Origin of the sequence: Bacteroides sp. AM37-9, assembly GCF_003603455.1 — a bacterium.
Classification (GTDB): Bacteria; Bacteroidota; Bacteroidia; order Bacteroidales; family Bacteroidaceae; genus Bacteroides; species Bacteroides xylanisolvens.
The window spans coordinates 1-57,671 of the sequence record NZ_QTNF01000024.1; the positions used below are offsets into that span (position 1 = coordinate 1).

Consider the following 57,671-nt stretch of genomic DNA (forward strand, 5'->3'; position numbering starts at 1 on the left):
ACTTTAAAGAAAGCTACAAATAGTTACCCCCAAGAAATTGCGGGTGAGCCATTTTTATGTTATTATTGAATCTGTTTTGAAACGGGTAAATAAAAAGAGCCCTGTCGCAGGTTGCGACAGGGCTCTTTCAAATTTGTTATATCTTTAATGAGGTATATACATACGAGCACTGCTCCCTTACGACTGTCGGAGTTGTAACGGGCGCCACCACCAATATGTATTTACTAACATTGTTCTCATTGTCTTTTGTAATTTTATGGGGGCAAATATAGACACTTTGTTTGAAACAGCAAACAAAATATGACTTTTTTTCTCTTTTGCCTTCATTTTTCTGATATAGAACAATTTTCAACCAGAACTGTTCTTATAAATATTGAATATTTAAACAAAAACAATTATGAAACAGAGAAAAGTTTTAGTAGGTATCGCTATTGCCATTTTCATTATATTATTATTGTATTGGTTATTGGTAGCAGAGGATATGAAACCCTGGTTGTCGGCTATGGTTCCTTCCGTGGCACAACAATTCTTTGCTTGATTCTGACAGGCTTCGGATAAATCATGTATCTTTGCAAGGATAGTGACTAATAACCAAAATAATAACAATAGACTAAGATATGGAAAATTTTATTTTTCAAAATCCCGTGAAACTAATCATGGGAAAAGGGATGATTGCCCGGCTGGCTAAAGAAATACCGTTAGACAAACGTATTATGATTACTTTTGGCGGCGGAAGCGTGAAGAAAAACGGAGTGTACGATCAGGTAAAGGAAGCATTGAAGGACCATTTTACGGTAGAATTTTGGGGAATCGAGCCCAATCCTGCTATCGAAACTCTCCGTAAAGCGATTGCTTTGGGAAAAGAAGAGAAAGTGGATTATTTGCTGGCTGTTGGCGGCGGTTCTGTTATTGACGGTACGAAATTGATTTCCGCAGGAATCCTGTATGATGGTGATGCCTGGGATTTAGTACTTGCCGGACGCCCGGTAACTCATACTGTACCTCTTTCCACTGTATTGACTTTGCCTGCTACCGGTTCGGAAATGAATAACGGAGCAGTTATTTCCCGTCGCGAAACGAAAGAGAAATATCCTTTTTATGCCAACTATCCAATCTTCTCTATTCTTGATCCGGAAGTAACTTTTACCTTGCCACCTCATCAGGTAGCTTGTGGATTGGCTGATACCTATGTTCATGTGATGGAGCAATATATGACTACTTCCGGACAGAGTCGCGTTATGGACCGTTGGGCAGAAGGTATTCTGCAAACTCTGGTGGAGATTGCTCCGAAAATTCGTGAAAACCAGCATGATTATCAACTGATGGCTGATTTTATGCTTTCGGCTACAATGGCATTGAATGGATTTATTGCTATGGGAGTGTCTCAAGACTGGGCTACTCACATGATCGGGCATGAAATTACTGCTTTGCACGGATTGACACATGGCCATACGTTAGCCATTGTTCTTCCTGCCACGTTGCAAGTGCTTCATGAAGAAAAAGGGGATAAGCTTTTGCAGTATGGTGAAAGAGTTTGGGGAATTACTTCCGGTACGAGAGAAGAGCGGATTGATGAAGCAATTTGCCGTACCGAAGAATTTTTCCGTTCACTGGGACTGACTACACGTTTGCATGAAGAGAACATCGGACAGGAAACTATTCTGGAAATCGAACGCCGCTTCAATGAACGTGGTGCTAAATATGGTGAGAATGGAAATGTAACAGGTGCTGTTGCTCGTAGAATATTAGAGACTGCACTTTAGGCACACTCTTACATGAAGTTTATAGAATAAGAAGGTTTCCGAAAAATCCTTCTTGCTAAATAAAATGTGTACCCTAAAAGTTGGATATAAAACTTTTGGGGTACATTTCATTAGTAGTGGTAATAATGTAAAGTACGGGGCAGTATTATTATCTTACAGGGTATACTTCATAATCAGTAACAGCAAAAAGAGTGATTTTATAAATCCAAGGCTTTTCGGTATTCTGTTTACTATTTCTCAATATTCTCTGTTCTTGGAATTTTGAACCAGAAACAAGAACCTTCTCCTTCTTTAGATTCCGCTCCGATAACTCCTCCCAGCCGCTCTACTATGACACGGCAGATGGCTAATCCGAGACCTGTTCCTTTAATAAACGAATTCAGTTTGACGAAACGTTCGAACACCTTGTCTATTTTGTCAGCAGGAATTCCGATACCTGTATCTTTTACATAAAAGTATATTTCATCACTTGCTTCTTCAATCCGGTATCCCATTTCGATAGAACCCTTGGAAGTGAACTTTAAGGCATTGTTTGTAAAGTTGATGATAACCTGTGATAAGCGTATGCGGTCTGTATTAATAATACATTGATTTGCTCTCTCTGTGAATACGATTTGTACGTCCGGTGAAGAGTTTTTTTCTTGCATTTGTCTGCAAATACCTTCCATCAGTTCATTAATGTCAGTTTGCGCAAATGTGAATTCCATAGTACCGGCTTCGATTTTGGAAAGATCCAGAATATCGTCTATCAGTTGCAATAATAAGATATTGTTGCTGGAGATTATTTTCACGAACTCCTGTTTCTCTTCTTCCTCTTCTGTCTGGCAAACCATTTCGGAAAATCCTACAATTGCGTTTAGTGGGGTTCGTATTTCATGGCTCATATTAGCGAGAAAGGCAGATTTTAGTCGATTGGATTCTTCGGCTTTTTCCTTTGCCTCTTGCAACATTCTATTCATTTTTAGTTTTTCTGTGATGTTTTCAAAACGAAGTAATCCGCCAATAATTTCAGTTTCTTTTTCGTCGCCAAAAACGGGAGTTGCGGTCACTTCAAAATCTACATCGTCTACACTGATTGTATGTCGGATTATTTTGCCTTGTTCGATTGCTTTCTTGAAAGCACATTGTCCACATGGTTCATTACGAAGTGCACTGGTCTGATAGCAAATTTTTCCCGGTATGTATCGTCTTCCTTTTACCAGGCTGGCGATTTGTCTTGTTTCTTCCCATTGCACCCGGTAATTTTTATCAATATAGATAAGCCCGAAGTCAATACTTTTTAGAGCTAGTTTCTGCTTCTTCAATGCTTTTTCTAGTTCTTCTTTGGCTGCAACCAATTCTCTTTCATAATTCTTGAGTTGAGTGATCTCCCATCGGGTTGCCAGTAGCCATCTTTTTTCCCCTTCCCATGAAATAATTGATTTTACAGCAATCGTATCATGGGTGATTCCATCGGGAGTGATATATTTTTCTTCTTTGCGGTATACTTTGCCTTCTTGTACGAGTTCTTTGTCGATATTCCGGTATTTTTCTCCTCTTTCTTCTCCGTATATTTCGTAGTCAGTATGTCCGATGGCTTCTTCACTACTGATACCGGATTGAACGGCTGATTCTTTATTCCAGTAATAGTATCGGAAATCATTTGCAATGTCTTTTACGAAGATCGGAAAAGGAAGGTTGTCGAGAATATCAAAAGAAAAACGATAGGAATGATTGGTCTTTTTAATCGTTTTGTGTAATTTGTGGATTCTATATAATAAAATGCTGATGATAAGGAGTAAAATAATTACCAGTAAATAATTATAACCCCAAGGTACTTCACCAATCCAGGAAATTAACAAAATATTGTTTGCCATAAAATGTTTGATATAAATAGGGTGTAAAGATATGAATTGTTCTCTGAACTATCAAAAGATAATACATAAATATATTGCTTTTCAACATTATATTATGAGGATGTAATAAAATATGATATGATAAATGTGGATGTATGGTGTCTTGTATTTCCTGTATGGTATGATATTTTGAATGATTTTGAATCTTTTTCTAGAGGAAAAATGTATTAAAATATTAAATGATGTCTCATGAACTAAAATCATTTCTAATTTGTTTTAATAACGCTGGAGTATTTTCTATTTTTGTTCACCTAAATTAGTTTTGATAGAGTCAAAATAAAACAATCATTTAATTACGTATGCTAATAACCATTATTATTCTCGTTCTTTCGGCTGTCTTTTTCGTGAACGGCAAGGTTCGTTCGGATATTGTGGCACTATGTGCGCTGATAGCCTTACTTGTTTTTCAGATATTAACTCCTGACGAGGCACTCTCCGGTTTTTCCAATTCGGTAGTCATTATGATGATCGGATTGTTTGTTGTAGGAGGGGCTATTTTCCAGACAGGACTGGCAAAAATGATTAGTTCCCGAATTCTTAAACTTGCGGGAACCAGTGAGATCCGGTTGTTTCTATTGGTGATGTTGGTAACTTCTGTCATTGGCGCGTTTGTCAGTAACACAGGTACGGTGGCATTGATGCTTCCTATTGTTGTTAGTCTGGCGATGAGTGCCGGCATGAATCCCAGCAGGCTGTTGATGCCGTTGGCTTTTGCAAGTAGTATGGGAGGTATGATGACTCTGATTGGTACTCCGCCGAACCTTGTGATACAGAATACGTTGACTTCCGCCGGACTTGAGCCGCTTTCTTTCTTCTCTTTCCTGCCTGTCGGCATTGTCTGTGTAATTGTCGGTACACTGGTTCTGATGCCGCTTAGTAAATGGTTTCTTTCTAAAAAAGGCCAGAAAGATGATAATAAACGTTCGGGCAAGTCATTGAAACAGTTGGTTAATGAATATGGACTTTCCAGTAATTTGTTTCGTTTACAGGTGATAAAAGATTCACGGCTTTTGGGGAAGACAATAATTGATCTGGATATTCGTCGTAAATATGGTTTGAATATTATGGAAGTTCGTCGTGGTGATGCATCGCAACATCGTTTTCTGAAAACGATTACTCAAAAGTTTGCTGCACCGGACACGATGTTAGAAGTAGAGGATATTTTGTATGTGACTGGAGACTTTGATAAGGTGCAACTCTTTGCGGAAGATTACCTGTTGGAGATCTTGGGCGACCATGCAACGGAAGAAACAAAAAGTACGACTAATTCGCTTGATTTTTATGATATCGGTATTGCTGAAATAGTATTGATGCCATCTTCTAATTTGATAAACCAGACAATTAAAGAAGCTGGTTTCCGTGATAAGTTTAATGTGAACGTATTGGGGGTTCGTCGTAAAAAGGAATATTTATTGCAAGATTTGGGGAATGAGCGTATTCATAGTGGTGACGTGCTTTTGGTGCAAGGAACATGGAATAATATAGCCCGTCTTAGTAAGGAAGATGCTGATTGGGTTGTTTTGGGACAACCTTTGGCGGAAGCGGCTAAAGTTACGTTAGATTATAAAGCTCCGGTAGCAGCTGCTATTATGGTGTTAATGGTGGCAATGATGGTTTTTGATTTCATTCCGGTAGCTCCGGTTACAGCCGTTATGATAGCGGGTATATTGATGGTGCTTACAGGATGTTTCCGCAATGTGGAAGCGGCTTATAAAACGATCAACTGGGAAAGTATTGTATTGATCGCTGCCATGCTTCCTATGTCTCTGGCATTGGAGAAAACGGGAGCTTCAGAATATATTTCCAATACATTGGTGAACGGCTTGGGATCATACGGACCAGTTGCATTGATGGCAGGTATTTATTTTACGACTTCGTTGATGACGATGTTTATTAGTAATACGGCTACCGCTGTTTTGCTTGCTCCGATTGCTTTGCAAAGTGCCATACAGATTGGAGTCAGTCCGGTTCCTTTCTTGTTTGCTGTGACGGTAGGTGCAAGTATGTGTTTTGCTTCTCCGTTCTCTACGCCGCCTAATGCCTTGGTAATGCCTGCAGGACAATATACTTTTATGGATTATGTAAAAGTAGGATTACCGTTGCAGATTATTATGGGAATCGTGATGATTTTTGTATTGCCATTGATTTTCCCCTTTTAGTCTTTGATTTTTATCTTGTCAATGGGGGAGATGAAAGAAATAGAGATTTGTAGCGCTGAATCTTTGTCTTTTTATGAAGAGTTGCATATTTCCATGCAACTCTTTTTTTTGCTGTATACTATTGAATAAATAGTATTAAAATTTTTATATTCAACGATATAACTAACTGTCATCTAATATAAATAATTAGAGTGAGGCGCTTTAAAAGATGTTAACTGCAAATCGGAAAATGCAATGTAATCTGTATAATGTTTATAAATACAATTATCTTTGTGCGTTCATTGCTGATTATTGATTAGTAGTGATTTATGTTTTTCGCAAATAAAACAAACTAAAGCATTAAAAGATTATGAAACAGAACATTGCAAAAGTATTCACTTTCTCGTTGTTGGCGTCTTCCATCAGTTTTATCAGTTGTGTTGATAATGAGAAAAATCTGTTTGATGCAGATCAACTGAAGCAAATTTACGAAGAAACTTTTCCTGTAAAAAACATCGATCTTGATGGTGATTGGACAGTGTCACGAAGTGTGATAGCGTGTGTGTCAGTTAATGGAGATCAGGGAGTAGATTATAAGATACAAATATTTGATGCCGATCCATTAAGTCCGGGAAGTACAGCAAAACTCTTAGCGGAAGGAACTGTCAATCAAAGTACGACTTTGAATGTGGTGATGGATTGTGCAACAGCGCTTGATAAGGTGTTTGTTGCACGCATAGATGAGCACAAACGCTATCTGGTTCAACCGGTAGCGATTGAAAATGGTACAGTGACAGCGCATTTAGGAGACGCACATTATATATGGATATACAGGAGCACAACGTCTCATGTTGAATACAGGGAATGCTAGTACCCCTCTGACCGATATATACATTCTTGAAGTGAACGTCAAACTTAAGAATACAATATCTGTCCCTAGTGTGACAGATGGTTTAGACTTCTTCATTGCTTATCAGGGGATAGGTCAAAAGAGAACGGAAGTCCATTTGACTCATTTTAATTCGGCTACGGCGAATGGGCAATTGGCAGATAATGAAGTGCTCGAAGTAATCAAGGCAGTTAATAATACTTGGGCTCTTTGTGTTCCTGATAAATTTGCTTATCCAACAGAAACAACAGTGATAACGAATGCATATTCTAAATTTGCAGATTGGGCACACGATCAGAGCTCAACCACAGATTGGTATAAGACTGTTAGTAGTGACAAGGTGATTCAGTACTAAACTTTTCGTCATCTCTACACTTTTTACATAAAGTTTTAGAATCCCTGATTATACTGACGATTGTTTGTGTAATCAGGGATTTTGCTATCTCACATGTTTTGTTATTTCTCTCTGTTAGCAAGCAAAAACCTTTAAAATGCTGAAAATTTTGCTTGTTTTGTACAAAAGCACCGTGTTTCTCATTGAAAAGCATCGTTATATTTGTGAAAAACATAAGGATAAAGTAAGCAAAAGATGCGGATAATGTCACCAAAAGCTATGGATAGAGTAAGCAAACCATTGGGATAGTGTCGCTATGTCGTAAATATTGTTAGTATTTTCTACTTTCCTTCCATTGGCTTTTCTATTTCGGTCTTTGATAATGATAAATAGAAAAGAATAAAAGGGAACTTTATTGGTATAGATAATATCTCTTTGGTGGTAAAAAACTTGATGACGTATCAAAAAGTGTATATATCGTGCCTGATTATAGAATAACGATTTAAGCAAATTCCTCTACAGTGGCAGAAACTCTTTATTCCAATAAAAGGGAGGAAAGAAACGATTCCTGGTAGATTAAGAATTACAAAGTGTCAATGGTGACTTTTTGTAAACTATAGTTTCTATAAGATAGGTTTCATCAATTGTTAAGGCATTTTTTCTCTCTGTCCCAATTATATATTTTAATGCTTTGTAACTATGAAGAGACAAAGAATAGTAGCTATGTTGAATAATAGTTGCTTGATGGCATAGCACGATAGAACTTCCGTAATGTACAAATCAAGCGATTTAAGGTTGAATAAACTTAAATCGCTTTTCTCCGCATCACTACTATCTGATCGAACCGCTTTTGTGACGGAGTGCCAACTATAATTTCCTTTGGAGGGAATCGCTTATCGAACTCATTAGCAGCTGATTTATCGACCTGATATATTTCATCTTCTATGTAACGTCCTTTAGCGTTGGCTAAAGCATTATCATATAATTCATAAACATGAAGAGCAGTAGCATACATATTATCTTCGGTGCGAATCCCTAATGTTTCAGCAGGAATGAATCTTTGCCGGAGGTAATAATCCGGATCACCGCAAAGTAAAATGGCACGAAATCCCATATCGAAAGCTCGTTCTTTGGTCAGCGCAATCATTTTTCCTCCAATACCTTTCTGTTGATATTCGGGAAGAACAGAAATAGGCCCCAGACTCAATACTTCATATTGGTTACCGTCATCTGCCATGATAAATGATTTAAGGCAGACCACATTGCCGACAATCTTGCCATTAAGTTCTGCAACAATATCGAGTTCCGGTACAAATTTGGGATGGTTACGCATGATATGGAGCAGATAATGTTCGTCACACCCCGGAGAAAAATGATTCCAAAAGGCTTCCCGTGTGACATTTTCGGTTTCATTATAATCCGAAGGTTGCTCAATTCTAAGTTTTATATCCATCTTATCAAATATATAGTTGCACAAATATAGAGAACAAAATTTGAATATTTACCTCTTTAAGGACGAATCTGTACATTATAGCAAGATGAGACAAAAACTCCCGATACAAAGTTTGAATATACACTAGTATCAGGAGCTTTGTGTATTGATACATCAAGATTGTAGAGAATTAAACTTTGTTCATATTTTGCGTGTACAGACTATTGATGATACCGTCGAACAGTCCGATGGTAGGTACAATAATTCCGGTGGCTTTCACATGAGTAGCTATCTCAAGAAATATTTCAGCAGCAGGAACAATAACATCGGCCCGGTCCGGTTTCAACTTATATTGCTTGATACGCTGTTCGGTAGAGAGCTTTCAATGTTTCATATATATCTTGCAGTGATCTTTTTTATTTTACTTTGTTTCATACTGAAAGAGAACTGTTTAAATTTTCTGCAAAAATATCAATGTGGGATGTAATCGTCATAACGATATTATTACGAACTTATTACAATGTTTATTTGTTATTTTTATATATCAGTAGAAACACTTATATTCGCAAAAGTATTGGAACAGACTCGGTTAAAAAATATAGAATTTATGAAGACAATGAATTATTCCCTTATTCGTATTCTCTTTGCACTTGTGATAGGATTGGTACTCGTGATTTGGCCAAATGCGGCTGCCAGCTATATTGTCATTACAGTTGGTGTTGCCTTTTTAATTCCCGGTGTTATCAGCCTTTTTGGCTATTTCGGCCGGAAAAGACAGGAAGGTGAGGCGGCTCCCCGTTTCCCGATAGAAGGAATCGGCAGTTTATTATTTGGACTTTGGCTGATTGTGATGCCTGAATTCTTTGCAGATGTTCTGATGTTTTTATTGGGATTTATCCTGATAATGGGAGGAGTGCAACAGATTGCTTCTTTATCGATGGCACGTCGGTGGATGCCTGTTCCGGGAGCGTTTTACCTGGTTCCTTCATTGATTCTTATTGCAGGTATCATCGCTTTGTTTAATCCGACAGGAGCACGTAATACTGCATTTATAATTATTGGTGTGAGTAGTTTGGTTTATTCGCTTACCGAATTAATCAACTGGTTCAAGTTTACCCGTCGTCGTCCGAAGACTCCGGTGGTACATGACGATGATGATATTGAGGATGCAAAGATAATCGAATAAAAAAGAAGAGGACTGCTTCACAGCACCCCTCCCCGCAAACTTAAAACAACCAACAAAAGAAATAGATAATTTCATAACGGTGAACTGTGAGTGGTAAACGGTAAATGCGTTGCAGTGCAATTGGTTCACCGTTTATCGTTCACCGTTCTTTTTTTCTATCTCACAAATAACAGTTCCCTGTATTTCGGAAGCGTCCACATCTGGTTGTCAACAATGAGTTCCAACTTATCGATGTGGTAGCGGATTTCTTCCAGTGCCGGAACGATCGTGTCGTGGTAGGCAATGGCCTTTTCCCGTTCGCTTTCTATCTTGTTCGCAACCTTACGAGCTTCAATCATTGCATCTACATGCTCCTTGATGAAGGCTGTGCGGTCGGCAATCTCTTCAATAAGCTCCAGGTTTTTAGCAGACAATTTCGCTGCCTTTTCTGCCGGGAAAAGAGATTGCATCTTATAGACATTATTAATTAAATCCGTTTGATATTGAGTGGCCACCGGAATGATATGGTTCATAGCCAAATCACCCAATACACGCGCCTCGATCTGAATCTTCTTCGTATACGTTTCCCATTTCACTTCGTTGCGGGCTTCCAGTTCTTTCTTTGTCATTACACCGGTAGCTTCGAACATGGCAATGGTTTCCGGTTTCAGGTAGTTATCGAAGATAACAGGAACACTGGTTTCGCAATCCAGTCCACGGCGGGCTGCTTCTTTCTTCCATTCGTCGCTGTAACCATTGCCGTCAAAATGAATCGCTTTACATTCCTTGATATATCCACGGATAATTTCAAGAATGGCAGACACTTTAGGTTCTCCTTTTTCAATCAAAGCATCCACATCTTTCTTAAACTTCACCAATTGGTCTGCTACGGCAGAGTTCAATGCAATCATGGCAGACGCACAGTTTGCCTCGGAACCTACGGCACGGAACTCAAAACGGTTTCCGGTGAAAGCAAAAGGAGAGGTACGGTTACGGTCAGTATTATCAATCAACAATTCGGGAATCTGCGGAATATCCAACTTCATTCCCTGTTTGCCGCTAAGACTAATCAAATCATCTTTCGTACTGTTTTCAATGTGATCCAATACCTGCGACAATTGCTTCCCTAGGAAAGAGGAGATGATGGCAGGAGGTGCCTCATTAGCTCCCAGACGGTGGGCGTTGGTAGCGCTGGAGATAGAAGCTTTCAACAATCCGTTATGATGATAAACTGCCATCAATGTGTTTACGACGAAAGTAACAAAACGCAGGTTATCTTCCGGAGTCTTACCCGGTGCCATTAATAAAATGCCCGTGTCAGTTCCCAACGACCAGTTGTTGTGTTTACCCGATCCGTTGACGCCCTTAAAAGGTTTTTCATGAAGCAGTACGCGGAAACCATGACGGCGACTAACCTTACGCATCAATGACATAATCAGCAAGTTATGGTCGTTAGCAAGGTTACACTCTTCAAAGATGGGGGCTAACTCGAACTGGTTCGGGGCAACTTCGTTGTGACGGGTCTTAACAGGAATACCCAACTTTAACGCTTCAATTTCGAGGTCCTTCATGAAAGCGGCTACGCGGGTGGGGATAGCACCGAAGTAGTGGTCCTCCAACTGCTGGTTTTTGGCACTGTCATGTCCCATCAAAGTACGACCGGTCATTAGCAAGTCCGGGCGTGCGGCATACAATCCTTCGTCTACGAGGAAGTATTCCTGTTCCCAGCCCAAGTAAGCAACTACTTTTTTCACTTCCGGGTTGAAGTAACGACATACGTCTACAGCAGCTTTATCTACAGCCCGCAATGCTTTCAGCAAGGGAGCTTTATAGTCGAGAGCTTCGCCGGTATATGCGATAAACACAGTCGGGATGCAAAGTGTATCATCTACAATGAAAGCAGGTGATGAGGGGTCCCATGCGCTGTAACCACGGGCTTCGAATGTATTACGGATACCGCCATTCGGAAAAGAAGAAGCATCCGGTTCCTGCTGTACAAGCAGTTTACCAGTAAATTCTTCCATCATACCGCCTTTGCCGTCATGTTCAACGAAAGCATCATGCTTTTCAGCTGTACCCTCGGTCAGCGGTGCGAACCAGTGCGTATAATGAGTAACACCCATTTCGATGGCCCATTTCTTCATGCCGGCAGCTACTTCGTCGGCAATACTGCGATCTAGCGGAGCACCGTTGTCAATGGCGTCAATCAGTGCATTATATACCTTGCTGGGAAGGTATTTGAACATCTTCTCCTTGTTGAATACATACTTGGCGAAATACTCCGAAGGACGTTCGGCAGGTGTTGCTACCTCAACAGCTTTCTTTTTGAAAGCTGTCTCTACTACTCTGAATCTAAGTTTTGACATAATACCTGATTTGATTTGTTGTTAAATATGTTAGAGTAAATAATTACTTTGTTATGTGGTTCCCGGAAAGGCGATCAAACCTGTCCGGAAGTTTTTTCTGTGATTAGCGGGGTAGTGATTAGTAGTAAGTTGTGCGCAGCTGTCTTTCACTAATCACTAAACCGTTCATCACTAAATTAGTTGTAAGCAGATTCTCCGTGTTCGTAAATATCAAGACCTTCTTCTTCGATACGTGCCGGAACGCGAAGTCCGTGAATCTTATCAAGCGTTTTGAAAATGATGAATCCCATGCCTGCTGCCCATGCACCTACTACCAATGCTCCGAATATTTGTGCACCGAGGAACCCGAAACCGTAGCCATAGAATAAACCTTCACTGGTGGAGAACAAACCTGTAAGAATAGTTCCTAAAAAACCACAAACACCATGTACAGAAGATGCACCTACCGGATCGTCTATTTTTAAAACCTTGTCAATGAAGTCAACGGAGAATATCATTACGACACCACATATTGCACCTATTAAGGCTGCTCCTGCAGGAGATACTGCGTCACATCCTGCTGTGATGCCTACCAGCCCTGCCAAGATACCATTCAGTGTCAATGACAGGGAAGGTTTTCCATATTTCATCCAGCTCACCAACAGAGCGAAGAAACCACCGGCACAAGCTGCCAGATTCGTTGTCAGGAATACGTGGGAGATGGCGATAGCATCGGCTTCGGTTGCTGCTGCCAATTGAGAACCGGGGTTGAACCCGAACCATCCGAACCAAAGAATGAATACGCCTAGTGCGGCAATAGTTAGGCTATGGCCTGGGATAGCTTTTGATTTGCCGTCTTTACCATATTTACCGATACGGGGGCCAAGAATGGCGGCACCTACCAAAGCAATCCATCCACCTACAGAGTGAACGACCGTAGAACCGGCAAAGTCATGGAAGGTGGTTCCGAAGAGACTCATCATGAAAGAACCTTCTTCACCGTTCATCAACCAGCCTCCGCCCCATGTCCAGTGACCGGATATCGGATAAATCAGTACACTGATAAAGATGGTGTAGACGATATACATAGAGAATTTTGTACGTTCTGCCATGGCTCCCGATACAATTGTAGCTGCTGTCGCACAGAATACGGTTTGGAATATGAGGAATCCTTCGGTTGGCAGACCATTATCAATGAAAGAAAGGTCGAAGAAGTGGGGCATTCCGATGAATCCGCCTGCGCCGAACATCAATCCGAAACCGATAAACCAGTATAGTAAAGAGCCGAACATGAAGTCTACAAAGTTCTTCATCAGAATGTTGGCAGTATTTTTCACTCTGGTAAAACCTGCTTCTACTAATGCAAATCCCGGCTGCATGAAGAATACGAGCATTGCTGCAAGCAACATCCATACAGTATTCAATCCAAGAGCTAATTCACCGACCGTATCGGGAGCTGCTGATGCTTCTTCGGCAGGAGCGGTAACGACTTCGGTAATTGTTTCTGTAACTGCTGCAACTGTATCGGCAGCGGCCGTGTTTTGTGCCGACATATCAGTAGTAAAACAGCACAAAATGAATATAGTAGTGGCTATCCACAGCTTTACGAAGCTATGGCTTTTATATTTTGTATCCATAATAATTATCTTATTTTATACCTATTATTTTATTAGTGATGTTGTAAACCTCTTTATAAACGTTATGATCCGCAAGGAAACCTGGGAGCGGCACCTTGCCGCTGCCGATTAACGTTCTTGTTCTGCATTGTAGAGGGCTATGTCACCACGTTCGGCAGTGCGTATGCGGATAGCGTCTTCGATAGGAATGACGAAAATACGTCCGTCACCGATTTCTCCGGTCTGTGCAGCTTTGATGATAGCCTGTACTGTTTTCTCGGTATTCTTGTCGCGCACGACAATAGAGATCAAAATTCGTTCAATGGTGCTGGTGTCATAAACTACGCCACGGTAGATACGTCCTTGCCGTGCTTTTCCAATGCCTCTTACATCGTAATAAGAGAACCATTCGATGTCCGCTTCGAGTAGGGCGTCTTTTACGTCCTCGAATTTGGTTTTACGGATGATAGCTTCAATCTTTTTCATATACCTTAAATATTAGTGTGTCCTGTAAAAGAAAGAGGTATAGGGTAGCGGCAGCCATAGCAGGTTACCATACAACAAACCGATAAAATCTAAACTCTAACTACCTTTTCTAATCCCTATACGCTCTTTGTATTGTAAATTCTCTCTCTTAAAAACTTAGTCCGAAAGCAAAGTAGGCTCCTTCAGTGCGTGGGTTCACTGTTACTTTGGCAAATGTCGGTACGGAGAAGGAATCTGTGATTTTAATCTCCTTGGATGCTCCGAGACTGATGTCTGTTACGCAGAATCCACTGGTATAGCCATTATAAAAAGTCGTTTCCCAAGGAACCATACCTAAATCTACTGTCCAGTCGAGACCTCCCAATTTGAAAGGTGCGCTAAGTGCGAGGTAAGAAGAATAAGCTCTTTTGCCGTTTTCTTTCACACCGTCGGCACCTGCAAAGTTTGTGTACCAGTTGACGGCTAGCGGACCGAAATCATATCCCACTTGTGCTTCAAATACATGTGCTGTAGAATAGGCCCCATATTGGAAATACTTATTGGTTGTATAAATCTCCTTTCCGTATTCATCTACATCCCCTGTATATGTTTTATCAAACCAATAATCCGTTATTGAAACACTAAATCCACCAATTGAATAACCGAGAGTTAAGTCAAACTCTTTTGCATCTTTGGATTCAATTCCTACTGATCCCCATGCTCCGAGTGATAAACCTTTGTAAGAGATTCCCAGTGAAGGCTGGACGCTAACTCCGCCTAAATTCTGACCGCGCCAGATGTAACCACTTACCAAATCTGCCCCAACGGAAGCTTCTACCTTATCTTGTGCCATCATTGTAGACGGGACAAGTCCTGACAGTAATAATGCTACTGTTATTACCCCCAATTTGTTGTTAATCGTCGTTTTCATCGTCTTTTTACCTTTAAAAGTTAGAAAAATGTGGATGTACGGTCCATTTGTTATATAGTAGCGCGCAAAATACTATCGTTTTTTATGGATAACTGATTATGGATAACTGATCCTGCAGGAATGATGATGTTCGTTTAATGGGGGCATGTTGAACTTTCTATTTCCCGCTATCCATTATTCATTCAGTCAGAGCCAGTTCTTTATTCTTCTCATCGCTTCGATACAGTCGTTGCGTTCGCCGAATGCAGTTAAACGGATATACCCTTCACCGCTTGGCCCGAAACCTACACCGGGAGTACCGACCACATTGGCTTCATACAACATCTGTTCGAAGAATCGCCATGAAGAAAGTCCGTTCGGAGTTTTCACCCACAAGTAGGGAGCGTTGATGCCGCCGTATACTTTCAGTCCTGTGGCTTCCAAGCCTTCCTTCATGATTTTTGCGTTGGTCATATAATAGTCGATTGTTTTCTTAATCTGTGCCTTGCCTTCTGCACTGTAAACGGCTTCTGCTGCCCGTTGGGTAATATAAGAAGTGCCGTTAAACTTAGTACACTGGCGACGGTTCCACAATCTGTTGAGTGGTATGCGATCACCTTCCAGAGTGGCGGCAGTGAGCTCTTTCGGAACCACGGTATATCCGCAGCGTACTCCTGTAAATCCTGCCGTTTTTGAAAAACTACGGAATTCAATCGCGCACTTTTTAGCTCCCTTAATCTCATAGATAGAGTGGGGGACATTCTCGTCCTGGATATATGCCTCGTAAGCGGCATCGAACAGAATCAGTGTATCGTTTGCCAAGGCATAATCCACCCACTTTTTCAGTTCTGGTTTGGTTAAGGTGGTCCCTGTCGGGTTGTTCGGATAACAGAGATAAACGATGTCTATCCGTTTGTCCGGAATTTCCGGGATAAAGTTGTTCTCACTTGTGCAAGGCATATAAGTAACGTTGCTCCATTTACCCGTTTCTTCTTCCAATACTCCGGCGCGTCCGCACATAACGTTACTGTCTATGTAAACCGGATAAATGGGATCTGTAACACCTACGCTATTGTCGTGGCGAAGAATATCACCTATATTTCCGGTATCGCTTTTAGCCCCGTCACTGACAAAAATCTCGGATGCCGAGAAATGAATCCCGCGTGGAGCGAAATCGTTCTTTATGATTGCTTCAATCAGAAAATCATATCCCTGTTCAGGACCATATCCGCGGAATGTATCTTTGCCGGCCAGCTCTTCTACCGCTTTATGCATTGCTTCTATACAGGCTGGAGGAAGTGGCTGCGTAACGTCGCCGATACCTAGCCGGATGATGTCCTGTTTGGGATGCGTTATCCTGAAAGTATTTACCTTTTTCGCTATATCCGAGAATAAATAACTTCCTGGTAATTTTAAAAAATGCTCGTTTACTAATGCCATATTGTTATTGTTTTAAGTTTCTATTACTATTTATTCTCAACTCTCCATTCTCAACTCTCAACTTTTTCAACAATTTCCCCATCGAAAACCTTGGTTGCCGGTCCGGTCATTAATATATGTCCGGAGGTTTCATCCCATTCGACGGTAACTGTCCCTCCATCCATTATCACATCACTTTTTCTTCCTGCAAGTCCGTTGATGAAGGCGGCTACTGCTGTGGCGCAGGCACCTGTCCCGCAAGCTTGAGTAATTCCCGATCCTCTTTCCCATACTCTCATTCGTATGGTGTCTTTACCGACGATCTGTGCAAACTCTACATTCGTTCTGTCGGGAAAGAGAGGATGATTCTCCAGTTCAGGACCGATTTCCGGCAGATTAATTCGGGTAATGTCATCAACAAATGTGACGAGATGAGGATTACCCATTGATACTTTAGTAGATTGGAAAGGATATTTCTTTCCCCAATCAATCTCTCCTGTTTCTTGTGGACTGCCCATATCTACGGTGACTGTATTGACTGTTTTTCCCTCTACCTGCAATTTCAGAATTTTAATTCCCGATAGTGTATCCAAAGTTATTTCTGTTTTATCAGTCAATCCATATTCATATACATATTTGCCTACGCAGCGGCTACCATTGCCACACATCATTGCTTCCGAACCGTCGGCATTGAAAATACGCATACTGAAATCCGCTTTATCAGAGACACCAATCAATATTAGTCCATCGCTTCCGATTCCTGTATGAAACTTGCTCCATTCGATCGCTTTCTTTTCAGGGTCTGCTATCGGATATCTGGTCGTATCTACATATATGTAGTCATTTCCTGCTCCATGCATTTTAGTGAACTTAATTCTTGCTGTCATTTTGATTGGTATTTATTGGTTGTTGTATCCTTTTGTTTTATTACAATGCAAAGATATGACTTTTTGCTTTATATTTTATTGAAAAGTATGTCTAATCTCTATTAATTTTCTGTGAACTTATAATTGCCTTTCATACGGCTATGTTTAGTTATAATTTGGAATTATATATATTCATATATTAATAAACTGTTATTTGAGCGAATTGCTTTGCATATTCTTTCATAATATATGAAGAATATTTAGTCCTGATAATCCATAAAACCAGTTATAAAAACAAGAAATATATCTTTTTTCTTTTGACGATATGAAAGTGAAAATCCTTATTTTTCTATCATATTGTTCGCGGAGTGTTTTGAAGAACCTTTTTCTGTATTCATTGTTTTAGCACTATCATTAATATAAAAACGTAGCGATATGAATATAGAGAAACAATTAGAAACAGCAGTTAAAACCAACCATCTGGTGTTGGTGGTGTTCTATGCCGATTGGTCCCCTCATTATGAGTGGATAGGGCCTGTGCTTCGAACTTACGAAAAGAGAACTGTGGAATTGATTAGAGTGAATGCAGAAGAGAATAGAGCAATTGCTGATGCTCATAATGTAGAAACAGTACCGGCTTTCCTTCTATTGCATAAGGGGCATGAACTTTGGAGGCAGGTAGGAGAGCTTACGGTAGAAGAATTAAAAGAGGTATTGGATGATTTTCAATGAATTGTCTGTAATCTTTTATTGGTATTCATAAAAAGGACTCTTTTCTTTTTTCGTTAAAAGATTGATATTTCTAAAGTGTTGGTATTAAGAGTATTATAGAAGAGCATTTTTTCATTTAAAGAAACGGGTGTTTCCTTTTAAAGGAAACACCCGTTTGACACCGAGAAACAATCTGTTTCTTTTAAAGGAAGATTCCGTTTCCTTAAAGCCAGATATTAAATTCTTTAATATGTGAATATTTTTTCTTATTGAAGCTTTTTAAGTTCTTCTTGTAAGATGACCGGTTCGTTAGTGGTGATGAAATCTACCTTTTGTTCGATCAGCCATTTCATATCTTCTACTTCGTCTACTGTCCATACGTTGACTTTCAAGCCGAGGTCGTGAGCTTCTTTGATCCATTCGGGGTGTTTCTTGATCACTCCCATGTGATAGTCCAGACCGGCAGCACCAAGTTCTTTCAGCTCTTTGGGAGACAATTCTCCGTTAAGGTAATATACCGGAGTACCGGCAGGAGCCAAACGGATAAACTCTTTCATGGCATGTAGAGAGAACGTGATATATTCCATACGGTTTTCCAGTCCCATTTTCTTCACCATGGCAATGATTCCTTGCACCGCTTTAGTCTCACGTTTCTTGTTGCTATGTGCTTTCAGTTCGAGAATCAATTGGGTTTTACAGTTTTTTCCGGTTTCCAGATACTGTTCCAGGCTGGGTAAGTTTTCTCCGTTGGATAATTTAAGTCCGGTCAGTGCATCACCTTTGGAATATTCCATCGGCCTCATCTTATATACAGGATCATGGTTAACCACCAGCTTGTTATCCTTCGCGATCCATACGTCAAATTCTGAACCGTAACAACCGATGGAATCTGCTTTTAGAAGTGATGAAATACTGTTCTGCGATGATCCCGGAGTTTTCCAGAAACCGCGGTGAGCTATCACTTTTGTCTGTGCCTGCATACAACAAGCAGCCATTAGAAGGGCAGAAGCCATCATCATTTTTTTTAAATTCATTTGTTTGATCTTTTAAAAGTTTGATAGATTTAATTGGGTTTGGCCTCAAAATTATAAAAAAGATAACGCAAATCAGCCGATAATATGCTAATCTGCGTTAATCCTTGGGATTTTAGAATAGAAATGCTACAAAAGAGTGTCAAAAATAAGACTGTCTGTCATAAAAACATTCTCCGGACACGTCTGATAGTTTGCACAAAAGGAGTTTGTCACTCTTTTATTAATCAGGTATAGGCCTCTTCATGTATTCCTTTCACTGCACGTCCACTAGGTTCATTCAGATTCCTGAAAGCAATATCCCATGCCAGAGCTTCTGCTGTGGAGCAGGCTACACTCGGAACGCTGGGGACGGTGCGTGCTGCGCTTTCACTGGGGAAATGCTCTTCGAAAATGCTACGATAGTAGTACTCTTCTTTGTTTTGTGGCGTATTGATCGGGAAACGTTCGGCAGCATGTTCCATTTGCTCATCGCTCACGGCAGCTGCTGTGATCTCTCTCAATGTGTCAATCCATGAATATCCTACACCGTCACTGAACTGCTCTTTCTGTCTCCAAGCCACACTTTCCGGTAACATATCGGCAAAGGCTTCGCGAACAATTCGTTTCTCGATGTTTTTTCCGGGGCACATTTTAGCTTTCGGGTTCAGGTTCATTGCCACGTCGAGAAATTCTTTATCAAGGAAAGGGACGCGTCCTTCTACTCCCCATGCTGACAAACTTTTATTGGCACGGAGGCAATCGTACATGTGCAACTTTGAAAGTTTACGTACTGTTTCTTCGTGAAATGCCTGTGGAGTAGGGGCCTTGTGGAAATACAGATACCCCCCGAAAACTTCATCAGCACCTTCACCGCTCAACACCATTTTGATCCCCATTGATTTGATGACACGCGCCAATAAATACATGGGAGTGGAAGCGCGTACAGTAGTTACATCATACGTCTCGATGAAATAAATTACATCGCGAACAGCATCCAGACCTTCCTGAACGGTGTAGTTGATCTCATGATGGACGGTACCGATATATTCGGCTACTTCACGCGCTTTAATCAAATCGGGCGCACCCTTTAGACCGATGGCGAAAGAGTGGAGTTGAGGCCACCACGCATCGCTTGCACCGTCTGTTTCTATACGTTTTGCCGCATATTTTTTGGCAATGGCAGAGATAACGGAACTATCCAACCCGCCCGAAAGCAACACTCCATACGGTACGTCACTCATTAACTGGCGGTGCACAGCCTCTTCCAATGCCACTTTCACATCCTCGGTTTGTGCATCATTCTCTTTGACGGTTTCATATTCTGTCCAGCCGCGCGAATACCAACGTTTCATTTTTCCCTCTTTGCTATAGAAATAATGTCCGGGAAGGAATACTTCATATTCGTCACAAAATCCTTCGAGAGCTTTCAACTCGCTGCCGAAGTAGATTTTTCCCTCTTTATCTTTTCCTATATATAAAGGAATAACCCCTATCGGATCGCGGGCAATCAGAAATTCATCCTTTTCCTCATCATAAAGCACGAAAGCGAAGATACCGCTGATATCTTCCAAAAAATGGATGCCTTTATCTTTGTAAAGGGCAAGAATTACCTCACAGTCACTTCCGGTCTGAAAGTTATATTTTCCCGCATATTTAGCGCGAATATCACGGTGATTGTAAATCTCACCGTTGACGGCGAGCACCTGTTTACGATCGGGAGAGTATAACGGCTGCCCGCCACTCTGCGGGTCGACAATAGAAAGACGTTCGTGTGCCAGGATGGCACTTCCGCCTACATAGATTCCGCTCCAGTCCGGTCCGCGATGACGGATCTTCTGGGCCATTTTCAGTGCTTTATCTCTTAGTTCTTTCGTTTGAACTTTGATGTTGAGTATACCTGCTATTCCACACATAACTTTAATTTTTAGAGGGGGTAATGTAATCTGTTGATTGTTTATTCGCTATTTCTAAGAAGCTGATTAGCTATTCTTAATTCGTTCCATAATTGTTATCGTTTAGTTCCACAACTGTTTCCCTTTAGTTCCATATCTGTTATCCTTTAGTTCCACAGATATGGAACGAACCGATAATAGTAATCGAGCTTCTTGTTGTACACTGTTGCAAAACTTATTGTATTAGATAAGCATCTATTTCCGCAGCAGCCTTTCGTCCTCCCGCCATGGCGCGTACCACCAGGCTGGCGCCAGTCTCGGCATCACCGGCTAGGAATACATTCTTTGCAAATTTCGGTTGCTCCGGTTTCAGGAATCCCATCGCCAATAATACCATATCAGCTTCGATGACTTCCTTCTTCCCTGTTGGTTTCATCGTGGGACGTCCGCCATCTGCTGCCGGAATCCATTCCACTTCTTCCACTTCTACACCTGTCACTTTTCCATTCTTTCCGAGGAACTGATTGGAAGCCAGGCACCAGCGGCGTGTACAACCTTCTTCATGGCTGGAAGTCGTTTTGAAGACTGCCGGCCATTGTGGCCAAGGAGTAGCCGGATTGTAGCCGACAGGAGGTTTCGGCATGATTTCGATTTGAGTGACACTGACGGCTCCCTGTCTCACACTGGTTCCGATGCAGTCGGAACCGGTATCTCCGCCACCTATCACAAGTACTTTTTTGCCTTTGGCATTCACCAATTTATCTTTTGGGAAAGTCTGTCCTGCCAGAATCCTGTTCTGCTGTGCCAGCATTTCAAGTGCGAAATGGATGCCTTTCAGTTCACGTCCCGTAATACTCAAATCACGTGCAGTCGGCGTTCCGGTACAGATGCAGTAAGCGTCGAATCCTTCCGGCAAATGATTGACGTCTATTTCTACTCCCATTTCAAACAGTATTCCTTCTGCAGCCAATATCTTCATCCGTCGGTCAATTACATTCTTATCCAGTTTGAAATTAGGAATACCGAACCGTAATAACCCTCCGGGCGCTTCATCCTTATCGAATAAAGTAACGCTATATCCTTTTAAATTCAGCTGATTAGCCACCACCAATCCGGCAGGACCCGCACCAATCACCGCCACTTTCTTTCCGTTTCTTCTCGGCGTCTTTACCTGTATATATCCTTCACGAAAAGCCGCTTCCACGATAGCTGCCTCATTCTCGCGAATAGTTACCGGTTGATCGCAGGAAAGTTTCAACACACACGATTTCTCGCAAAGAGCAGGACAAATACGTCCCGTAAATTCCGGAAAATCGCAAGTAGACGACAATACTTCGTATGCCTCCTTCCATTTTCCCCTGTATAATGCATCCTGCCATTCCGGTTGTTTATTTCCTATCGGGCATGCCCAATGACAGAAAGGTACGCCGCAATCCATACAGCGTGACGCCTGCAATTTACGGCTGTTTGTATTCAAAGTCTGTTCTACCTGACTATAGTCAGCGATTCGCTCGTTTACAGGGCGGTATCCCGCCTCTTGTCGAGGTATATTTAGAAATGCTTTAGGATCTCCCATCTTGTTATTTACTATTTGACGATTTACTATTTACTATTTTTAGACTATCTTGTCATTTGCTATTTGACTATTTACAGACTATACATTCAAATAGTAAATTGTAAATAGTCAATTTGTAAATCTAATAGTCTCTTTGCATGTCTGCAATTTTTTGTTGTAATTTTCTCATCTGTTCCTCCTGCAATACTTTTTTGTATTCGATGGGTACTACTTGGATGAACTGTTCTGCATAATGATTCCAGTTGTCAAGCATGGTACGGGCTAGTTTTGAGCCTGTGTACAGATAATGTTGGCGGATTAGTTCGTGTAGCTCCTTCCGGTAGCTGGCTTCTTCGATGAGTGACAGTTCCACCATTTCCATGTTGCAGAAATAATCGAAGTTGCCATCCTTGTTCCATACATAAGCCACACCGCCACTCATACCGGCTGCAAAGTTACGTCCGGTTTGTCCGAGGACTACCACACGACCTCCTGTCATGTATTCGCAACAATGGTCGCCCACACCTTCCACTACGGCAACTGCACCGGAGTTACGAACTGCGAAACGTTCTCCTACACGACCGTTGATATATACTTCACCGCTTGTTGCTCCATAAAGCAAGGTATTACCAGCAATTGTATTCTTTTCGGCTTCGAAGTTGCTGCGGATAGGGGGCAATACGGAGATGCGTCCGCCGCTCAATCCTTTACCCAGATAATCGTTCGCTTCACCTTCCAGTTTAAAATTAACTCCCGGTACGAGAAAAGCCCCGAAAGACTGACCTGCCGAGCCTTTGAACTTCACATTCAGCGTATGTTCCGGCAATCCTTTGGCACCGTATTTCTTGGCAATCACTCCGGAGAGCATGGCACCTATTGCACGGTCTGTATTGGCAATCGTATATTCTAAAGAAATCTCTTTCTCATGTTCAATAGCTTCCTGTGCCGCATCAATGAGGGTTACATCCTTTACAGTAGAAACACCATGATCCTGATCGATGACATGGCGAATAGCCGCGTTGTTATCAATGCGTGCCAGCAATTTGGTGAAGTCGATTAACGCATGTTTCGGATTCGGGTCGTTGGCAACGGATTTGCGTTCGATCAAGTCTGTGCGCCCGATAATATCATCCATTCTGGTGAATCCCATTTCGGCCAAATGCTCGCGGACCTCCTGTGCCAGGAATGTGAAGAAATTTACCAAATATTCACTACGCCCATGAAAGCGTTTACGTAATTCCTCATTCTGTGTGGCAACTCCCACCGGACAAGTATTCTGATGGCATTTGCGCATCATTACACACCCTAATACAATCAATGCCGAGGTGGCGAAGCCATATTCTTCGGCACCCATTAGCGCCATTAAGATGATGTCACGTCCGGTTTTCAGTTGTCCGTCGGCTTGCAGAACTACTTGCCCACGAAGTCCGTTCAAAACCAATGTTTGTTGTGTCTCGCTCAATCCCAATTCCGGTGAGATGCCCGCATAACGGATAGAAGAAGCCGGAGAAGCACCTGTTCCCCCTTCAGCACCGGAGATGACAATCAGGTCCGCCTTTGCTTTTGCCACCCCGGCGGCAATTGTACCGACACCGCTTTCTGCTACCAGTTTCACACTGATTTTGGCCTGTGGATTTACATTTTTCAGATCGAAGATTAATTGTGCCAAATCCTCAATCGAATAAATATCATGATGAGGTGGGGGAGAAATCAGTGAAATTCCCGGAATGGAATGGCGTGTTTTTGCAATCACATCATTCACTTTAAATCCCGGAAGTTGTCCGCCTTCACCCGGCTTTGCCCCCTGTGCTATCTTAATCTGAATTTCGTCCGCATTAACCAGATATTCTGCTGTTACACCGAAACGTCCGGAAGCTACCTGCTTGATTGCACTTCGTAAGGAACTGCCGTCGGGCAGCGGTTGGAAACGGGCAGCGTCCTCGCCACCTTCACCGGTATTACTGCGTCCGTGAATTTTATTCATGGCAATAGCCATTGCCTCATGAGCCTCTTTGCTGATAGAACCAAAAGACATGGCCCCCGTGACGAAACGATGCAGAATGTTTTCCACCGGTTCTACCTGATCGATCGAAATCGAATTACGACGGAATCCCAGAAAGTCACGAAGGAAAATAGGCTTCTCTTTTTCGTCTACCAAATGAGTATATTCTTTAAACTTCTTATAACTCCCCATCCGTGTAGCCAATTGCAGCGTACTGATTGTTTCCGGATTCCATGCATGCTCTTCTCCGTCTTTACGGAAAGCATACAAACCGGTAAGAAGTTGAGAATGGAGAGTTGAGAGTTGAGAGTTGCCATGCGGAGCCTCACTCTCCACTCTCAACTCTCCATTCTCAACTTCTCCCACTCCTTCCTTGTGGAAAGCAATGGCATCTCTGGCTATTTCTTCCAAGCGAATTCCTCCGATGGGCGAACCGAGTCCACCGAAATAGGCCTTACTCAATTCTTCGCTCAAACCGACTGCTTCGAAGATTTTTGCGCCACGATAAGAGCGGATGGTAGAGATCCCCATTTTACTCATGATTTTAAACAAGCCTTTGCAGATGGATTTGATATAATTCTTTTCAGCAGTGGCATAATCCAACTGAATATCCCTGTCTTTAACCAAGCGGTCGAGAACGGCGAATGCCATGTAAGGATTCAGGGCACTTGCTCCGAAACCCAGTAATAACGCAGCGTGCATCACCTCACGTATTTCACCGCTTTCTACAATCAATGCTGTTTGTACACGTTTACCAACTGAAATCAGGTGGTGATGAACGGCGCTTACCGCCAGCAATGAAGGAATAGCGGCATGGGTAATATCCACGTCACGGTCGGTCAGGACAATGTAGTTTACGCCTTCCGTCACAGATTCTTCCGCCATTTTACAGAGGCTGTTCAGTGCCTCCTGCAATCCGGCTTTCCCTTTCGCTGCTTCAAATAACATGGGCAGTTTGACTGTTTTGAAACCTTTATAGCGGATATTACAAAGAATATCCAGTTGTGTGTTGCTCAAAATCGGATGATTGAGGCGGACCATTTTGCAATGACTCTCACTGGGTGTCAGGATATTCATGCCGACTGCCCCGATGTATTCTGTCAATGACATTACCAGTTCTTCGCGGAGCGGGTCGATGGGAGGATTGGTCACTTGTGCAAATTGCTGCCGGAAATAGTTGTAAAGCAATTGCGGCTTATCCGAAAGTACAGCTAACGGAGTATCATTACCCATTGAATGGATCGGTTCTGCTCCGGTGCTTGCCATCGGCATAATCAGTTTTTCGATATCCTCTTTGGAGTAGCCGAAAGTGCGAAGCATACAGTCGTAGTTTTCTACATGATGAGGTACTTTGCGTCCGCTCTTCAGTTCATCCAGTTCGATTCGGTTTGTAGACAACCAGGTGCGGTAAGGTTTGGCTTCAGCCAACTGTTTTTTCAGTTCGCCATCATAATAAATTTCACCTTTTTCTGTATCTACCAGCAAAATCTTACCGGGCTGTAAGCGGCCTTTTTCTTTGATGTCTCCCGGTTCGAAATCCATCACACCGACTTCCGAAGCCACTACCATCATATCGTTTTTAGTAATCAGATAACGGGCAGGGCGCAGACCGTTGCGGTCGAGCATACCTCCGGCAAATCGTCCGTCACTGAAGAGAAGTGCAGCCGGTCCGTCCCACGGTTCCATCAGGATAGAGTGATATTCGTAGAATGATTTCAGATCCTCGCTGATGGGATTCTTTTCGTTGAAAGATTCCGGCACGAGCATAGCCATAGCGTGTGGCAGGCTCAACCCAGACATCACCAGGAACTCCAGTACATTGTCCAGGGAAGCACTGTCGCTCATGCCCGGTTGTATAATCGGGCGAAGTTCTTTTATGTCACCCAAGGTAGGAGTGGAGAGTACGCTTTCGCGGGCTTCCATCCATCCGCGGTTACCACGGATCGTGTTGATTTCACCGTTGTGTGCCAGAAGGCGGAATGGTTGTGCCAATCCCCATGTAGGGAATGTGTTGGTACTGAAACGGGAGTGCACCAGTGCCAGTCCGCTGGTAAAATAGCTATTCGTCAGGTCCGGATAGTAGTTGCGCAGTTGCAACGACGAAAGCATACCTTTATATATAATGTTTTTTGTAGAAAGCGAAACAACATAAAAATCGTCCTTTGTCGGAATGGATGACAGTCTGACCTTATTCTCGATTCTTTTCCGGATCAGATATAACTTCCGGTCGGCCGTTTCCGTTTCTGTAAATCCGGTGATAAACACCTGCTTGATGTCAGGTTCGTTTGCCAAAGCAGATTCTCCTAGAATTTCAGGGCAGGTGGGCACATTGCGCAGATGCATCAATGTGAGTCCTTCTTTTTCAATTTCTTCAATAATGATACTTAAAATGGCTGCCTGGTCTTTCTCATTTTTCGGCAAAAATAGCAATCCTGTGCCGTACCGTCCTTTTTCGGGTACAGGAATACCTTGCAATAAAATAAACTCATGCGGAATTTGCAGCATGATACCTGCACCGTCGCCGGTTTTGTTATCCGCACCTTCGGCGCCACGGTGGCGCATGTTCTCTAATACCTTTAAAGCCGACTCAACAATGTCGTGTGACTTTTCTCCATGAATGTTTACCAGCATACCAACACCGCAGGCATCGTGTTCGTATGCCGCATTGTACAAGCCCATCTGTTTGGGCTGTCGTTGGTAAGGGGATCCTTCTGTTACGTTGTTAAAAAGTTCTTGTTTCTTCATTCTTACTAGCTTTATTGTATGATAATACCTAATTGAACTGTCAATTTGTTAGGCAAAGTTAGTGGTTTAATTTCAAAATGATAGTAAAATATAAGTTTTCTGTAACGCGAAATTAAAAGAAGAGCCTGTCTTCTTCTAATTTGTAATTAAAAGAAGGAGATTTACTTTTAATTTGTTAGCTCTTTTGGGTGAATGGTGAGCTAATTGTAATTTTTTTCTTTTTGAGCTAAAAATAATATATTATTTAACTTTTTGATGTGTTTACAACTTTTTTATGCGTTTCTGTCAAATAAATATGCTTTTTGTTGTCTTTATGTTATTTGTAATGTGTATATTTGCAGTCGAAATAAAAATATCATAATATGTGTGGAATAGTAGGCTATATTGGTAAACGAAAAGCCTACCCTATCCTTATAAAAGGGCTGAAGCGACTGGAGTATCGTGGATATGATAGCGCGGGGGTAGCAATCATCAGTGATGACCGACAGTTAAATGTGTATAAGACGAAAGGAAAAGTCTCCGATCTTGAAAATTTCGTCACACAAAAAGATATTTCCGGTACAATCGGAATTGCCCATACTCGTTGGGCTACTCACGGGGAACCTTGTTCCGCTAACGCCCACCCTCATTACTCTTCTTCCGAAAAGCTCGCTCTCATTCATAACGGTATTATCGAAAACTACGCCGTTCTCAAAGAAAAACTTCAAGCCAAAGGCTATATTTTTAAAAGTAGTACAGATACCGAAGTCCTTGTTCAATTAATAGAATACATGAAAGTCACTAATCAAGTCAGTTTGCTGACAGCCGTTCAATTGGCGTTGGGAGAAGTGATTGGTGCCTATGCGATTGCGATTCTTGATAAAGAGCATCCCAATGAGATTATTGCTGCCCGTAAGAGTAGCCCGCTGGTAGTGGGGATTGGAGCGGACGAGTTCTTCCTTGCTTCGGATGCCACTCCGATTGTAGAATATACAGATAAGGTGGTTTATCTGGAAGACGGAGAAATTGCTGTTCTCCATCTGGGAAAAGAATTGAAGGTGGTCAACTTGAGTAATGTTGAAATGACACCTGAAATTAAAAAGGTGGAGCTTAATCTCGGCCAGCTGGAAAAAGGGGGATATCCGCATTTTATGTTGAAAGAGATCTTCGAACAGCCCGATTGTATTCATGATTGTATGCGCGGACGTATCAATGTGGAAGCAGACAATGTGGTACTTTCCGCTGTGATCGATCATCGGGAAAAGCTGCTGAACGCCAAGCGGTTTATTATCGTTGCCTGCGGAACTTCCTGGCATGCCGGACTGATTGGAAAACACCTGATTGAAAGTTTCTGCCGCATACCGGTGGAAGTGGAGTATGCTTCCGAATTCCGTTACCGTGATCCGGTGATTGACGAGCAGGATGTAGTGATAGCAATCTCCCAAAGCGGTGAGACTGCGGATACTTTGGCTGCTGTGGAATTGGCAAAAAGCCGCGGAGCATTTATATATGGTATTTGCAATGCTATCGGGTCTTCTATTCCCCGTGCCACTCACACCGGTTCGTATATCCACGTAGGTCCGGAAATCGGAGTCGCTTCCACCAAAGCGTTTACCGGACAAGTCACTGTGTTGGCAATGCTGGCATTGACGCTTGCCAAAGCGAAAGGAACAATTGACGAACGGCATTATCTTTCAATAGTACAGGAATTAAATCATATTCCGGAGAAGATGAAAGAAGTGCTGAAACTGAATGATACCCTGGCGGAGTTATCGAAAACTTTCACGTATGCGCATAACTTTATTTACCTGGGACGCGGATATAGTTATCCTGTTGCCTTGGAAGGTGCATTGAAATTGAAAGAAATATCGTATATTCACGCCGAAGGTTATCCGGCTGCCGAGATGAAGCACGGACCGATTGCCTTGATTGACGCGGAAATGCCGGTAGTGGTGATTGCTACGCAGAATGGACTGTACGAAAAAGTGCTAAGTAATATTCAGGAGATCAAGGCGAGGAAGGGAAAAGTGATTGCGTTCGTTACGAAGGGAGATACGGTTATCAGCAAGATTGCCGATTGTAGTATCGAACTTCCTGAAACAATAGAGTGTCTCGATCCGTTAATTACTACGGTACCTCTCCAACTTCTTGCTTATCACATTGCGGTATGTAAGGGGATGGATGTAGACCAGCCGAGAAATCTGGCGAAGTCGGTAACGGTGGAGTAATGTGATTTACAATTAGACAATTTACTATTTACTATTTACGATTGAAGAATCAATGATAGATAGTAAGTTGTTTGATTGGCAGGTGGTAATTTAAATCGTAAATAGTAAATCGTCAAATCGTAAATAGTATAGATGGAACAATTGAAACATGAATGTGGCGTTGCCATGATACGCTTGCTTAAACCGTTGGAGTATTACGAGAAAAAGTACGGAACATGGATGTACGGTCTTAATAAGCTCTACCTGTTAATGGAGAAACAACATAACCGTGGACAGGAAGGTGCGGGACTGGCATGTGTGAAACTGGAAGCAAATCCGGGTGAAGAATATATGTTTCGTGAACGTGCTTTAGGCTCCGGAGCTATTACGGAGATCTTTGAAAATGTTCAAAACAATTTTAAGGAGCTCACTCCCGAACAGTTGCATGATGCTGCGTATGCCAAACGAGTCCTGCCTTTTGCCGGGGAAGTATATATGGGGCATCTTCGTTATTCCACTACGGGAAAATCCGGAATCTCATACGTGCATCCATTTTTAAGAAGAAATAACTGGCGTGCCAAGAATCTCGCTCTTTGCGGAAACTTCAATATGACGAATGTGGACGAAATATTTGCCCGTATCACTGCCATTGGCCAGCATCCGCGTAAATATGCCGATACATATATCATGTTGGAACAGGTGGGACACCGTCTTGACCGTGAAGTGGAGCGTGTATTCAATCTTGCCGAAGCCGAAGGGCTTACGGGCATGGGCATCACGCATTATATAGAAGAATATATTGATTTGGCAAACGTACTGCGTACTTCCAGTCGCGAATGGGATGGGGGGTATGTTATTTGTGGATTGACCGGAAGCGGTGAATCTTTCGCTATCCGTGACCCGTGGGGCATCCGGCCTGCATTTTGGTATCAGGATGACGAGATTGCTGTTCTTGCTTCCGAACGTCCGGTTATCCAGACAGCTTTGAATGTTCCGTTTGAGGAAATCAAGGAACTGCAACCGGGGCAGGCATTGTTGATTAGCAAAGAAGGTAAGATACGTACTTCGCAAATCAATAAGCCGCGCGAAAATCAGGCTTGTTCCTTCGAACGTATCTATTTTTCCCGTGGCAGTGACGTCGATATTTATAAAGAAAGGAAACGGCTGGGCGAAAAGTTGGTTCCGAGAATATTGAAAGCAATCAATAATGATATCGATCATACGGTCTTCTCTTTTATTCCCAACACTGCGGAGGTTGCTTTCTATGGAATGTTGCAGGGACTGGATGATTACTTGAATGAGGAGAAAGTGCAGCAGATCGCTGCATTGGGGCATAACCCGAATATGGAGGAATTGGAAGTTATTCTTTCCCGTCGTATTCGCAGCGAAAAGGTGGCAATCAAGGATATTAAGCTCCGTACGTTCATCGCCGAAGGAAACAGTCGTAATGATTTGGCTGCCCATGTGTATGATATTACATACGGAAGTCTTGTACCCGGTGTTGATAATCTGGTGATTATCGATGACAGCATTGTGCGTGGCACTACGCTGAAACAAAGTATTATCGGTATTCTCGACCGTCTCGGTCCGAAGAAGATTGTCATTGTATCTTCTTCTCCGCAGGTGCGTTATCCTGACTATTACGGTATTGATATGGCAAAGATGAGCGAGTTTATCGCCTTCAGGGCTGCTGTCGAACTTTTAAAGGAACGGGATATGAAAGATGTAATTGCGGCCGCCTACCGTAAATCGAAAGAGCAGGTAGGACTGCCGAAAGAGCAGATGGTAAACTATGTGAAAGACATTTATGCTCCGTTCACTGATGAGGAAATCTCTGCCAAAATGGTAGAACTGCTGACACCCAAGGGAACCAAGGCGAAAGTGGAAATCGTCTATCAACCGTTGGAGGGATTGCACGAGGCTTGTCCGCATCATAAAGGCGACTGGTATTTTAGCGGTAACTACCCTACACCGGGTGGTGTGAAAATGGTGAACCGGGCGTTCATCGACTATATAGAACAAATGTATCAATTCTAACAACCATACAACGATTCAATAATAAGAATGAGAAATGTGACATTAATCCTTGACGACGGGAGCCGGTTTTCCGGTAAGTCGTTTGGCTACGAGAAGCCGGTGGCGGGCGAAGTAGTGTTTAATACTGCCATGACCGGATACCCGGAGAGCCTCACTGACCCTTCATACGCCGGACAGTTGATGACGCTTACCTATCCTTTGGTAGGTAACTACGGTGTTCCTCCTTTTACTATCGAGCCGAATGGACTTGCCACTTTCATGGAAAGTGAAAAGATCCACGCGGAAGCGATTATCGTAAGTGACTATTCTTATGAATACAGCCATTGGAACGCTGTGGAGAGCCTCGGTGACTGGTTGAAACGGGAGCAAGTTCCCGGCATTACAGGCATTGATACGCGCGAGCTGACTAAAGTGCTTCGTGAACATGGAGTAATGATGGGGAAAATAGTATTTGAAGAAGTTGAGAATGGAGAGTTGAGAGTTGAGAGTTATGAAGATATTAATTATGTGGACAGGGTAAGTTGTAAGGAAATAATTTCTTATCTTCCCGACGGAACCTCTCATTCTTTCCCATTAACGACTCCTATTGAGCAACTCAACTCTCAACTTTCAGGTTTTAACTCACAACTTAAAAAGGTCGTCCTGGTAGATTGCGGTGTGAAGACTAATATCATTCGTTGTCTGCTGAAACGTAATGTAGAGGTGATCCGTGTACCTTGGGATTATGATTATAACGGACTCGAATTTGACGGACTGTTTATTTCTAACGGACCGGGGGATCCGGATACCTGTGATGCTGCGGTGCAGAATATCCGCAAGGCGATGGCAAATGAGAAACTGCCTATTTTCGGAATCTGCATGGGTAACCAACTGCTTTCGAAAGCGGGAGGAGCCAAGATTTATAAATTGAAATACGGTCACCGTAGCCACAACCAACCGGTGCGTATGGTAGGCACTGAACGTTGCTTCATCACCTCGCAAAATCACGGTTATGCCGTAGACAATAATACGTTGAGTGCAGATTGGGAACCGTTATTTATTAATATGAATGATGGCTCTAACGAAGGAATCAAGCATAAAAGAAACCCTTGGTTTTCTGCACAATTCCATCCGGAAGCAGCGAGTGGACCTACGGATACGGAATTCCTGTTCGACGAATTTGTAAAACTATTATAACCCATATTCATCACGGATTATAAAAAATCTGTGTTAATCTGTGTAATCTGTGGTGAACCAGAAAGTAGAATCAATGAAAGAAAATATAAAGAAAGTATTGCTGTTGGGTTCCGGTGCCCTGAAGATCGGTGAGGCCGGTGAGTTTGACTATTCCGGTTCGCAGGCACTCAAAGCCTTGAAAGAAGAAGGCATTGAAACGATTCTTATCAATCCTAATATTGCTACGGTACAGACGTCCGAAGGAGTGGCGGATCAAATCTACTTCCTTCCGGTGACTCCGTATTTCGTAGAGAAAGTGATTCAGAAAGAAAAACCGGAAGGTATTATGCTGGCGTTCGGTGGTCAGACAGCCTTGAACTGTGGAGTGGCATTGTATAAGGAAGGTATTCTTGAAAAATATAATGTAAAAGTTCTTGGTACTCCGGTACAAGCCATTATGGATACCGAGGATCGTGAACTTTTCGTTCAGAAATTGAATGAAATCAATGTAAAGACCATTAAGAGTGAAGCCGTAGAAAATGCGGAAGATGCGCGTCACGCAGCAAAAGAACTGGGGTATCCCGTAATTGTTCGTGCTGCTTACGCTTTGGGTGGCTTGGGCTCCGGTTTCTGTGATAACGAAGAGCAGCTGGATATTCTTGTAGAAAAAGCGTTCTCTTTCTCTCCGCAGGTATTGGTGGAAAAATCTCTTCGTGGTTGGAAAGAAGTGGAATATGAAGTGGTACGTGACCGTTTCGACAACTGTATCACCGTTTGTAATATGGAAAACTTCGACCCGCTGGGTATTCATACCGGTGAATCTATCGTTATTGCTCCGTCACAAACGCTTACGAACAAAGAATATCATAAACTTCGGGAACTGGCAATACGTATCATCCGCCACATCGGTATTGTGGGCGAATGTAATGTACAATATGCCTTCGACCCCGAATCCGAAGATTATCGGGTGATTGAAGTAAATGCCCGTCTTTCCCGTTCATCGGCTTTGGCATCTAAGGCAACGGGTTATCCGCTGGCTTTCGTTGCGGCCAAATTGGGACTGGGTTATGGACTCTTCGACCTGAAGAACTCTGTAACAAAGACTACTTCTGCTTTCTTCGAACCGGCACTGGATTATGTTGTATGTAAGATTCCACGTTGGGATTTGGGTAAATTCCACGGTGTAGATAAAGAATTGGGATCTTCTATGAAATCTGTCGGTGAGGTGATGGCTATCGGTCGTACTTTTGAAGAAGCTATCCAGAAAGGGCTCCGCATGATCGGACAGGGAATGCACGGATTTGTAGAAAACAAGGAGCTAGTTATTTCTGACATCGACAAGGCTTTGCGCGAACCGACTGATAAACGTATTTTTGTTATCTCGAAGGCTTTTCGTGCCGGCTACACCATCGATCAGGTACACGAACTGACTAAGATTGATAAATGGTTCCTTCAGAAATTGATGAATATCATGCAGACTTCCGAAGAACTGCATAGCTGGGGAAATAATCACAAACAGATTGCCGATCTGCCAAACGAACTGCTTCGTAAAGCCAAGGTTCAAGGTTTCTCTGATTTCCAGGTTGCACGTGCCATCGGCTACGAAGGTGATATGGAGGATGGTATTCTTTATGTCCGCAAACATCGTAAAGAGGCGGGTATTCTTCCGGTAGTGAAGCAGATCGATACTTTGGCAGCCGAATATCCGGCACAAACCAATTATCTGTATCTTACTTATAGCGGTGTGGCAAATGATGTTCATTACTTGGGCGACCATAAATCCATTGTCGTATTAGGGTCTGGCGCTTATCGTATCGGCTCTTCCGTAGAATTTGACTGGTGCGGTGTGCAGGCTTTAAATACTATTCGTAAAGAAGGATGGCGCAGCGTGATGATTAACTATAATCCTGAAACCGTATCTACGGACTACGATATGTGCGATCGCTTGTACTTCGATGAATTGACTTTCGAACGTGTGATGGATATTCTGGAACTGGAGAATCCGCATGGTGTAATTGTATCTACCGGTGGTCAGATTCCAAATAATCTTGCTTTGCGTCTGGATGCACAGCATATCAATATCCTTGGCACAAGTGCCAAGAGCATTGACAACGCTGAAGACCGTGAGAAATTCTCTGCCATGCTCGACCGTATCGGTGTGGATCAGCCCCGTTGGCGTGAATTAACATCTATGGATGACATTCAGGAGTTTGTTGAAGAAGTAGGTTTTCCTGTACTTGTCCGTCCGTCATACGTGCTTTCGGGAGCTGCAATGAATGTTTGTTCCAATCAGGAAGAACTGGAACGTTTCCTGAAACTGGCAGCCAATGTCTCGAAAAAACATCCGGTAGTAGTAAGTCAGTTTATTGAACATGCCAAGGAAGTGGAAATGGATGCCGTGGCGCAGAATGGCGAAATTGTGGCATACGCTATTAGTGAGCATATCGAATTTGCAGGAGTACACTCCGGTGACGCGACTATTCAGTTCCCGCCACAGAAGCTATATGTAGAAACTGTTCGTCGTATCAAACGTATCAGCCGTGAGATTGCCAAGGCTTTGAATATCTCCGGTCCGTTTAATATTCAGTATTTGGCAAAAGACAATGATATCAAGGTGATTGAATGTAACTTGCGTGCCAGTCGTTCTTTCCCATTTGTCAGCAAGGTACTGAAGATCAACTTTATTGAACTGGCAACCAAAGTTATGCTTGGCCTGCCTGTCGAAAAACCGGAAAAGAATCTTTTCGAATTGGACTATGTGGGAATCAAAGCTTCACAGTTCTCTTTCAACCGTTTGCAGAAAGCCGACCCGGTGTTGGGAGTAGATATGGCTTCCACCGGTGAAGTAGGTTGTATTGGTATGGATACTTCTTGTGCTGTATTGAAAGCAATGCTTTCTGTAGGCTATCGTATTCCGAAGAAGAATATCTTGCTTTCCACGGGTACCATGAAGCAAAAAGCGGATATGATGGATGCAGCCCGTATGTTGGTGAATAAGGGATATAAACTCTTTGCGACGGGCGGTACACATAAAGCGCTTGCCGAGAGCGGTATTGAGAGTACTCATGTTTATTGGCCGAGTGAAGAGGGGCATCCGCAGGCGTTGGAGATGCTTCATAGCAAGGAAATAGATATGGTAGTTAATATACCGAAGAACTTGACTGCCGGAGAATTAAGTAATGGGTATAAAATCCGTCGCGCTGCCATTGATTTGAATGTACCATTGATTACGAACGCTCGTCTGGCTAGTGCATTTATCAATGCTTTCTGTACAATGAGTGTGGATGATATAGCTATCAAGAGCTGGGCAGAATATAAATAAGATGATTATATTCTATTGAAATGAAAAGACAAAGGTCGTTCCTGTTATTCGAGAGCGGCCTTTGTCTATTATTGTAGAAATACAATTATTCGATTATTCTGTTGGAAAATTAAATACTCTTGGTCTTTATTTGCTGTTTTGGACATTTTAATGTAACTTGCGCGCTTATTTAAATAATATTTTTCTTACAGGAGGATGATAGGTATGGATAATCATGTTGTAATAATGGCTGGTGGCATAGGGAGCCGTTTCTGGCCGATGAGCACTCCGGAATGTCCTAAACAATTTATTGATGTAATGGGATGTGGCCGGTCACTGATTCAATTGACGGCAGACCGTTTTGATGGTGTTTGCCCCAGGGAAAATATGTGGGTGGTAACTTCTGAAAAATACATTGATATTGTTCGGGAGCAGTTGCCGGAAATTCCGGAAAGTAATATTTTAGCGGAACCCTGTGCACGAAATACTGCGCCTTGTATCGCGTTTGCTTGCTGGAAAATCAAAAAGAAGCATCCCCATGCTAACATTGTAGTAACTCCTTCGGATGCATTAGTCATCGATACGGGCGAGTTCCGTAGAGTGATGGAGAAAGCACTTCGTTTTACGGATGATAGCAGTGCTATTGTCACAATAGGTATTCGACCGACTCGTCCGGAGACAGGCTACGGATATATTGCTGCTGCCAACCAGCTTCAAACAGACAAAGAAATTTATACAGTAGACGCATTCAAGGAAAAACCCGATAAAGAGACAGCTGAAAAGTATTTGGCGGAAGGTAATTTCTTCTGGAATGCGGGAATCTTTGTGTGGAACGTGCGTACTATCACTTCCGTGATGCGTGTATATGCTCCGGGTATCGCACAGATTTTTGACCGTATTTTCCCGGATTTCTATACGGAAAAAGAAAATGAAACAATCAAAAAGTTGTTCCCGACTTGCGATAGTATTTCTATCGACTATGCGGTGATGGAAAAAGCGGAGGCAATTTACGTGTTACCGGCTTCTTTCGGCTGGTCGGATTTAGGCACATGGGGAGCACTTCGCGGTCTTTTACCACAGGATAAATCGGGAAATGCTACGGTAGGAACCGATATACGTTTGTATGACAGTAAGAACTGTATTGTGCATGCCAGCGAAGAAAAACGAGTTGTTGTTCAAGGACTGGATGGATATATCATCGCAGAGAAAGATAATACATTACTGATTTGTAAACTGGAAGAGGAACAACGGATTAAAGAGTTCTCGAAATAAAGATTATTTCGTTTGTTGATATTCATGTGGTGTCATTCCTGTCATTCGTTTAAAGAACTTCGAGAAAAAAGAAGGATTAGGGAAATTTAATTCATCAGAAACTTGATAAACGAGCAGATTGCTATGTTTTAGCAATACTTTTGCTTCTAGTATAATGGACTGGTTTATCCAGTCCATTACTGTTTGTTGACTGGCCTGTCGGATAACAGTATTCAGATAACGTGGAGTGAGGCATAGCTTATCTGCATAGAAATTTACGTTACGTTCTTTCTTGCTGTATACATTGACAAGAGAGATGAAACGTTGGAAAATCTCTTCCTGTCTTGTCAACTGGGCAGAATTCAGTTCAATACTGTTTTGAGCGATATATTCTAAATAATAGATGAGGCTGGCCAAAAGATGTTGTATAGCTTCTTTGCGGAATGGCGGTTCCTGCAATACTCCCCATATCAAGGTGAAATAATGTTCCATTTGTTGCTGTTCTTGTGGAGATAGTAACAATATGATGTTTTTCTGATGATGGAGAAGGTAAGAGAAAAAATCGTCTTTCCCGGATATAGGAAGGAAATTGTGGTCGGCTGCTATCATTTGCATATCAAAATCAGGAGACACCTCTGTGATTTGAATAATGGAGTTAGGAGCGATCACTGCGATGTATCCCGGTTGGATGGTATATTCGATCAGATTAATGAGAATTCGGGCAGAGCCTTGGTTGACGAATGCGATACGCCCTTCTTTAATACGATACGGTTGACCGAGTGAGAAAAGAGTCGTTTCCATCTTTACAAAGCTATTGACGAATCCGAAATCAGAAGATATATAACGATGCTCGTTATGCCGGACAATTTTAAGATTGTCTAATAATTTAAGTGCTAACTCTATCGGTTCTTTTTGTCCCATTTTCTTTTCTCTTTTCCGGCAAAGGTAATAAAATGCGGCATACTTATTTGCTTTTTTCTGTTTTATCGAACTAATGGAACACATTTACCAACTCTTGGAAATGACCAGTATCTTTGAAATCCCTATCTTTGTCTTTCGAAGAAACCAAAGAAATAATGGATATGAAAAGAATGATTTTCAGTTTCTCCTTTTTACTGTATGTAGCAGGAGCGTATGCGCAGATTACATTGGAAGAATGTCAGCGGAAGACGCAGGACAATTATCCGCTGGTACATCAGTATGGTTTAGTGGAGAAGACAAAGGAATATAATCTGGAAAATGCAGCCAAGGGATATTTACCTCAATTTGCTCTTTCGGCTAAGGCCTCTTATCAAAGTGATGTCACAGAAATTCCGGTAAAACTTCCCGGAGTAGATTTAAAAGGATTGCCCAAAGACCAATATCAGGTCATGTTGGAGTTGCAACAGAAGATATGGGACGGGGGAGGAATCCGTATGCAGAAGAAGCAGACGATTGCAGAGGCTGAAGTGGAGAAAGAAAAACTGAATGTAGATATGTATGCGCTGAATGACCGCGTGAATGATCTTTATTTTGGAATTCTCCTGCTGGACGAGCAAATCAAACAGAATACATTGTTACAAGATGAGCTAGAGAGAAATTATCGTCAGATTACTGCTTATGTGGAAAATGGAATAGCCAATCAAGCTGATTTGGATGCAGTGAAAGTGGAGCAGCTGAATACAAAACAGAAAAGAGTGGATTTAGTATCATCACGTGCAGCTTATTTGAAAATGCTTTCGCTGTTGGTAGGAGAAGCACTGTCTCCGGAGACGGTACTGGAGAAACCTGTACCTCAAAGTATGGTTTCAGCTGTCAGTGAGATTCGTCGGCCGGAGTTGGCTTTGTTTGATGCACAGGGAGCCGGACTGCAAGTGCAGGAGAAGGCTTTGAATGTGCGTCATCTTCCGCAGTTCGGACTGTTTGTGCAGGGGGCATACGGAAATCCCGGATTGGATATGCTGAAGAATGAATTTTCTCCTTATTATATGGCAGGTGTCCGGCTTTCATGGAATTTTGGTAGTCTGTATACTTTGAAAAATGACCGTCGGGTGATCGAGAAGAAAAGACAGCAACTGGATAATAACCGGGATGTATTCCTTTTCAATACAAGACTGGAAATGACGCAGCAGGATCAGGCTATCCATTCTTTGGAGAAGCAAATGCGGGATGATGATGAAATAATCCGGTTGCGTACAAATATCCGTAAAGCTGCCGAAGCAAAGGTGGCAAATGGAACATTGACCGTGACTGAAATGTTACGTGAACTGACTAATGAGAGCTTGGCGCGTCAGTCGAAAGCCATACATGAGATTCAACGGTTAATGGGAATTTATCAATTGAAATATACAATAAATGATTAATATAACTTCTCCGGATATGAAAAGAATAACAAAAATAGGAATGTGGGGGATAACGCTGATGATGTTATCTGCCTGTGGAAATGGAACACCAGATTATGACGCAACCGGTACATTTGAAGCTACGGAAGTAATAGTGTCCGCCGAGGCTGCCGGAAAATTGCTACGACTGGAAGTAGAAGAGGGAACAAAGCTGAAAGCGGGTGAGGAGATCGGGTTGGTAGATACGGTACAATTGTATTTAAAGAAACTGCAATTGGAAGCCAGTATGAAATCGGTAGAAAACCAGCGTCCTGATCTTGCCAAACAGATTGCCGCTACCAAACAGCAAATTGTCACGGCAGAGCGTGAGAGGAAACGGGTGGAAAACTTGCTTGCTGCAGGTGCGGCCAATCAGAAGCAACTGGATGATTGGGACGCGCAAGTCAAATTACTCGAACGGCAGCTCGTTGCACAGGAATCATCGTTGCGTAATAGTACGAATAGCCTTACAGAACAAGGCAATTCGGTTGCTATACAGGTAGCGCAAGTGGAGGATCAGTTAGCTAAATGTCATGTTCAGTCACCTATCGCAGGTATAGTATTGGCTAAATATGCGGAAGCCGGTGAATTGGCGGCTATCGGCAAGCCTTTATTTAAGGTGGGCGAAGTGGATCGTATGTATTTGAGGGCTTACATCACTTCCGAACAGTTGTCGCAAGTGAAACTGGGAGATCAAGTGACTGTGTATGCTGACTATGGCAACTCGGAGCAGAAAGCTTATCCGGGGGAAGTGACCTGGATTTCCGATCGTTCGGAATTCACTCCAAAAACAATTCTGACGAAGAATGAACGTGCTAATCTGGTATATGCAGTGAAGATTGCGGTGAAGAATGACGGAGCGTTGAAGATTGGTATGTATGGCGGAGTAAAATTAAAGAATGAAGATTAAAAATTAAAGTCAGGGAAATGGAGAAGGATGTACCCATAGTGGTTGTGAAAGAAGTCGGCAAGAGCTATGGAACGGTGGAAGCGCTGAAAGAGGTTTCTTTTGTGGTAGAACGGGGAGAGATCTTTGGGCTGATAGGTCCTGACGGTGCCGGTAAGAGTACCTTATTCCGTATTCTGACTACTTTGCTGCTGGCAGATAAGGGAACGGCCACGATTGGCGGACTGGATGTGGCAACAGAATATAAACAGATTCGTACGAAGGTTGGATATATGCCCGGTCGTTTTTCACTTTACCAGGATCTTTCAGTAGAGGAGAATCTAGAGTTTTTCGCTACCGTATTCCATACAACTGTTCAGGAGAACTATGATTTAATTAAAGATATCTATCAGCAGATAGAACCGTTCAGGAAAAGAAGGGCAGGGGCTTTGTCGGGTGGTATGAAGCAGAAACTGGCATTGAGTTGTGCTTTGATCCATAAACCGGATATTTTATTTCTGGATGAACCCACTACCGGAGTGGATCCTGTGTCGCGCAAGGAATTTTGGCAAATGCTTCGTAACTTGCGGGAACAGGGTATTACCATTGTTGTTTCTACTCCCATCATGGATGAAGCCCGGCAATGTGACCGGATTGCTTTTATCAATCATGGAAAGATTCATGGCATTGATACCCCCGAGCGTATTCTTCAGCAATTTGCATCCATCCTTTGTCCTCCTTCTTTGGAACGGGAGGAGGTGAGGCATGAAACCGCTCCGGTCATTGAAGTGGAGCAGCTGACAAAGTGTTTTGGCAATTTTACAGCGGTAGATCATATCTCCTTTCAGGTGAACCGGGGAGAGATATTTGGCTTTCTGGGTGCTAATGGAGCCGGAAAGACTACGGCCATGCGCATGCTTTGCGGATTAAGTAAACCGACATCAGGCATCGGAAAGGTGGCAGGATATGATATTTTCCGGGAAGCTGAACAAGTAAAGAAGCATATCGGCTATATGAGCCAAAAGTTTTCGTTATATGAAGACCTGAAAGTGTGGGAGAATATTCGTCTGTTTGCCGGGATTTATGGGATGAAAGAGCAAGAAATAGAGCGGAAGACAGAAGAATTGTTGGATCGCCTGGGGCTTGCTGCCGAGCGGGATACTCTGGTGAAGAGTCTTCCGGTGGGGTGGAAACAGAAATTAGCTTTTTCAGTTTCAATCTTCCACGAGCCGAGAATTGTTTTTCTGGATGAGCCGACGGGTGGAGTAGATCCCGCTACGAGAAGGCAGTTCTGGGAATTGATTTATCAGGCAGCCGACCAGGGAATCACCATATTTGTCACTACCCATTATATGGATGAAGCGGAGTATTGTAACCGGATATCTATCATGGTGGACGGTCAGATTAAAGCTCTTGATACACCTGCCCGTCTGAAGCAGCAATTCGGTGCGGAAACGATGGATGATGTTTTTCAGCAATTAGCCCGCGGTGCGGTGCGCAAAGCAGATTGATTATGAGACAGTTTATAGCTTTTGTAAAGAAGGAATTTTATCATATTTTCCGTGACCGGCGAACCATGCTGATTTTGTTGGGGATGCCGGTTGTGCAAATTATACTATTCGGTTTTGCCATCAGTACAGAGGTGAAAAATGTCCGGTTGGCGGTGCTCGATCCTTCTAATGATGTGGTGACACGAAAGATAATTGATCGTTTGGACGCCAGTGAGTATTTTACCGTTACTGCACGTTTTCATTCGCCCCAGGAAATGGAAGCTGCTTTTCTGAAGAATAGGGTTGATATGGCGATTGTTTTTAGCGAACGTTTTGTTGATGAACTCTATACGGGTGATGCTCATGTGCAGCTGGTAGTAGATGCAACAGATCCGAATATGTCGACTTCGCAGGTTAATTATGCGACGGGAATTGTTTCTATGGTAGGTCAGGAAATGATGCCGCCCAATATGTCGGCTGCCCGTTTAACGTCGGATATAAAGTTGTTGTATAACCCGCAAATGAAGAGTGCTTATAACTTTGTTCCGGGGGTAATGGGGTTGATCCTGATGCTGATTTGTGCTATGATGACCTCGATTTCCATCGTTCGTGAAAAAGAGACGGGGACCATGGAAGTATTACTGGTTTCGCCTGTGAAGCCACTATTTATTATTTTGGCAAAGGCTGTGCCTTATTTTGTGTTGTCGTTTGTCAATCTGATAACAATTCTTTTACTTTCGGTCTTTGTGCTGGATGTTCCGGTAGTAGGAAGTTTGTTCTGGTTGATAACCGTCTCTTTGTTGTTTATCTTCGTATCCTTGGCGTTGGGCTTATTGATTTCATCAGTCACGCGTACACAGGTTGCGGCCATGCTGGTTTCCGGTTTGATGTTGATGATGCCCACGATGCTTTTATCGGGGATGATTTTCCCTATTGAGAGTATGCCGTTGATACTTCAGTGGATTTCGGATATACTTCCGGCACGTTGGTATATTCAGGCTGTGCGAAAGTTGATGATTGAAGGAGTGCCTGTTGTATTGGTATATAAGGAGATTGGTATCTTATTATTGATGGCGACGGTACTTATTACGGTTAGTATCAAGAAATTCAAGTATAGATTGGAGTAGATAAGAATAATATGTTAATGTGCCAATTGGCTGTGTTATACTACATGGCATTGACATATAAGCATATCAGCAAATTGAAGAATTATTTATGATAAAGTTCCTGATAGAAAAAGAGTTTAAACAATTGCTTCGCAATTCGTTTCTTCCGAAATTGATTCTTGTATTTCCATGCATGATTATGCTATTGATGCCTTGGGCGGTAAATCTGGAAATCAAGAATATACAGCTGAATATTGTGGATAATGACCATTCGGCTATTTCACAACGTTTAGTGAATAAGATTGCTGCCTCCACTTACTTTCGTTTGGTAGAAGTACCGGCCTCGTATGAAGAAGGTCTTCGAAACATTGAAATTGGAACGGCTGATATTGTGATGGAAATTCCAAGGCATTTGGAACGGGATTGGATGAATGGAGAGGATGCTCATGTATTGATAGCGGCCAATGCCGTGAATGGAACGAAAGGTGGTCTGGGCAGTTCTTATTTGTCTTCTATCATTAATGATTATGCAGCCGAACTACGTTCGGAACATCCCGAAGCAGCTACCGTTTCCGGTGCTTTCGCTTCCATACAGGTTGATACGCAGGGATTGTTTAATCCGAATCTGAACTATAAGCTCTATATGATTCCGGCATTGATGGTCATGTTGTTGACTTTGATTTGTGGTTTTTTGCCTGCGTTGAATGTGGTTAGCGAGAAGGAAGTGGGGACAATAGAGCAAATCAATGTGACTCCGGTTCCGAAGTTTGTCTTTATTCTGGCAAAGCTCTTGCCTTATTGGCTGATTGGTTTTCTGGTGCTGACGGTGTGTTTCATATTAGCCTGGTTAATTTATGGCATAGTACCTGTCGGGCATTTTCTGTTGATTTACTTTTTCGCGGTTCTTTTTGTTTTGGTGATGTCCGGCTTCGGACTAGTCATTTCCAACTATTCAGCAACGATGCAGCAATCAATGTTTGTTATGTGGTTCTGTTTGTTGGTGGTGATTTTGATGAGCGGTTTGTTTACCCCCGTTAGCAGCATGCCGGAATGGGCACAAATAATAACGATATTCAATCCTTTGAAGTATTTTATGGAGGTGATGCGAATGATATATCTGAAGGGGAGTGGTTTCTTTGATTTGCTGCCGCAGTTCGGAATATTGTTGCTTTTTGCAGTCGTGTTTAATAGTTGGGCGGTAATTAGTTATCGGAAGAACAACTGAAGATAATAAGGGGTCAGTCCGAAAACCCTGTGGGTATGTTATGTTAATAAGGCGGCATTGCCTGCAAAGACAATAAAAAACAGCTCGTTTCCCTTTAAGGGAGAGAGCTGTTTTTGATCCTTTTCATCACCGTCTCCGGTGAATAGTAAGTGGTTACTGTATTACTTTATTTCGATTTGTCTATTTGGCTTCTTTACTTCTTCTTCAGAGAGTTTCGGAAGTTCGATATTTAGAACGCCATGTTCTACAGATGCAGCAATTTTCTCTTTGTCTACATTATCTGGTAGAATCATAGTTTGCTGGAACTTAGAGTATGAGAATTCGCGACGCAGATAGCGACCGTCTTTCTTTTCCTCCTTGTTTTCTGTCTTCTTCTCCATGCTGATAACGAGGTTATTATCTTCATCAATGCGAACATTGAAATCATCCTTCGTCATACCCGGAGCAGCCAATTCCACTTTGTATTCTTTTTCTGTTTCCAAAACATTAATTGCAGGTGCAGTAGCATTTGCTTTTACCATCCAATCGTTATCAAAGAAATCATTAAAGATACTTGGTAACCAACTTTGAGTTCTTCTAACAGGCATCATAATTTTAGTCTCCTATCTTTAAGTTAAACATTCAGTAAATTATTCTTGAACTTCGGTTTTTTCACTTCTGATGGTATCGGTTGTCCCGGTTTCCATCGTCTGCTCTCGAACCATTGTTCGCTTCTATAAGTGCAAACCTTATGCCAAGTGATTTTTGAGACTAAAATTGTCTATTTGTCATTATAATAATGCCAATTTTGCAATAATGATGACAAAATGTGTTCTGTTTTTATTTATTTTATATAAGATAGATATTAATTTGATAATATGTCTATTTCTTCTCGATTAGTTTGAATCTCATTCTTAATGTTTGCCTTTCTTCGTCATAGTCATAGCTAATGATTTTGAAAGTTCCCATTTCAGAAGTATTTGATACATGCAATCCGATACAGGCACAGGCGTCATAATCTCCAATGCGGACAATGCGAAGGGTAGGACTTGCGTCAGCAGGTAGTTTGCTTAAATCTACGATGTCTTTGGCCTGTTCATGTGTCATATATTCAACAGTCACAGGTAGGTTTTGACTGATTGCTTCATTTACTATCTCTTCAATGGACTGGATTTGTTCCGCTGTCGGACATGACGAAAGTATATAATCACATTTGCTCTTTTTTCTTTCGATGTGGGCATTGCGAGAACGTGGACAGCCGAAGGTTTTTACCATGGTTGCATTGAGTAAATGCTCTGCTGTATGCATAGGAGCAATTGACACATCCTGAAATTTTGGAGCTGCTTGATTTATTTCCATAATAGACAAGTTTTTATTGCTTTTAGACATAAGAACAAAAGAACATATTTTTTCTTATGTGTTATTTTTATGTTTATATTCTCTGAATTTTCTTTTTATTTCGATACGTTCACCACCAAAGTTTATTAATAAGCCGTGGTCTGTATCGGTAGCGGTTAAGTAGTTTACTAATTGTGTTTCGTGTATAGGAAGAAGATGCTGTACCGCTTTAAGTTCAATGATTATTTCTCCTTCTACGATTATGTCAGCTCTAAATTCTCCTACAATTTCATTCTTGTAATATACATTAATAGGAGTTTCTGTATCTGCATGAATACCTTTTTCTTTTAATTCTATTATCAATGCTTTCTGATAAACATTCTCAAGAAAACCTGCTGCAAGGTGTGTTCTTACATCATAAGCACATTGAATAATAGTTTTTATCAAACTTTCTATTTCCATATTCCTTCTTTTGTTCTTATGTTCTTTTGTCTAAAAAACAAAATAATATGTCTCTTTCGTATGCATAGGAGGATACTCCTGCTTGTTGTGGTCGTTGAGTTGAATTTGTTGTTCCATAAATTATTTCAATAACTTTTTATTTTTGATATCTTCTAGTATGCTCATTTGTTGAATTGCTATTTGATTTAATTTGATAAGTCTGTCTTTGGGTGTCAAACCTTCATTTATGAAAACGGCATTTAAATTTTCCATGTTTGATAAGCAGATAAGTTCATTGATTGAGGCATAATCACGAATATTACCTTTTAAATTAGGGTGTGTATCACGCCATTCTAAGGCAGTCATTCCAAACATAGCTACATTAAGGATATCAGCTTCGCTGGCATAAATCATGGATGCTTGCTGTGGAGTGATTTCTTGAGGGATAAGATGCTGCTTGATTGCATCAGTATGAATATGATAATTAATTTTAGATAGTTCTCGTTTTGCTGACCAACCAATTTGAGCTTGCTCTTGCTCTTTGAGACGTTGGAATTCTTTTACTATATATAACTCAAATTCAACAGAAATCCAACTTGCAAATTTGAAAGCAATATCTTTGTGAGCAAAAGTGCCGCCATATCTTCCGGATTTGGATATGAGTCCAATAGCACAGGTCGTTTCTATCCATTTTTGAGGAGAAAGAGTGAATGCATTTAAACCTGCTTCTTTTCTAAACCCCTCGAATTCGAGGGGTTTAAAATGGGGGTTATATAATATTTCCCATAATCCTAGATATTCAATAGTCATTCTATTACGTAGCCAGTTGGCAATAACAGTATTAGCATCTGTTGTCTTGTATTTAGCTATGTCGGTTAAAGAAATATAATCTGTATCGTTGATCTTTAAGATAGTAACGTCTGTGGTCTGAACTGTAATCTTTGCCATATTCTGATTTTTCAGTAAAGGTAAAGTTATATTTGGGAATAAAGAAACGTATATCACTTTTTATTCAAGGTATGTTAAACTCACTTCTAATATATAGGCATAAAAAAAGGAGCAACGCCTTGCTCCAACCTTTGTTAACCTTAAATCTAATACTATGAAAAACACATTGCAAAGATACGGACTATTGGAAAATTAGCAAATAATCCAAGTAAAATAGCATGTTATATAACATAGATTAAGAAAAACATCTTTCGTCTTAACGGTTATTCGATATTTTGGGCGTCTATGTATGGAGTTTTTTTTATCTTTGTGCAAAATATCATATTACTAATACTTAATATAAACATGGATAAAAGAAGATTAAGCCAATGGATGTTATTGGCTGTTGTTTGCTTGAGTTTCTCAATAGGAGAAAGCTATGCACAGAAAAATGATTTTGGAAATTTAGCTCGTTATTCAAAACAAAATGCTGCACTTCCAAAGGCGACGAAGAAAGACAAACGAGTTATTTTTATGGGAAATTCCATTACGGAGGGCTGGGTACGTACTCATCCGGACTTTTTCAAATCAAACGGTTATATCGGCCGTGGAATCAGTGGGCAGACTTCTTACCAATTCTTGTTGCGTTTTCGGGAAGATGTGATTAATCTTTCTCCTGCTTTAGTGGTGATTAATGCCGGAACCAATGATGTCGCCGAAAATACACAAACTTATAATGAAGATTATACATTTGGAAATATCGTTTCTATGACAGAATTGGCAAAAGCAAATAAGATAAAAGTGATTCTGACTTCCGTATTGCCTGCCGCTGCATTTAAATGGAGAATGGAAATAAAAAATGTTCCACAGAAAATTAAATCTTTAAATGATCGGATAGAGGCTTATGCAAAAGCTAATAAAATTCCGTTTGTTAATTATTATAAGGCAATGGTGGATGAAAATCAGGCCTTGAATCCCCAATATACTAAAGATGGAGTTCATCCGACAGGCGAGGGGTATGATATTATGGAGCCATTGATAAAAGCTGCTATTGAGAAAGCACTCTAAGGTTTATTGATGTAAATTTTGAAATATAAATGCTGTCTGATAATCAAGTTAGGCAGCATTTATTGTGAATGTGCACTTCTAATGGATATAGTTGTTGAAAAGGTTTTAGATGACGTATAGACATAAAAAAAGGAGCAACGCCTTGCTCCAACCTTTGTTAACCTTAAATCTAATACTATGAAAAACACATTGCAAAGATACGGAGTTTTGGCAACTTTGCAAATTATAAGCTGCTAATTGGTGTTTTTATAACACTAATTAATAGATTAAATCCTGTGTTACAGGTTTGTTAAGAGTTTTATCCTTTGGCAATTCTCATGTAATATATGAAGAGTGGGAGTTTTTACCCCCATTTCTCTTTCATCAAATCTTCCAGTTTCAACAACTCGTCACGGTATTGTGCAGCTTCAATAAATTCGAGTTTCTTGGCTGCTTCCTGCATCAGTTTGCGAGTACGTTCGATACTCTTTTCCATTTGCGCTTTACTCATATACTGCACTACCGGATCTGCTGCAATGTTCGGAGTAGAAGGTTCTACATAAGCATGTCTTTCTTTTAGCAGTTCATCCGCCTCTTTTGCATTACCGAATACCGACAAGTTTCTGGCCTTTTTAATCTGTTGAGGAGTAATTCCGTTTGCTTCATTGTATGCCAACTGTTTTTCCCGGCGGCGATTGGTTTCGTCAATCGTCAGTTTCATACTATCCGTCATCCTGTCCGCATACATGATTACCTTGCCGTTTACATTACGGGCAGCACGTCCTGCGGTTTGCGTCAGTGAACGGTGGGAGCGGAGGAATCCTTCTTTGTCAGCATCAAGAATAGCAACGAGCGACACTTCCGGAAGATCGAGTCCTTCACGAAGCAGATTGACTCCGATAAGCACATCATAGATTCCTTGCCGGAGATCATCCATAATCTTCACACGTTCCAATGTATCGACATCACTATGGATATAGTTACATCTTACATTATTATTAAGAAGATACTCTGCCAGTTCTTCTGCCATTCGTTTGGTTAGTGTGGTGACGAGTACGCGTTCTTCCTTTTCAATGCGGAGCTGGATTTCTTCCATTAAGTCGTCAATCTGATTAAGGCTCGGGCGCACTTCGATGACAGGATCAAGCAGTCCTGTAGGACGAATCACCTGCTCTACGACGATACCTTCAGACTGAATCAATTCATAATCTGCCGGTGTGGCACTGACATAAATTACCTGTTTCGCCATTTCCTGAAACTCTTCGAATTTCAACGGACGGTTGTCCATAGCCGCAGGCAATCGGAAACCATATTCTACCAGATTGATTTTACGTGCACGGTCTCCTCCGTACATCGCACGGATTTGAGGTACACTTACGTGGCTTTCGTCAATGACAATCAGAAAATCATCCGGGAAGAAATCGAGCAGACAATAAGGACGGGTACCGGCAGCACGACCGTCGAAATAACGGGAATAATTCTCAATTCCGGAGCAATGCCCTAACTCCCGTATCATTTCCATATCGTAAGTCACCCGTTCATATAGTCGTTTGGCTTCATATTCTTTACCGATAGACTCGAAGAATGCCACTTGTTTGGTCAGATCATCTTCTATTTCGTGGATAGCACGGAGAGTAGCCTCTTTGGTCGTCATGAACAGGTTGGCCGGATAAATCTTATAGGCGTCAAATGGTGCGATAGTGACTCCTGTAATCGGGTCTACCTCTTCTATACCATCAATCTCATCTCCCCAGAAGGTGACACGGAGCAGATTGTCGGTATAAGCCAGATAGATATCCACGGTATCACCTTTAACGCGGAAATTTCCACGGTTCAGGTCGATATCATTACGGACATACAAACTGTCTACCAGACGACGTAAAAAGACATTGCGGTCCATCATCCGTCCCCGTTCTATTTCAATGACATTTTTGTAGAAGTCCGAAGGATTTCCCATACCGTAGATACAAGAAACGGAAGAAACCACTACCACGTCTTTTCGTCCGGAGAGTAGGGCAGAAGTAGCCGCGAGTCGAAGCTTGTCGATTTCGTCATTGATGGCAAGATCTTTCTCTATATAAGTATCACTGCTCGGGAGATAGGCCTCCGGCTGATAATAGTCATAGTAAGAAACGTAATATTCTACCGCATTATTGGGGAAGAAACCTTTAAACTCACTATAGAGCTGGGCAGCCAATGTCTTGTTATGGCTCAAAATCAACGTAGGTTTGTTGATATTGGCGATCACATTGGCAATGGTAAATGTTTTTCCCGATCCGGTCACTCCCAATAAAGTCTGTGCGGGAACTCCCTGAAGTACCCCTTCAGTCAGTTGTGCTATCGCTTCCGGCTGATCCCCGGTAGGTTTGTAAGCTGATGTTAGTTCATAATTCATAGTTAAATCCTAAAAAGTGGAGCAATATTCGGTAAAATAATCGAGATAACAAATCATTTTTCCAAATAAATCCTTTACTTTGCAACATATTAATATCAAAAAACAGATTCATACAACTAGTAATACCAGAAACATAATGATTTGGAATGAGAGCATTGAGTGTATGGACCGCGAAAGTCTTCGCAAGATTCAAAGCATACGACTCAAGAAAATTGTAGATTACGTCTATCACAACACTCCTTTCTATCGAAAGAAGATGCAGGAAATGGGAATAACCCCCGATGATATCAATAGTATCGATGATATTGTAAAACTGCCGTTTACCACGAAACATGATTTAAGAGATAATTATCCGTTCGGACTTTGTGCCGTGCCGATGAGCCAGATTGTACGTATTCATGCCTCTTCCGGAACGACCGGAAAGCCGACGGTTGTCGGATATACCCGTAAGGACTTGGCCTCTTGGGCGGAATGTATATCACGCGCTTTTACCGCTTACGGAGCGGGCCGTTCTGATATTTTTCAGGTATCATACGGATACGGACTGTTTACGGGCGGACTGGGAGCACATGCCGGAGCCGAGAATATCGGTGCTTCTGTTATTCCGATGTCCAGTGGCAACACTGAAAAACAGATTGCCTTGATGCATGATTTCGGATCGACAGTGCTTTGTTGCACCCCTTCTTATGCGCTTTACCTGGCAGATGCAATCAAAGATTCCGGTTTGCCACGTGAAGAATTTCAACTGAAAGTCGGTGCGTTCGGTGCGGAGCCCTGGACGGAAAATATGCGTCATGAAATTGAAGAGAAACTGGGAATCAAAGCATACGATATTTATGGGTTGAGTGAGATTGCCGGACCGGGTGTCGGTTACGAGTGCGAATGTCAGAACGGCACTCACTTGAATGAAGACCATTATTTCCCGGAAATTATCGATCCGAATACTTTGCAACCGGTTGAGCCGGGACAAATGGGCGAACTGGTGTTTACCCACCTCACCAAAGAGGGGATGCCATTGCTCCGTTACCGTACGCGTGATTTGACTGCTTTGCATCATGATAAATGTTCTTGCGGTCGTACATTAGTACGTATGGATCGTATTTTGGGACGCAGTGATGATATGTTGATTATCCGTGGTGTAAACGTATTCCCGACACAGATTGAATCCGTTATCCTTGAAATGGCAGAATTTGAACCGCATTATTTGTTGATAGTGGGTCGTGAAAATAATACCGATACGATGGAGCTCCAGGTTGAAGTACGTCCGGAATTCTATTCTGATGAGATCAACAAAATGCTGGCTTTGAAGAAAAAGCTGGGAGGACGTTTGCAAAGCGTACTTGGATTGGGAGTCAACGTGAAATTGGTAGAGCCTCGCAGCATTGAGCGTAGCGTAGGTAAAGCAAAACGTGTGATTGATAACAGAAAAATATAAATAAGTATTAGGTATTAAGTATTAAGTATTAACCATGCGGGTGATCTTGGAACTACGGTAATACTTGTTGCCTAATACCTAATGCTTGTTACTTAATACTTATTACTTAATACTTTAATAAATATGGTAGCAAAACAACTTTCTATCTTTTTGGAAAATAAGTCAGGCCGTTTGACGGAAGTGACTGAAGTGCTGGCGAAAGAAAATATCAATCTTTCTGCCTTGTGCATTGCCGAAAATGCTGATTTTGGTATTTTGCGTGGAATTGTATCCGATCCGGATAGAGCATACAAAGCTTTAAAAGATAATCATTTTGCAGTGAATGTGACTGATGTAGTAGGTATAAGCTGTCCCAATATACCGGGTGCTTTGGCAAAAGTGCTGGGATATTTATCAGACGAGGGTGTATTTATTGAATATATGTATTCGTTTGCCAATAACAATATTGCAAATGTGGTAATTCGCCCTAGCAATCTGGATAAATGTATCGAGGTATTGAAAGAAAAGAAAGTCGATCTGCTGGCTGCAAGTGATTTGTACAAGCTGTAGATATAGCAGTAAACGATAAACAGGGAACGGTAAATAGCTGTGTTGTCTTTGAATGGGGTAACACATTTGTTTGCCGTTTTCTGCTATAAAAAATAGTGACGCTATCCCGGGCATATACCGTCACTATTTTTTTTCTGCCTTATAACAAGTTTTTTTCTGTCTTATAACAAGGAATCTGACGTTTGTTCGTCAGGTTTATGTCAATCATGATTTCTGTGTGATTCGTTTATTACCTGCCGTTTACAGTTTGGTGTTTGCAATTCGACGTCATTTTCTCTCCTTTTGTCGATGTTTAACGCCTTTTATGTATTAAAAAACACAGATTAATTGCTAAATTCCCAGCGAATAAGTAACTTTGCGCATTATTTTTAAATAGGATGAAGAAAAATATCATTATAACTTTGCTTGCGGCGGCTACTCTGACATCATGTGGAGAGTACAATAAATTGCTGAAAAGCACCGATTACGAATACAAGTACGAAGCCGCCAAAAACTATTTTGCGAAGGGACAGTATAATCGTTCAGCTACGTTGCTGAATGAGTTGATAACCATTCTGAAAGGAACCGATAAAGCGGAAGAGTCTTTGTATATGTTGGGAATGAGTTATTATAATCAGAAAGATTATCAGACAGCTGCCCAGACATTTATCACCTATTTCAATACGTATCCCCGTGGCACTTTTACCGAACTAGCACGTTTTCATGCAGGTAAAGCTTTATTCCTGGATACCCCGGAACCACGTTTGGATCAATCAAGCACTTATCAGGCTATCCAGCAGTTGCAGATGTTCATGGAATATTTCCCGAACAGCACAAAGAAGCAGGAAGCACAGGATATGATTTTTGCTTTGCAGGATAAGCTGGTTTTGAAAGAACTTTATTCTGCAAGATTATATTATAATCTGGGTAATTATTTAGGCAATAACTATGAGTCTTGTGTAATCACAGCTCAAAATGCACTGAAAGATTATCCTTATACTGACTATCGTGAAGAACTTTCTATCTTGATTCTGCGTGCAAGACACGAAATGGCTATCTATAGTGTAGAAGACAAGAAGATGGATCGTTATCGCGAAACAGTGGACGAATATTATGCTTTCAAGAATGAATTTCCTGAAAGTAAATATTTGAAAGAAGCCGAGAAAATATTCAATGAATCACAGAAAGTAATTAAAGACTAAATTTAAATAGATTTATGGACTACAAAAAAACGAATGCTCCTGCTACAACAGTAACCCGTGACATGATGGAACTCTGTGCTGATACAGGTAATGTTTACGAAACTGTTGCCATTATTGGCAAGCGTGCTAATCAGATCAGTGTAGAAATCAAAAACGATCTTTCAAAGAAATTGGCAGAGTTTGCCTCTTACAATGACAACTTGGAAGAAGTGTTTGAAAATAGAGAGCAAATCGAAATTTCTCGTTATTATGAGAAATTGCCGAAACCGGACTTGATTGCTACGCAAGAATACATCGAAGGGAAAATATATTATAGAAATCCGGCTAAGGAGAAAGAAAAACTTCAGTAATTTATTTTCTGACGAAGAATTTGATAGTCAAGTAGTAAGTGGGATGATTATCCCTACTCCTTATTGCTTGGCTATTATTGTTTAACTCAACTACTTTAGAATACTTATGATTCAACGAATTCAAACTGTTTATTTATTGATTGTTGCAGGATTACTGATTACAGCTATGTGTATGCCGATAGGTTACTTCATTGATACAATGGGCGAACATCCTTTTAAGGCATTAGGATTGGAAATAAACGACGCTTTTCAGTCTACATGGGGGTTATTCGGGATTCTGATGCTTAGTACTATCGTTGCCGTGGCTACCATTTTTTTATATAAGAACCGTATGTTGCAGATTCGCATGACGATTTTCAATAGCTTGTTGTTGGTCGGTTATTACATTGCTGCCCTTGCTTTTTATTTTGCGTTGAAGAATGATGCAAATATGTTCCGGGTAGGTTGGGCATTGTGTTTACCACTTATTTCCATCATTCTGAATATATTGGCTGTTCGTGCTATTGGACGCGATGAGGTGATGGTAAAGGCTGCGGATAGATTGAGATAAGACTTTTCCCTATATCTGGGTAATTCGTTAATATGATTAATGAAAAGCATCGCTTTATAAGAGTTAAAGCGGTGCTTTTTGCTCTCTAAAGCTATGCTTTAGCATCCCTAAAACGGTGCATTTACTGAATATCCCTGTTTTAAAGATACAAATAAGGCAACTAATTCATTGCGAGTTAGTTGCCTTATTTATTTAAAGAGTATCCCTAAAGCGATGCTTTGTAGATATTCAAGCTCCTTCTCTCGAAAGGGAGGAGGGAGAGGATTTTATTTCTTCAAGTCAAATAGGTACGTGAGCTTTATGGTAATTGTTCCATGCGCTGCACGGGCGAAATAGTCTTTCTTTGTGGTGCTGTAAAAGTCGGACAGCGCAAAATAGTAACGGCCTTCAACGATGAAGCTGCCGGCTTTCTTTGTTCGGAGTTCTACACCGCCGCCACCGGCAATACCGTAGTCGAATTTATTCTGAATCTTAACTCCGTATACGGCTTTCTGTGTATTGGATAAGGTGTTCATATCAATACCTTTTATTGTTTCCGATTCGCTTATCAGAAAGCTGATTTGAGGACCTGCATGAACAAAGAATTGTAATCCTCTGTCTCGTCCGAAAGCAAGATGGGCTAGAAAAGGAATATCAATATAGGTCATTTTGCGGGTATAAGTTTTGCTCGGATCCTTCGAGGTGACTTCATATCCGTTATCGTCCAATGATACCGTTTCAAACAATTGGTCCCAACCCCTTTGTGATACATTCAATTCGACTTGTGCACCACAAATCATGGCAAAATACTTCTCGGATATATAACGTGCCGTCAACCCTCCGGTAATTCCCATCAAGCTATTTTGCTTGATGCTGGGAGTGAAAGAAACACTGTTTAAGTTGACACCTCCATTGACACCTACTGATAAATTGCTGCGTGCTTCTCCAATTTGGGCAGTGGCAGGAAGAGCAAATCCCGTAAGTAGGAGTGTTGCAATCAAAAATGGTTTTATCTTTATCATTTTCGTATTATTCGAAGTCAAGTTTTACTAATTCAAAATTCTTAGTGAAACGTATGAAGAACACTTTTTTATTAATAAATCCTCCCCAGTTGTTCACGCGCTGGAATTTGAATCCTGTCTGGATTGGCGTCAGGTTCATCTTAGGCAGATTGTTTTCCAATTCCGAGCCATAGAGCGATAATCCCTTCAAGAAGAAGAAACCGGTGTCGAAGCCAAGCATTGCGTAATTGGGGTATTTGCTTGCCAAATCTTTACTATACCATTTATGATAAGCGTTGGTGAATTGCACGGCTGCCGGAAACAATGTATTCGTATAGAATGAAGAGTAGAAATATACATCCAACTCAAAGAAATTTTCCAGATGATCTCTGGTGTAAGTCTGCCATTCCGGGTAGCCGAACAGGTGAATTTTTTCTGCAGGATTCTCTCTGACTAACAACGTCAGTTGAGGAAGTACCTTAATCAGTAAAACATTACTGCCCGATGTCGGGATAAAAATGTTTTCTTTATCACTGCGAAGTGTTGCTTTCAATGTTTCTTTAGTTGCGCTTTCGCTGACGGTTCTCATAGGAATTCCTTTGCTCTTCAACTCTTGTTTCAAGCCGCTGATAAATTCCGCTTTCTCCTTGTCAGCACTCGACGGTTCGATGAAAATAACGTTCGCATTAGGGAATTGGCGGGTGAAATGCTCATAAACCTCTGAATATAAATAAGATTGAGGCGTATTAATCTGATAAATAGCAGGATTTTTGAATACCTCTTCTCCTTTTTGAGAGAAAGGGATCACCAGGCGTATATCGTTTTTCTCCGCGAAGTCTGACAATGGTTTTATTTGATTCTGATGCATCGGACCGATGATGATATTCATACTCTTCATCTCGTTTTTGGCAAGAATCGTATTTAATGTAGAAATGTCTTTTCCACTGTCATATACATATAAATCAAGAGAAACGCCCGTACGTTTCAGACTGTCTACTGCCATCAGGAAACCTTCGTAATATTCCACCATGCGTTTGTCTTCCTGGAAAGGCAACAACAAGGCAGCCTTAATGGTAGACAGTTTTTGGGGCGTCTCCTTATTTTTGCGAAAAAGCTCGCTATTGCTGGGAGGAACAGTGTATGGATCTTCCTTCTGTGTAGGTTGTACGGTGGTTGCTGCCGGGTAGGGGATGCAAAGGAATTGTCCCTTTTTCATGCCCTTTTTCAGTTCCGGGTTAGCGTCAATCAACTCCTGCTCGCTGATTCCGTATTCACGGCTCACGCTGAATATAGTCTCTTTGCGCTTTACCTTATGCATATCTTTGCATCTCGGAACGACAGGACCTTGAATAGTCGATTGTTCAGTAGGCGTTTGAACTACGGCGTCAGTTTGTTCTTCTTTTTTCTGCGGAATCAGAATAACTTGTCCGATACGGAAATTCTCGGCACTCAAACCTGGGTTTGCTTCACAAATATCTTTGGCGGACACATTATACATCGTTGTCAGTTTGTACAATGTTTCTCCGGCTTGGATCGTATGGAATGTTTCTCCCTTCTGGCTTTCTTTCCCGGTAGGGATTTTGATGGTCTGTCCGGCATAGATTTTTTCGTCACAACCAGGATTCAGACGTATGATGTCTGACGTAGTGACATTATACATCTTGGAAATAGAGTATAAACTTTGTCCTTTTTCGATGGTATGCAAGAAATAAGATTGGTTTTCCTGTGCATAACTGATAGCGTATGAAACGCTTATAAAAAGCAGAAATAAGAATATTCGGTTTATCGGTTTCATCAAATTATAACTATTGGTTCTTGAAATCAAGGAACAAAGGTACAAATAATGCCCTATATCTTCATAAGATTTGAGTTAAGAAAATAATATTGTGCTTTTTTAGGAGCATATTTCGGGCGGAAACATTAATTTTGCAACATTTATGGAAGGATATGAATATGCAGGAAACAGAATATATTAATGTGTACGGTGCGCGCGTGCACAATTTGAAGGATATTGATGCCGAGATTCCCCGTAATAGCTTGACTGTTATCACCGGATTGAGCGGTAGTGGAAAATCTTCTTTAGCCTTCGATACGATTTTTGCCGAAGGACAGCGCCGCTATATCGAAACTTTTTCAGCCTATGCCCGCAATTTCCTGGGCAATCTGGAACGTCCGGATGTCGATAAAATAACAGGCTTGAGTCCGGTTATCTCCATTGAACAGAAAACAACGAATAAAAATCCCCGTTCTACCGTAGGAACAACTACCGAGATCTACGATTATCTCCGTTTGTTGTATGCCCGTGCGGGAATCGCTTATTCGTATCTGTCGGGGGAAGAAATGGTGA

At 41.7% G+C, this 57,671-nt stretch carries 42 protein-coding genes and 2 pseudogenes (1 of these 44 running past the window's edge); 23 read left to right on the forward strand and 21 right to left on the reverse strand.

Annotated features, from left to right (window positions below):
- The first annotated feature begins 397 nt into the window (after positions 1 to 397).
- A complete protein-coding gene (locus tag DW862_RS25980) occupies positions 398 to 538 on the forward strand; it encodes a hypothetical protein (RefSeq protein WP_004300101.1) in 141 nt (46 codons plus the stop codon).
- Positions 539 to 617: 79 nt separating this feature from the next.
- On the forward strand, positions 618 to 1,763 hold the full coding sequence (locus DW862_RS16320; protein WP_009040493.1) for an iron-containing alcohol dehydrogenase: 1,146 nt from the start codon (positions 618 to 620) through the stop codon (positions 1,761 to 1,763).
- Between the two features lie 230 nt (positions 1,764 to 1,993).
- Here DW862_RS16320 and DW862_RS16325 read toward each other — a convergent pair whose 3' ends face one another.
- Complete coding sequence (locus tag DW862_RS16325; RefSeq protein ID WP_120069379.1) at positions 1,994 to 3,619, reverse strand: ATP-binding protein; 1,626 nt, start codon at positions 3,617 to 3,619, stop codon at positions 1,994 to 1,996.
- A 338-nt stretch (positions 3,620 to 3,957) separates the two neighbouring features.
- On the opposite strand from DW862_RS16325, the gene DW862_RS16330 reads away from it, so the two are divergent.
- Together DW862_RS16330 and DW862_RS26770 are read left to right on the forward strand one after the other, a co-directional pair.
- Positions 3,958 to 5,817 carry an SLC13 family permease gene (locus DW862_RS16330; protein ID WP_087321282.1) on the forward strand — a complete coding sequence of 620 codons (1,860 nt, stop codon included), beginning with the start codon at positions 3,958 to 3,960 and terminating at the stop codon, positions 5,815 to 5,817.
- A 349-nt stretch (positions 5,818 to 6,166) separates the two neighbouring features.
- Positions 6,167 to 7,040 (forward strand): annotated as a pseudogene (locus DW862_RS26770) (LruC domain-containing protein).
- Between the two features lie 784 nt (positions 7,041 to 7,824).
- Here DW862_RS26770 and DW862_RS16340 read toward each other — a convergent pair.
- Both DW862_RS16340 and DW862_RS16345 read right to left on the reverse strand, forming a co-directional pair.
- Positions 7,825 to 8,472 (reverse strand): GNAT family N-acetyltransferase, encoded by a 648-nt coding sequence (locus DW862_RS16340; RefSeq protein WP_032811781.1) that lies wholly within the window; start codon positions 8,470 to 8,472, stop codon positions 7,825 to 7,827.
- Positions 8,473 to 8,641: 169 nt separating this feature from the next.
- Positions 8,642 to 8,861, reverse strand: a pseudogene (locus DW862_RS16345) (Ppx/GppA family phosphatase); the annotation flags it as partial.
- 197 nt (positions 8,862 to 9,058) lie between these two features.
- Here DW862_RS16345 and DW862_RS16350 point away from each other — a divergent pair.
- The gene (locus tag DW862_RS16350) at positions 9,059 to 9,637 is read left to right on the forward strand and encodes an HdeD family acid-resistance protein (RefSeq protein ID WP_004315724.1); all 579 of its coding nucleotides are present in this window, start codon (positions 9,059 to 9,061) and stop codon (positions 9,635 to 9,637) included.
- A gap of 155 nt (positions 9,638 to 9,792) precedes the next feature.
- Here the strand turns inward: DW862_RS16350 and DW862_RS16355 are convergent, their stop codons facing one another.
- From DW862_RS16355 to dapF, 6 genes are all read right to left on the reverse strand, one after another.
- A complete protein-coding gene (locus tag DW862_RS16355) occupies positions 9,793 to 11,982 on the reverse strand; it encodes a glutamine synthetase III (protein ID WP_004315725.1) in 2,190 nt (729 codons plus the stop codon).
- Positions 11,983 to 12,158: 176 nt separating this feature from the next.
- A complete protein-coding gene (locus DW862_RS16360) occupies positions 12,159 to 13,598 on the reverse strand; it encodes an ammonium transporter (protein WP_055234777.1) in 1,440 nt (479 codons plus the stop codon).
- Positions 13,599 to 13,706: 108 nt separating this feature from the next.
- A complete protein-coding gene (locus DW862_RS16365; protein WP_004303701.1) occupies positions 13,707 to 14,063 on the reverse strand; it encodes a P-II family nitrogen regulator in 357 nt (118 codons plus the stop codon).
- A 148-nt stretch (positions 14,064 to 14,211) separates the two neighbouring features.
- Positions 14,212 to 14,973: a hypothetical protein gene (locus tag DW862_RS16370; RefSeq protein WP_118217875.1), complete on the reverse strand. Its 762-nt coding sequence runs from the start codon at positions 14,971 to 14,973 to the stop codon at positions 14,212 to 14,214.
- A gap of 186 nt (positions 14,974 to 15,159) precedes the next feature.
- A complete protein-coding gene (locus tag DW862_RS16375; RefSeq protein WP_074705247.1) occupies positions 15,160 to 16,392 on the reverse strand; it encodes an LL-diaminopimelate aminotransferase in 1,233 nt (410 codons plus the stop codon).
- A gap of 50 nt (positions 16,393 to 16,442) precedes the next feature.
- On the reverse strand, positions 16,443 to 17,258 hold the full coding sequence (gene dapF / locus DW862_RS16380) for a diaminopimelate epimerase (protein ID WP_120069382.1): 816 nt from the start codon (positions 17,256 to 17,258) through the stop codon (positions 16,443 to 16,445).
- A gap of 414 nt (positions 17,259 to 17,672) precedes the next feature.
- On the opposite strand from dapF, the gene DW862_RS16385 reads away from it, so the two are divergent.
- On the forward strand, positions 17,673 to 17,969 hold the full coding sequence (locus DW862_RS16385; RefSeq protein WP_120069386.1) for a thioredoxin family protein: 297 nt from the start codon (positions 17,673 to 17,675) through the stop codon (positions 17,967 to 17,969).
- A 245-nt stretch (positions 17,970 to 18,214) separates the two neighbouring features.
- On the opposite strand, the gene DW862_RS16390 is transcribed toward DW862_RS16385, so the two are convergent.
- The 4 genes from DW862_RS16390 to gltB form a co-directional block, all read right to left on the reverse strand.
- Positions 18,215 to 18,982 carry a glycerophosphodiester phosphodiesterase family protein gene (locus DW862_RS16390; protein ID WP_165861933.1) on the reverse strand — a complete coding sequence of 256 codons (768 nt, stop codon included), beginning with the start codon at positions 18,980 to 18,982 and terminating at the stop codon, positions 18,215 to 18,217.
- A 224-nt stretch (positions 18,983 to 19,206) separates the two neighbouring features.
- Positions 19,207 to 20,874, reverse strand: a complete 1,668-nt coding sequence (asnB, locus tag DW862_RS16395; RefSeq protein ID WP_120069389.1) for an asparagine synthase B — start codon at positions 20,872 to 20,874, stop codon at positions 19,207 to 19,209.
- A gap of 214 nt (positions 20,875 to 21,088) precedes the next feature.
- Complete coding sequence (locus DW862_RS16400; protein WP_120069392.1) at positions 21,089 to 22,429, reverse strand: glutamate synthase subunit beta; 1,341 nt, start codon at positions 22,427 to 22,429, stop codon at positions 21,089 to 21,091.
- Between the two features lie 121 nt (positions 22,430 to 22,550).
- Positions 22,551 to 27,155: a glutamate synthase large subunit gene (gene gltB, locus DW862_RS16405; protein WP_120069395.1), complete on the reverse strand. Its 4,605-nt coding sequence runs from the start codon at positions 27,153 to 27,155 to the stop codon at positions 22,551 to 22,553.
- Positions 27,156 to 27,517: 362 nt separating this feature from the next.
- On the opposite strand from gltB, the gene glmS reads away from it, so the two are divergent.
- The 5 genes from glmS to DW862_RS16430 all read left to right on the forward strand — a co-directional run bounded on the left by glmS (position 27,518) and on the right by DW862_RS16430 (position 37,106).
- Positions 27,518 to 29,362 (forward strand): glutamine--fructose-6-phosphate transaminase (isomerizing), encoded by a 1,845-nt coding sequence (gene glmS, locus DW862_RS16410; RefSeq protein WP_120069398.1) that lies wholly within the window; start codon positions 27,518 to 27,520, stop codon positions 29,360 to 29,362.
- 132 nt (positions 29,363 to 29,494) lie between these two features.
- Positions 29,495 to 31,378, forward strand: coding sequence for an amidophosphoribosyltransferase (locus DW862_RS16415; protein WP_120069402.1), 1,884 nt, complete (start codon positions 29,495 to 29,497; stop codon positions 31,376 to 31,378).
- 27 nt (positions 31,379 to 31,405) lie between these two features.
- Positions 31,406 to 32,554 carry a glutamine-hydrolyzing carbamoyl-phosphate synthase small subunit gene (gene carA / locus DW862_RS16420; RefSeq protein ID WP_120069406.1) on the forward strand — a complete coding sequence of 383 codons (1,149 nt, stop codon included), beginning with the start codon at positions 31,406 to 31,408 and terminating at the stop codon, positions 32,552 to 32,554.
- Between the two features lie 73 nt (positions 32,555 to 32,627).
- Positions 32,628 to 35,855: a carbamoyl-phosphate synthase (glutamine-hydrolyzing) large subunit gene (carB, locus tag DW862_RS16425; protein ID WP_120069459.1), complete on the forward strand. Its 3,228-nt coding sequence runs from the start codon at positions 32,628 to 32,630 to the stop codon at positions 35,853 to 35,855.
- 204 nt (positions 35,856 to 36,059) lie between these two features.
- Positions 36,060 to 37,106: a mannose-1-phosphate guanylyltransferase gene (locus DW862_RS16430; RefSeq protein WP_087317760.1), complete on the forward strand. Its 1,047-nt coding sequence runs from the start codon at positions 36,060 to 36,062 to the stop codon at positions 37,104 to 37,106.
- 3 nt (positions 37,107 to 37,109) lie between these two features.
- On the opposite strand, the gene DW862_RS16435 is transcribed toward DW862_RS16430, so the two are convergent.
- Positions 37,110 to 38,006, reverse strand: a complete 897-nt coding sequence (locus tag DW862_RS16435; RefSeq protein ID WP_120069465.1) for a helix-turn-helix domain-containing protein — start codon at positions 38,004 to 38,006, stop codon at positions 37,110 to 37,112.
- A gap of 161 nt (positions 38,007 to 38,167) precedes the next feature.
- On the opposite strand from DW862_RS16435, the gene DW862_RS16440 reads away from it, so the two are divergent.
- The 5 genes from DW862_RS16440 (at position 38,168) to DW862_RS16460 (ending at position 44,152) form a co-directional block, all read left to right on the forward strand.
- Positions 38,168 to 39,427, forward strand: coding sequence for a TolC family protein (locus tag DW862_RS16440; protein ID WP_120069467.1), 1,260 nt, complete (start codon positions 38,168 to 38,170; stop codon positions 39,425 to 39,427).
- Positions 39,428 to 39,443: 16 nt separating this feature from the next.
- Positions 39,444 to 40,355 (forward strand): HlyD family secretion protein, encoded by a 912-nt coding sequence (locus DW862_RS16445; protein WP_120069462.1) that lies wholly within the window; start codon positions 39,444 to 39,446, stop codon positions 40,353 to 40,355.
- A gap of 17 nt (positions 40,356 to 40,372) precedes the next feature.
- A complete protein-coding gene (locus DW862_RS16450; RefSeq protein WP_120069410.1) occupies positions 40,373 to 41,842 on the forward strand; it encodes an ATP-binding cassette domain-containing protein in 1,470 nt (489 codons plus the stop codon).
- A 2-nt stretch (positions 41,843 to 41,844) separates the two neighbouring features.
- Positions 41,845 to 42,948, forward strand: coding sequence for an ABC transporter permease (locus tag DW862_RS16455; RefSeq protein ID WP_120069413.1), 1,104 nt, complete (start codon positions 41,845 to 41,847; stop codon positions 42,946 to 42,948).
- Between the two features lie 88 nt (positions 42,949 to 43,036).
- A complete protein-coding gene (locus tag DW862_RS16460; RefSeq protein ID WP_120069416.1) occupies positions 43,037 to 44,152 on the forward strand; it encodes an ABC transporter permease in 1,116 nt (371 codons plus the stop codon).
- A 161-nt stretch (positions 44,153 to 44,313) separates the two neighbouring features.
- On the opposite strand, the gene DW862_RS16465 is transcribed toward DW862_RS16460, so the two are convergent.
- From DW862_RS16465 to DW862_RS16480, 4 genes are all read right to left on the reverse strand, one after another.
- On the reverse strand, positions 44,314 to 44,742 hold the full coding sequence (locus DW862_RS16465; protein ID WP_004300008.1) for an Hsp20/alpha crystallin family protein: 429 nt from the start codon (positions 44,740 to 44,742) through the stop codon (positions 44,314 to 44,316).
- Between the two features lie 271 nt (positions 44,743 to 45,013).
- A complete protein-coding gene (locus DW862_RS16470) occupies positions 45,014 to 45,490 on the reverse strand; it encodes a hypothetical protein (RefSeq protein ID WP_120069470.1) in 477 nt (158 codons plus the stop codon).
- Between the two features lie 54 nt (positions 45,491 to 45,544).
- Positions 45,545 to 45,931, reverse strand: a complete 387-nt coding sequence (locus tag DW862_RS16475) for a GxxExxY protein (protein ID WP_120069419.1) — start codon at positions 45,929 to 45,931, stop codon at positions 45,545 to 45,547.
- Between the two features lie 120 nt (positions 45,932 to 46,051).
- A complete protein-coding gene (locus DW862_RS16480; protein ID WP_008022818.1) occupies positions 46,052 to 46,858 on the reverse strand; it encodes a KilA-N domain-containing protein in 807 nt (268 codons plus the stop codon).
- Between the two features lie 345 nt (positions 46,859 to 47,203).
- Between DW862_RS16480 and DW862_RS16485 the strand changes: the two genes are divergently transcribed.
- Entirely contained in the window at positions 47,204 to 47,905 is a 702-nt protein-coding gene (locus tag DW862_RS16485; RefSeq protein ID WP_165861934.1) for an SGNH/GDSL hydrolase family protein, read from the forward strand.
- 343 nt (positions 47,906 to 48,248) lie between these two features.
- On the opposite strand, the gene uvrB is transcribed toward DW862_RS16485, so the two are convergent.
- A complete protein-coding gene (gene uvrB, locus DW862_RS16490; RefSeq protein ID WP_008643821.1) occupies positions 48,249 to 50,279 on the reverse strand; it encodes an excinuclease ABC subunit UvrB in 2,031 nt (676 codons plus the stop codon).
- Between the two features lie 136 nt (positions 50,280 to 50,415).
- Between uvrB and DW862_RS16495 the strand changes: the two genes are divergently transcribed.
- The 5 genes from DW862_RS16495 to DW862_RS16515 all read left to right on the forward strand — a co-directional run bounded on the left by DW862_RS16495 (position 50,416) and on the right by DW862_RS16515 (position 54,344).
- Positions 50,416 to 51,714 carry a phenylacetate--CoA ligase family protein gene (locus DW862_RS16495; protein ID WP_009040511.1) on the forward strand — a complete coding sequence of 433 codons (1,299 nt, stop codon included), beginning with the start codon at positions 50,416 to 50,418 and terminating at the stop codon, positions 51,712 to 51,714.
- A gap of 123 nt (positions 51,715 to 51,837) precedes the next feature.
- On the forward strand, positions 51,838 to 52,263 hold the full coding sequence (locus tag DW862_RS16500) for an amino acid-binding protein (protein WP_004312706.1): 426 nt from the start codon (positions 51,838 to 51,840) through the stop codon (positions 52,261 to 52,263).
- Between the two features lie 377 nt (positions 52,264 to 52,640).
- Positions 52,641 to 53,444: an outer membrane protein assembly factor BamD gene (locus DW862_RS16505; protein ID WP_004312707.1), complete on the forward strand. Its 804-nt coding sequence runs from the start codon at positions 52,641 to 52,643 to the stop codon at positions 53,442 to 53,444.
- A gap of 14 nt (positions 53,445 to 53,458) precedes the next feature.
- Entirely contained in the window at positions 53,459 to 53,794 is a 336-nt protein-coding gene (locus DW862_RS16510) for a DNA-directed RNA polymerase subunit omega (RefSeq protein WP_004299989.1), read from the forward strand.
- Positions 53,795 to 53,900: 106 nt separating this feature from the next.
- Entirely contained in the window at positions 53,901 to 54,344 is a 444-nt protein-coding gene (locus tag DW862_RS16515) for a DUF4293 domain-containing protein (RefSeq protein WP_004312708.1), read from the forward strand.
- A gap of 266 nt (positions 54,345 to 54,610) precedes the next feature.
- On the opposite strand, the gene DW862_RS16520 is transcribed toward DW862_RS16515, so the two are convergent.
- Positions 54,611 to 55,345, reverse strand: coding sequence for a porin family protein (locus tag DW862_RS16520; RefSeq protein WP_004312709.1), 735 nt, complete (start codon positions 55,343 to 55,345; stop codon positions 54,611 to 54,613).
- 7 nt (positions 55,346 to 55,352) lie between these two features.
- Positions 55,353 to 57,119, reverse strand: a complete 1,767-nt coding sequence (locus tag DW862_RS16525; RefSeq protein ID WP_120069422.1) for a LysM peptidoglycan-binding domain-containing protein — start codon at positions 57,117 to 57,119, stop codon at positions 55,353 to 55,355.
- A gap of 158 nt (positions 57,120 to 57,277) precedes the next feature.
- On the opposite strand from DW862_RS16525, the gene uvrA reads away from it, so the two are divergent.
- Positions 57,278 to 57,671, forward strand: partial view of an excinuclease ABC subunit UvrA gene (gene uvrA / locus DW862_RS16530; RefSeq protein WP_120069477.1) — the 5' end (the start) only. The gene runs 2,432 nt beyond the window's last position; 394 of the gene's 2,826 nt are visible here — the first part of the coding sequence; its start codon is at positions 57,278 to 57,280; its stop codon lies beyond the right edge, outside the window.

What these genes read in the sequence shown, in the direction of transcription:
- DW862_RS25980 (WP_004300101.1), top strand. Translation starts at nt 398, where the DNA reads ATGAAACAGAGAAAAGTTTTAGTAGGTATCGCTATTGCCATTTTCATT.
- DW862_RS16320 (WP_009040493.1), top strand. Translation starts at nt 618, where the DNA reads ATGGAAAATTTTATTTTTCAAAATCCCGTGAAACTAATCATGGGAAAA.
- DW862_RS16325 (WP_120069379.1), bottom strand. Translation starts at nt 3,619, where the DNA reads ATGGCAAACAATATTTTGTTAATTTCCTGGATTGGTGAAGTACCTTGG.
- DW862_RS16330 (WP_087321282.1), top strand. Translation starts at nt 3,958, where the DNA reads ATGCTAATAACCATTATTATTCTCGTTCTTTCGGCTGTCTTTTTCGTG.
- DW862_RS16340 (WP_032811781.1), bottom strand. Translation starts at nt 8,472, where the DNA reads ATGGATATAAAACTTAGAATTGAGCAACCTTCGGATTATAATGAAACC.
- DW862_RS16350 (WP_004315724.1), top strand. Translation starts at nt 9,059, where the DNA reads ATGAAGACAATGAATTATTCCCTTATTCGTATTCTCTTTGCACTTGTG.
- DW862_RS16355 (WP_004315725.1), bottom strand. Translation starts at nt 11,982, where the DNA reads ATGTCAAAACTTAGATTCAGAGTAGTAGAGACAGCTTTCAAAAAGAAA.
- DW862_RS16360 (WP_055234777.1), bottom strand. Translation starts at nt 13,598, where the DNA reads ATGGATACAAAATATAAAAGCCATAGCTTCGTAAAGCTGTGGATAGCC.
- DW862_RS16365 (WP_004303701.1), bottom strand. Translation starts at nt 14,063, where the DNA reads ATGAAAAAGATTGAAGCTATCATCCGTAAAACCAAATTCGAGGACGTA.
- DW862_RS16370 (WP_118217875.1), bottom strand. Translation starts at nt 14,973, where the DNA reads ATGAAAACGACGATTAACAACAAATTGGGGGTAATAACAGTAGCATTA.
- DW862_RS16375 (WP_074705247.1), bottom strand. Translation starts at nt 16,392, where the DNA reads ATGGCATTAGTAAACGAGCATTTTTTAAAATTACCAGGAAGTTATTTA.
- dapF (WP_120069382.1), bottom strand. Translation starts at nt 17,258, where the DNA reads ATGACAGCAAGAATTAAGTTCACTAAAATGCATGGAGCAGGAAATGAC.
- DW862_RS16385 (WP_120069386.1), top strand. Translation starts at nt 17,673, where the DNA reads ATGAATATAGAGAAACAATTAGAAACAGCAGTTAAAACCAACCATCTG.
- DW862_RS16390 (WP_165861933.1), bottom strand. Translation starts at nt 18,982, where the DNA reads ATGAATTTAAAAAAAATGATGATGGCTTCTGCCCTTCTAATGGCTGCT.
- asnB (WP_120069389.1), bottom strand. Translation starts at nt 20,874, where the DNA reads ATGTGTGGAATAGCAGGTATACTCAACATCAAAGTTCAAACGAAAGAA.
- DW862_RS16400 (WP_120069392.1), bottom strand. Translation starts at nt 22,429, where the DNA reads ATGGGAGATCCTAAAGCATTTCTAAATATACCTCGACAAGAGGCGGGA.
- gltB (WP_120069395.1), bottom strand. Translation starts at nt 27,155, where the DNA reads ATGAAGAAACAAGAACTTTTTAACAACGTAACAGAAGGATCCCCTTAC.
- glmS (WP_120069398.1), top strand. Translation starts at nt 27,518, where the DNA reads ATGTGTGGAATAGTAGGCTATATTGGTAAACGAAAAGCCTACCCTATC.
- DW862_RS16415 (WP_120069402.1), top strand. Translation starts at nt 29,495, where the DNA reads ATGGAACAATTGAAACATGAATGTGGCGTTGCCATGATACGCTTGCTT.
- carA (WP_120069406.1), top strand. Translation starts at nt 31,406, where the DNA reads ATGAGAAATGTGACATTAATCCTTGACGACGGGAGCCGGTTTTCCGGT.
- carB (WP_120069459.1), top strand. Translation starts at nt 32,628, where the DNA reads ATGAAAGAAAATATAAAGAAAGTATTGCTGTTGGGTTCCGGTGCCCTG.
- DW862_RS16430 (WP_087317760.1), top strand. Translation starts at nt 36,060, where the DNA reads ATGGATAATCATGTTGTAATAATGGCTGGTGGCATAGGGAGCCGTTTC.
- DW862_RS16435 (WP_120069465.1), bottom strand. Translation starts at nt 38,006, where the DNA reads ATGGGACAAAAAGAACCGATAGAGTTAGCACTTAAATTATTAGACAAT.
- DW862_RS16440 (WP_120069467.1), top strand. Translation starts at nt 38,168, where the DNA reads ATGAAAAGAATGATTTTCAGTTTCTCCTTTTTACTGTATGTAGCAGGA.
- DW862_RS16445 (WP_120069462.1), top strand. Translation starts at nt 39,444, where the DNA reads ATGAAAAGAATAACAAAAATAGGAATGTGGGGGATAACGCTGATGATG.
- DW862_RS16450 (WP_120069410.1), top strand. Translation starts at nt 40,373, where the DNA reads ATGGAGAAGGATGTACCCATAGTGGTTGTGAAAGAAGTCGGCAAGAGC.
- DW862_RS16455 (WP_120069413.1), top strand. Translation starts at nt 41,845, where the DNA reads ATGAGACAGTTTATAGCTTTTGTAAAGAAGGAATTTTATCATATTTTC.
- DW862_RS16460 (WP_120069416.1), top strand. Translation starts at nt 43,037, where the DNA reads ATGATAAAGTTCCTGATAGAAAAAGAGTTTAAACAATTGCTTCGCAAT.
- DW862_RS16465 (WP_004300008.1), bottom strand. Translation starts at nt 44,742, where the DNA reads ATGATGCCTGTTAGAAGAACTCAAAGTTGGTTACCAAGTATCTTTAAT.
- DW862_RS16470 (WP_120069470.1), bottom strand. Translation starts at nt 45,490, where the DNA reads ATGGAAATAAATCAAGCAGCTCCAAAATTTCAGGATGTGTCAATTGCT.
- DW862_RS16475 (WP_120069419.1), bottom strand. Translation starts at nt 45,931, where the DNA reads ATGGAAATAGAAAGTTTGATAAAAACTATTATTCAATGTGCTTATGAT.
- DW862_RS16480 (WP_008022818.1), bottom strand. Translation starts at nt 46,858, where the DNA reads ATGGCAAAGATTACAGTTCAGACCACAGACGTTACTATCTTAAAGATC.
- DW862_RS16485 (WP_165861934.1), top strand. Translation starts at nt 47,204, where the DNA reads ATGGATAAAAGAAGATTAAGCCAATGGATGTTATTGGCTGTTGTTTGC.
- uvrB (WP_008643821.1), bottom strand. Translation starts at nt 50,279, where the DNA reads ATGAATTATGAACTAACATCAGCTTACAAACCTACCGGGGATCAGCCG.
- DW862_RS16495 (WP_009040511.1), top strand. Translation starts at nt 50,416, where the DNA reads ATGATTTGGAATGAGAGCATTGAGTGTATGGACCGCGAAAGTCTTCGC.
- DW862_RS16500 (WP_004312706.1), top strand. Translation starts at nt 51,838, where the DNA reads ATGGTAGCAAAACAACTTTCTATCTTTTTGGAAAATAAGTCAGGCCGT.
- DW862_RS16505 (WP_004312707.1), top strand. Translation starts at nt 52,641, where the DNA reads ATGAAGAAAAATATCATTATAACTTTGCTTGCGGCGGCTACTCTGACA.
- DW862_RS16510 (WP_004299989.1), top strand. Translation starts at nt 53,459, where the DNA reads ATGGACTACAAAAAAACGAATGCTCCTGCTACAACAGTAACCCGTGAC.
- DW862_RS16515 (WP_004312708.1), top strand. Translation starts at nt 53,901, where the DNA reads ATGATTCAACGAATTCAAACTGTTTATTTATTGATTGTTGCAGGATTA.
- DW862_RS16520 (WP_004312709.1), bottom strand. Translation starts at nt 55,345, where the DNA reads ATGATAAAGATAAAACCATTTTTGATTGCAACACTCCTACTTACGGGA.
- DW862_RS16525 (WP_120069422.1), bottom strand. Translation starts at nt 57,119, where the DNA reads ATGAAACCGATAAACCGAATATTCTTATTTCTGCTTTTTATAAGCGTT.